This is a genomic window from Pseudarthrobacter sp. PH31-O2, assembly GCF_030063265.1.
In the GTDB taxonomy this organism is placed as follows: domain Bacteria; phylum Actinomycetota; class Actinomycetes; order Actinomycetales; family Micrococcaceae; genus Arthrobacter.
This window is the reverse complement of the sequence record NZ_JASIST010000007.1, coordinates 56,912-114,582: the sequence shown is the minus strand read 5'-3', so window position 1 is coordinate 114,582 and position 57,671 is coordinate 56,912. Positions and strand designations below refer to the sequence as shown.

Genomic DNA, 57,671 nt, shown 5'->3' with positions numbered 1-57,671 from the left:
AGGCAGCAATCATCCGCACTAAAGATCAATAAGGAGAACGGGGACGACATGTCTGAATCCGTTAACTTGCCCGCCCTCGGTGAGAGTGTCACCGAAGGAACCGTCACCCGCTGGCTCAAGCAGGTAGGTGACCGGGTGGAGGTGGACGAGCCGCTGCTCGAGGTTTCCACCGACAAAGTAGACACCGAGATCCCCTCTCCGATCGCCGGCGTGATCGAGGAAATCCTCGTCGCCGAGGACGAGACCGCCGAAGTCGGCGCACCGCTCGTGCGCATCGGCGACGGTTCCGGTTCGTCGGGTTCGGGCGAAGCGCCCGCCGCGGCCCCCGCCGATGAAGCCCCGGCCCCCGCCGCGGCCCCCGAGTCCCCCGCGGCAGCCGAAGCGCCGGCCCCCGAGGCTGAAGCACCCGCCGCGGCCCCCGCTCCCGACGGCGAAGGCCACGAAGTCACCCTTCCCGCCCTGGGCGAGAGCGTCACCGAAGGCACCGTGACCCGCTGGCTCAAGAGCATCGGCGACGCAGTGGAGGTCGACGAACCGCTGCTGGAAGTTTCCACTGACAAGGTCGATACCGAGATCCCGTCACCAGTGGCCGGCGTCCTGCAGGAAATCCGTGTCGCCGAGGACGAAACGGCCGAGGTCGGTTCCGTCCTGGCCGTGATCGGCTCCGCTGCAACAGCCCCGGCAGCGGCCGCTCCGCAGGCCGCCGAAGCGCCGAAGCAGGAAGCTCCCAAGGAAGCCGCACCGGCTGCGGCACCCAAGCAGGAAGCGCCCAAGCAGGAAGCTCCCAAGCAGGAAGCGCCCAAGCAGGAAGCTCCCAAGCAGGAAGCACCGGCTGCCGCACCCAAGCAGGAAGCACCCAAGCAGGAAGCTCCCAAGCAGGAAGCACCGGCTGCCTCATCCGCGGAGTCCGGCTACGTCACCCCGCTCGTCCGCAAGCTGGCCAACCAGCACGGCGTGGACATCTCGGCGTTGACCGGGACCGGCGTCGGCGGCCGCATCCGCAAGCAGGACGTGCTGGCGGCAGCAGAAGCCAAGTCAACGCCGGCCCCGGCCCCGGCCCCCGCCGCCGCTCCGGCGGCACGCCCGTCGGCCGAACTGTCCTCGCTGCGCGGCACCGTGCAGAAGGCACCGCGCATCCGCCAGGTCATTGCCCGCCGCATGCGTGAGTCGCTGGATATCTCCACTCAGCTGACCCAGGTCCACGAAGTGGATATGACCAAGGTCGCCAAGCTGCGCACCAAGGCCAAAAACTCCTTCCAGGCCCAGAACGGCTCCAAGCTGACCTTCCTGCCCTTCATCGCCAAGGCTGTCGCCGAGGCCCTGAAGCAGCACCCGAAGGTCAACGCCTCCTATGACGAGGACAAGCAGGAGATTACCTACCACAACGCCGAGCACCTGGCGATTGCAGTAGACACGGACAAGGGCCTACTGGTTCCGGTGATTGCCGACGCCGGCAACCTGAACCTTGCCGGCCTGGCCGGCAAAATCGCCGACGTCGCGGATCGCACCCGCAACGGCAAGATCGGCCCGGACGAACTCTCCGGCGGGACCTTCAGCATCACCAACATCGGTTCCGTGGGCGCCCTGTTTGACACTCCGATCATCAACCAACCGCAGGTAGCCATCCTGGGCACCGGCGCGATCGTCAAGCGGGCCGTTGTGGTCTCCGATGCGAACGGCGATGATTCGCTGGCCATCCGCTCGATGATGTACCTCTCGCTGACGTACGACCACCGACTGGTGGACGGCGCTGACGCGGGGCGCTTCCTGCAGACGCTCAAGGCACGTCTTGAAGAAGGCGCCTTCGAAGCGGACCTGGGTCTTTAGCAGCCACCAGGCCTAAGGCCACCAACGGCGACGGCGGTGCGGGCAGCGATGGGAAACCACCGCTCCCCTGCGCCGCCGTCGCCGTCTTCGATTCCACCGCCGGCCGCGCGGCGCTCCGGCGGATGGGCCTTACTACACTCGGTAGAATCCTCTGGCTACACTGGTCCCATGAATATCGTTTATAACATCATGGTCTTCCTGCACATCATTGGCGCGGCCATGATCGTTGGTATCTGGATCGGCCAGATGAAAAAACCCACGGTACATCCCCGCCAGTTCGACGGCGCACTCCTGCAGCTGGTCACGGGCATCGTGATGCTGGGCCTGATCCCGGCCCTGGACATGGACGCAAACTACTTCAAGCTCGGCATCAAGTTCGCCATTGCCCTCGCCGTGGGCGTCCTGGCCTTTATGGGCAGGCGCCAGTACAAAAAGGGCGAACAGGTCAGCAAGGGACTCGCCCACGGCGTCGGCGGTCTTGCGCTGCTTAACGTGGCCATTGCCACCCTCTGGCAGTAGGCAGTAGGCAGTAGGCAACTTACGCCACGACGGCGACGGACCCGCAAGGGTGCGTCGCCGTCCTCGTTAACCCACTCCTCAGCGGGGCACCCCTCGTGGGACGCTGGACGCGCCGGGCCCATTACCCCCAAATGCGGTCACAATCCTCTGAGAGCGGACACCGGTGCGTCGTCAGCGCCGACTCCCTAGGATGGGAGACGGCACAATCCGGCTCTTCGCCGGTTCTGTGGGAAAAGAACAATCTGGAGGAGTGGACATGGCAGCAACACGCACCGCACACACTGTATGGAACGGCGACTTGATGACCGGCGCCGGCAACACAACGCTGGACAGCTCCGGTCTTGGCAACTTCGACGTCACCTGGAAGGCGCGCGCGGAGGCCTCCGAGGGCAAGACAAGCCCGGAAGAGCTCATCGCCGCAGCCCATTCAGCCTGTTTCTCCATGGCCTTCAGCCTCGCCGTCGCGCAGGCCGGCCACACACCGGAGGAAGTCAACACCAAGGCGGATGTCACGTTTGTCCCCGGGACCGGGATCACAGGCAGCCATCTGACCCTCAGCGCCCGGATCCCCGGCATCTCCGAGGACGAGTTCCAGCGCCTTGCCGAGGACGCCAAGACCGGTTGCCCCGTCTCGGCCGCCCTTACCGGCATCAAGATCACCCTGGACGCCAGCCTGGCCTCCTAGCACGAACAACGGCGAAGGCCCCCGTTCCCCAGCCAGGGAAACGGGGGCCTTCGCCGTCGGGCGCTGGACGACCCGGGCGTGCCGCCTAGTGGCCCGACCCACGGGCCGGCAGCGGGGCCGGCCGGAGAAGGCGGTAGCCCTCGCGCAGCGGCGGGCGGTCGGTCGGCAGCTCCTGGACCATTTCTTTCAGAGCGCCAATGCCGTATTCCAGTTGCGGGTCGTTTCCGGCGGCATACGCGTGCGGCGGGAAGGTCACCTCGATGTCCGGCGGGACGCCGAAGTTCTCGACCCCCCACCCCACACCGCCGGAGAACCAATTGGCGTAGCGTGGCTGGGTTACTCCGGTGCCGTCGGCCAGGGCGAAGCGGTTGTCGATACCAACGACGCCGCCCCAGGTCCGGGTGCCGATGACCGGACCGATCCCCCGCAGTTTGGCAACCTGGGTGATGATGTCCCCGTCGGAGCCGGCAAATTCATCGGCCAGGATGATCACGGGTCCGCGCGGCGCGTGGTGCGGGTAGGTCCGCGGCTTCTCCCCGCGCGGCATGCTCCAGCCGGTTACTTTGCGGCCAATGAGTTCGGCGACAAGCTGGGAGGTGTGTCCGCCACGGTTGCGGCGGACGTCGACGATCAGCCCGTCGAGCGCCGTTTCGGTATCAAGGTCCCGGTGCAGCTGGGCCCAGCCGTTGGCCATCATGTCCGGAATGTGCAGGTAGCCGAAAGTTCCCTGCGAGGCCTGCCGGACGGTCCGGCGGTTGGCGCTCACCCATTCCTGGTAGCGCAGCCTTTCCTCGTCCCGGACCGGGACCACAGCCACCCTCCGCTGCTGCCCGGCCCGGTCGCCGTGCCCGGCGCCGTTGCGCAGGGTGAGTTCAACGGCGCGTCCGGCGGCGCCGACCAATTCCATGGCGGGGGTTCGTTCCCCGGTGAGTTCGACGCCGTCGATCGCGAGCAGCACGTCGCCGGCTTTCGCGTCAGCTCCCGGGCGGGTCAGCGGCGAGGTGGCGAGCGGGTCGGAGGACTCCCCCGCAAGAATTCGCGTGATCTGCCAGCCCGCGCCGGTGAATGCGAGGTCGGCGCCGAGGCGGCCCTGGCCGTTGCTGCCGTTCTCGGTGACGGCCACCGGCCGGACGTAAGCGTGCGAGGTGCCCAACTCGCCGTGGAGCTCCCAGAGCAGATCCACGAGGTCATCGTGTGAGCCGAGCCGGTCCACGATCGGGCGGTAGCGGGCGTGCACCGAGTCCCAGTCCTGGCCGGCCATGTCTTCGGTCCAGAAGAAGTCGCGCTGCAGCCGCCAGGCTTCGTCGAACGCCTGACCCCAGACACTGAGCGGATCAAGCTTCACCCGGATGCGGCTGAGGTCCACCTTGACCAATTGGCCCGACTCCTCGTCAGCCTTGGCGTTGGCAGGCGAAACGCGGATCTGCTTCTCGTGCAGGACCACCACCTTCTCCCCGTCGCCGGAGAGCCGGTAACTGTCCAGGGCTTCCACGATGACGGTGGTTTTGCGGCGCGCGAAGTCGAAGCGGACAAGGCTGGGTGCAGCGTTCTTGTCCTCCAGGCTGGCGCGTCCCTCGCCTGTCACGCCGGAGAGTTTGCTGTCAAGCCAGAGCAGGGCACCCTCCGTGGCGGACAGGTGGGAGTAGTTTCCCTGCGGCACCGGCACGCTGATAACGCGGTGCGCGAGCCCGTCCGGGTCGACCCGGACGGCCGGAACCACGTCTTTGGCGGCACTTTCATCGGCGTCGGCCGGGCCTGCAACGCTGCTCTCCGGCAGGTCAACGCTAGGTCCAAAGGGCGAGGCGGTCTCCGCGGCAAGGGCCACAAGGTACGGCTTGATCGGGCTTGGGAAGGACAAGTCAAAGGAGTGTCCGTCATAAACCGGGTCGAAGCTGCGGTTAGAGAGGAAGGCGAGGTACTTCCCGTCGGGGGTAAACGACGGCGACTCGTCGCAGAAACGCCCGTCGGTGACATCGATGATGGCGTTTGTGCCATCCGCTGCGGCGTTGGTGACTGCCGTGATGCGCAGCCGGCTGCGGGAGCCGAAGGAGGTGACCGGCTCGGACCAGGCCAGCCAGGCCGAGTCCGCGGACCAGCTGAATCCTTCGATACTGCCTTCACCGATACTGCTCACGAGTGCGAGCGTGCCGGTCCGCGTGTCGGCAAGGTAGACATCGCCGAAAGCAGTGCCGACGGCGAGCCAGCTGCCGTCCGGGCTGGCTTCAATGGCGCGGGCGCGGGTCGCTTTGGGGAAGTCGAGCCTGGTCAGCCGGGGGGCGGGTTCCTGCTGCCTTGCGCCGGCTCCGTCGACCACTGCTGGGGTGTCCTCGGAGCTGTTGTCGGCTGGGCCCTCCGCCGCTCCTGCCGGAACGGTTGCCGTTGCCACGGCGTCGGGTCGGGTGAGTGCTGCCGCGGAAACGGGCCGGGGCAGGGCAGGGCCGGCGTCGGGTTCCCCGCCAGTTCCGGCTTTCTCCTGCGGCGCGGCGGCAGGCAAATGTCCCGCAGGCTGCTGCGAGCCGGAAACGGTGCCGCCGTCCGGCGTACCCGCGTTCAAGGGCGCCGCGATGGCCGTCAGGTACAGGGCTTCAACGCCATTGTGGTCGGCCACGTAGGCGATCCGGCCGGCGCCGAAGGGGCGCGGCAGGCGGGCCCGGACGCCGGGGGTAGCTTCCAGGACACGCGACGGGCCGTCCTTGTGACGCAGCCAGTGCAGCGTGCCGTGGGCCTCTACGGCGCTGGAGCTGCCGGTGCGGTCCGGAACCACGTCACCGAGGTGCCGTGATGGCTTCAGCGGCACACCGCGGCGCGCCTGTGAGGCTGAACCGAGGGAGATCTCGAGTTTAACGGCGTCCGCGCCGAGGTCCGGCAGCAGCCAGAGCTCACCGGCCGATTCGAAGACAACCCGCCGGCCGTCGGTTGCAGCGTGGCGGACGTAGAAGTCCTCGTGGTCAGTGTGGCGGCGCAGATCGGAACCGTTTGGCAGCACGGAGTAGAGGTTTCCGTAGCCCTCGTGGTCGGACAGGAAGGCGATCCTGCCGTCGACCCACAGCGGGTCCGTGAGGTTGCCGTCCAGCTCTGCGGCCAGGCGTTCGAATTCGCCGTTTCCGTCGGCGTCGATCCACAACTTGCCGGCCGCGCCGCCCCGGTAGCGCTTCCACCAGGCCGGTTCCCGGGAGAGCACGCTGGCCAGGACCACGGGGCGTTCGTCGCCGACGACCGGGCCGAAGGCGACGGATTCCACCGGGCCCAGCGGGAGTTCAGTGGCCCAGCCGCCGGTGACGGGAAGGCTGTAAGCGTGTGTGTGGCGGCTGTCAGCCTGCCGGAACGCGCTCGTGACCAGGACGTCGCCCTCGGGGGTGAAGCCCTTAACCCGGGTTGTGGCGTGGCCGAAGTAGCTCAATTGGCGGTAGCCGCCGCCGTCGACCTCCGCGGTGACGACTTCCGGTGACGTTCCCTGCACAACCGTCCACACCAGCCGTTTGCCGTCCGGGGTGAAGCGGGGGTTGCGGGCGGGCAGCTGCAACGCGGAAACGCGCCAGGCTCGGCCCCCGCCGAGGGGCGCAACCCAAACGTCGTCTTCGGCCACGAAGGTGACCAGGTCGCCGTGCAGATGCGGGAAACGGAAGTAACTCGAGGAAGTCATCGTTCGATCATAGTCAAGACCTGCCCGCAAGCCGGGCAGGTATCCCCGCTGCGCCGGACGTGGTGAGATGGATCATGCGAATCATTATTGCCGGAGCCTCGGGGCTGATCGGAACAGCGGTTTCCCACACCCTGCGCAGTGCCGGGCACAACGTCGGCACGCTGGTCAGGCGTCCGCCGGACTCGCCGTCCGAGTTCCAATGGAACCCCGGCGAAGGCCGTATTGATGACACCGCGCTGAAAGGCGCCGACGCCGTCATCAATCTCTCCGGTGCCGGCATCGGCGACCGGCCCTGGACCCGGTCGCGCATCAACGAACTCCGCAGCTCGCGGCTGGGGGCCACCAGGACACTGACTGCGGCCATGGGCCGCCTTGACACTCCCCCGGCGGTCTTCCTGAGCCAGTCGGCCTCCGGCTATTACGGCAACGCGGGACCGGCTGTGCTCCGGGAGAACGCCCCCGCCGGCAGCGGAGTGCTCGCCCGCATCTGCGTCGACTGGGAGGCAGCGGCGCACGAGGCTCCGGCTGGCGTCCGGGTGCTCACGCCACGCACCGGCGTCGTTTTGAGCCGTTCGGGTGGAGCCCTGGGCAGGCTTATGCCGCTGCTGCGCCTGGGCGTGGGTGGACCGCTGGGCAACGGCCGGCAGTACTGGCCCTGGGTGACGCTCCCGGATGTTGCCGGCGCCTATGCGTTCCTGCTGGACAGCCCGCTGTCCGGGCCGGTGAACCTGTGCGCCCCGGAGAGCGCGGATGTAAACTCGCTGATCGCGCAACTGGCTGCGGCCCTGCACCGCCCCGCGTTGCTCCGCGTCCCCGCGCCGGTGCTGCGCCTGGTCATGGGCCAACTCGCCGACGAACTGCTGCTCGCCAGTCAGCGGATGGAACCGGCGGCGCTGAGCGAGGCCGGTTTTGCCTGGCAGCATCCCTCGTTGGCCCAGGCCGCAGCCTGGGTAGCAGGATCGGGCCGCACGTCCTGACTAGCGCGGACGCACGCTAGCCGGATCCGTCGAGGACATCCTGCAGACGCCAGTGTCCGGCCACCGGCGCGAGTACCAGCCGAAGCCGTTGCTCCGGCCCTGCGCCGGCCTCGGCCAGGACCGCGCCGTCGGCGCCGCGCTCCTGGTAGGGGGGTGTACTCGCGGTGACGGCCACCACCGCACGGGCGGAGCCGCTGCCTGATTCCGTGGCCACCCGGGTCAGGACGGTGCTGAACCCGGCCAGCACCCGGCCCGATTCCTTAAGCCGGGCACTGATCCGGATATCCGCCACGGCCGCTGTCGATCCCGGCACATTGACCTGCTCCAGCAGCAGGAAGTCGCCCGAGCTGAACGCCAGCGAGCGGAGCCTCGCCAGCCCCAGGACGGCGACTCCGGGATCCGGCGAAGCGAGCTGTGCCGTCACATCCGGGGGAACCGCAGCAGTTCCCCCGTCCGCCGCGGCGGATGCAGGCGCCGGGTCCCGGACCACCCCGGCATCTGAACGGGGAAACCCGGGAATCGGAGCCCAAAGCCCGGCGAAACCCCACGCTCCGGCCAGGGCCGCGGCGACGGCCAGTACCGCGGCGACGGCCAGTACCGCGGCGGCGGTCCGGAAGACTCTTCCCCGAGACGCACGGCCGCCAGAGGCGCGGCCCCCGGGCGCACGTCCCCCGGGTGCGCGGCGTGCCGAGTGCCGCGCAGCCGGATAAGTCGCGGCGAGAGGTGCGCGGCGGAAGCGGCCCGGCAGGGACCGGAGCTGTTCCACGCGGCGCTCCCGTGCCGTGCCGGGCAGGGTGCGGCGGGTCAGCAGCTGGGGAAGGACCGTGGGGTGGACCGAGACCGAGAGGTCCACCGGCGCCGCCCCGGCGCTGCGATGAACGGCGGCCGCCAGTTCGCCGGCGGAGGGCCGAAGCCTGCGGTCCTCGTGAAGTCCGGATTCCAGCGCTGCTGCCAGCGCCGGCGGAACCCCGGGAACAAGCAACGGAAGCGGCGGCCGCTGCGGTCCGGGCTGGGGCGGGTGTCCGGTCAGGCAGTACCAGCCCAGGGCGGCGAGCGAATAGACGTCGCGCCCCGGCTGCAGTCCGGCCCGGACGGCGTCAACCGGCGCCGGGTCGCTGAAGCCCGCGGTCCCGGCCCCGGCCACAGCCCTCGCGTCGGCAACCATACGCGCTACCCCCAGATCAGCCAGCAGCGGTTTACCGTGCGCCGTGAACAGCACGTTGCCCGGTGAAACATCACCGTGGGTGAAACCAAGACCGTGCAGGTAGGCGAGGGCCTGGGCAATCGGCGTCAGCACCGTCACAGTCTCCCCCGGCCCCAACGTTCCCCGTCCGGCCACAAGCTGCCCCAGTGAGCCGCCCGCCGCGTAGTCCATCGTCAGCCCCAGGCTGCCGTCCGCCGCGCCGTCCAGCCGGACAACACCGTGTGCCTTCACCAGGTGCCCGTGATCCAGGACGGAGAGTATCCGGATCTCGCGCCGGACCGCGTTCTCCATCTCACTTGGGCCAAGGCCGTCGCCGGCATCAAAGCACTTCAGAGCGAACTCGCGTCCGGTGGACTGTTCATTGACCAGCCACACCGTGGCATTGCCCCCGCGCCCCAGGCAGCGGCCGACGTCGTATCCGGGAACCGCCGGGGCACACGTGCCAGACCAGGTGTGATCTTCCATAGTCTAGGAATAGCGCAGACCGCAGAATCCTGCAGAAGTTATCCACAGGAGCGAGAGATTCGACACAGAATCGGCGCCCGGGGCGGCCGGGGTCTAAGCTGGATGCCATGGCTCTTGAGTTCTCCCGCCTGGGTTTCGCCCCGGAATTCGTCGAATATGCCCGAGGCTGGGACATCCAGCGCAACCTCCATCAGCGGGTCCTCGCCGGAACCGCACCCAGTACGGTCCTGTTGCTTGAACACGCCGCCGTTTATACCGCGGGTAAACGCACCGAAGACCACGAACGCCCGTTTGACGGCACCCCGGTGGTTCCCGTGGACCGTGGCGGCAAGCTCACCTGGCACGGGCCCGGGCAGCTCATCGGCTACCCCGTTATCAAACTCAGGAACAAAGCCGGCATCCGCGATTATGTGGAACGGCTGGAGGCTGTGATCATCGCCGTCCTGGCCGACTACGGAATCAATGCCGTCCGGATCAAGGGCCGCGCCGGGGTCTGGATCGAGCAGGACCGGAACGGACCGGCGCGCAAAATCGCGGCGATCGGCATCCGTGTCCACGAGGGCGTCACGATGCACGGCTTCGCCATCAACTGCAATAACGATCTCGCCCCCTACGGCCAGATCGTTGCCTGCGGCATCAGCGACGCCGGCGTCACCACGATCTCGCAGGAGACGGGCCGGGACGTCTCCCCCGCCGACCTCGTGTCGCGGATCATCGAAGAACTGCGCAACAATGAAGAAGCGCTAGTTGCAACCCATGAAGGAGCTCTACTGTGACCCTGGCACCAGAAGGCCGGAAAATGCTGCGTATCGAGCAGCGCAATGCGGCCACCCCGGTGGAACGCAAGCCGGAATGGATCAAGGCCAAGGTCCAGATGGGCCCGGAGTTTGTGCAGCTCAAGAAGCTCGTCAAAAAGGAAGGCCTCCACACCGTGTGTGAAGAGGCCGGCTGCCCCAACATCTTCGAGTGCTGGGAAGACAAAGAAGCAACTTTCCTGATCGGTGGCTCCGAGTGCACCAGGCGCTGCGACTTCTGCCAGATCGACACCGGCAAGCCCTCCCCTGTGGATGTTTTCGAACCAACCAAGGTGGCCCGCTCGGTCCTGGCGATGCAGCTCCGCTATGCCACCGTCACGGGGGTCGCCCGCGATGACCTCGCCGATGAGGGCGTCTGGCTCTACGCCGAAACGGTCCGCAAGATCCACGAACTCAACCCGGGCACCGGCGTCGAACTCCTGATCCCGGATTTCTCCGGCAAGCCCGAGCACATTGCTGCGATCTGTGACTCCAAGCCAGAGGTGTTTGCCCACAACGTTGAGACCGTCCCGCGGATTTTCAAGCGCATCCGTCCGGCTTTCCGCTACGAACGCTCGCTGGATGTTATCACGCAGGGCCGCAAGCTCGGCATGGTGACGAAGTCCAACCTGATCCTGGGCATGGGCGAGACCCGCGAGGAGATCTCCGAGGCGCTGCGTGACCTGCACGATGCCGGCTGCGACCTGATCACCATCACCCAGTACCTGCGCCCGTCCGAACGGCACCTCCCGGTGGACCGGTGGGTCAAGCCGCAGGAGTTCGTGGACCTGCAGCAGGAGGCCGACGAGATCGGTTTCCTCGGTGTGATGAGTGGACCGCTGGTGCGTTCCTCGTACCGGGCCGGCCGGCTCTGGGCCACCGCGATGCGCAAAAAGGGCTGGGAAATCCCGGCCGCGCTCGCCCACATCGAGAGCTCCGGCAGCACCCGCCAGGAAGCCAGCTCGCTGCTCGCGGCGCATTCCTGAGCCAGCGCCGACGAAGGCCGTTCACGGCCGGCACCGGGGAAATCCGGCGTCCGGCCCTCCGGCGCAGATCACGTAGAATGTAAGGCACTATGGCGAATTCCCCTGATCCCAGCAACTCCACTCCGGCTTCCGACACCCCGAAGCGTGGCCTTTTTTCGCGTAAGCCCAAAGTGGCCAAGGTCAAGAAGCCGAGCCGCCTGAAGCAAATCGGCGAGGTCTTCCAGATGACCCGCCAGCACGATCCGATGGTCCAGTGGCTGATGCTCCTGGCATTCCTCGGCGTCATCGCTGTCAGCTTTTTTGTCGGGTTCCTGCTGGATAACTGGATTACCGGGCTGATCATCGGCATCCCGCTGGGCGTCCTCGCGGCCACCCTCATCCTCTCGCGCCGCGCCGAACGTGCCGCGTTCGCGCGGATCGAAAACCAGCCAGGTGCCTCGGGCGCGGCAATGGGCACGCTCAAGCGCGGCTGGATCGTCGAAGAGCAGCCTGTTGCGGTTAACCCCCGCACCCAGGACGCCGTCTTCCGCGCCATCGGCCGTCCCGGTGTTGTACTCGTCAGCGAGGGCCCCAGCGCCCGGGTCAAGCCCCTGCTCGACGCCGAACGCAAGCGCCTGGGCCGCATCCTGCCCAACGTCACCATCCACGTTATTGAAAGCGGCCGCGGCGAAGGCCAGGTTCCGATCAGCCAGGTCGCCAAGAAGATGACCAAGATGAAGAGCGAACTGACGAAGCTCGAGGTCAGCACGGTCTCCAAGCGCATCTCGTCGCTGGGCAGCCGCCTGCCGATCCCCAAGGGCATTGATCCCTACAAGGCCCGCCCGGACCGCAAGGCATCCCGCGGACGCTAAGCCACACGCCAAAGACCAGGGACGCCCCGGTAACCGCCGTTAAGGCCGGCCGCCGGGGCTTTTCCGTTTTACCAGACTTCCCTGACCAGACTTTCCCCTGTCCCGCCGGGACCGAACCTGGAGATTCCGCCATGAAACTGCCCTCCACTCCTGCCGTGATCCGCCTCTTCCGGGCGCTGGCCATCGCCGAAGCTTTTAGCTGGGCCGCTCTGCTGATAGGCATGTTCCTCAAGTGGGTCACCCGGACCACTGAGCTCGGTGTGGAGATCGCGGGTCCGATCCACGGTGCCTTCTTCATCGGCTACGGAATCTCAGCGCTGACGCTATGGAAGATGCAGCGGTGGCCGTTCCGGGCGGCCCTGTTCGCCGGGTTGTCCGCGATGTTCCCTTTCGCCACGATCGGCTTTGAGCGCTGGGCCGGACGCCACGGTTACCTGGACGTGCCCGCCGGTAAAGGCACGCCGACGCCGGCACGCCAGACGGCCGGCACGTAGCCTTACTCCCCCGTCCGCTCCGTCGCTCGCGGGTTAGGGGCGTCGCTCGCGGGTTAGGGGCGTCGAGTCCGCACGGAAGCCGCGAGCCGTCAGCCGCAGCGTCCCGCAGATGGCTACATCCGGACCAGGACTGTGTTCATGGCCTTGTCGTGGAGTCCGCGGTGGTCAGGGTCGAAGATGACAGCCGGGATCACCAGGCACAGGAGGACGCTTCGGGCCAGGGCGGCCAAGGGGCCTGCGGGGCCGCCGCCGAGCCGGATCACATGGATCCCCACGATGCGGTGGCCGATGCTGTAACCAAGGGTGCCCACCAGCAGCGCCTGCTCGATCGCGAAGACGGCAAGCGTAGCCCAGGAATCCCCGGCGAACGCGAAGTTGCTGATCAGCAACGCGATTCCCCAGTCAAGGCAGATGGCCAGAATGCGTCGGCCGGCGCGGGCAATCGACCCCGGTCCGGACTCGGGCAGGCCCAGTCGCTCCCCCGGGTACTTCGAAATGCCGGAGGTGTCCGGCCCGCTGAGCCATGAGCCTATGTCTTTACGATCAACCACGCTCCAAGCCTATCGGCATTGGGCGGCCGCGCCGCTCTGTTCAGAGTGTGGACCTTCCGAGGCCACACTCTGGTCACGGATAGGCCACGTTGTGGACAGCGACTACCGTTTACCTGTCAGGGCATTCTGTAACGTGCCGGAAACAAAGCGGACACCATGGGGAAATCCCGTGTCCTTAGGGTGGTAACAGTTGCCGGCGGCACAGGAGCGGGGCACACCATTGTGTTTTCCCCGCTGCCGGACTGCGCTGGACCACGCGGCCTATGGCCGGATCTTTCACATGCATAAGGAGCATAGATGTTCAAGACTGCGGACGAAGTCCTCAAGTTCATCAAAGACGAAGACGTAAAGTTCGTCGATATTCGCTTCACCGACCTCCCCGGCGTTCAGCAGCACTTTAATGTGCCGGCCAAGAGTGTCGACGCGGACTTCTTCGTCAACGGCCAACTCTTCGACGGTTCGTCGATCCGTGGCTTCCAGGGCATCGCCGAGTCGGACATGCAGCTCATCCCGGACGTTACGACGGCGTTCCTGGACACGTTCCGCATGGAGAAGACTCTTGCGTTGAACTTCTCGATCGTCAACCCACGCACGGGTGACCCGTACCACCGCGATCCCCGCGGCGTGGCTGAGAAAGCGGAGGCCTACCTGGCTTCCACCGGCATCGCCGACACCGCCTTCTTTGCGCCGGAGGCTGAGTTCTTCGTCTTCGACAACGTCCAGTACCAGTCTTCTCCGCAGGGCAGCTTCTACAAGATCGACTCCGAGGAAGCTCACTGGAACACCGGCCGCGAGGAAGAGGGCGGAAACCTCGGGTACAAGACCCCGATCAAGGGCGGCTACTTCCCGGTCTCCCCCACCGACAAGCAGGCCGACCTCCGCGATGCCATGTGCATCGCCCTGGACGAAGCCGGCCTTGAGGTTGAGCGCAGCCACCACGAGGTCGGTTCCGCCGGCCAGGCTGAGATCAACTACAAGTTCACCACCCTGACCCACGCAGCTGATGACCTGCAGAAGTTCAAGTACGTCATCAAAAACACTGCCGATGCCTGGGGCAAGTCGGTCACCTTTATGCCGAAGCCGGTTTTTGGTGACAACGGTTCGGGCATGCACTGCCACCAGTCGCTGTGGACCGGTGGCGAGCCGCTGTTCTACGACGAAAAGGGTTATGCGGGACTCTCGGACATGGCGCGCTGGTACATCGGCGGCCTGCTCAAGCACTCCTCTGCCGTGCTCGCGTTCACCAACCCGACGGTGAACTCCTACCGCCGCCTGGTCAAGGGTTTCGAAGCCCCGGTCAACATGGTTTACTCGCAGGGCAACCGCTCAGCCGGTATCCGGATCCCGATCACGGGCTCCAACCCCAAGGCCAAGCGCATCGAGTTCCGCGCACCGGACCCCTCCTCCAACCCGTACCTGGCCTTCGCGGCCCAGCTGATGGCCGGCATCGATGGCATCCGCAACCGCATCGAGCCGCCCGCTCCGATCGACAAGGACCTTTACGAACTCCCCGCCGAGGAAGCCAAGGACATCCCCAAGGCGCCCGGCACACTCGAAGAGGCCTTGGACGCCCTGGCCGAGGACAACGAGTTCCTCCAGGCCGGCGGCGTCTTCACCCAGGACCTGATCGACACCTGGATCGAATACAAGTACGAGAACGAGATCCGTCCGCTCTCGCTGCGACCGAACCCCTACGAGTTCGAGCTGTACTACGGCGTCTAGGGCTTCCCGGCTGTCCGCAGTCCAGACGACGGCCCCCACCTTCCGGTGGGGGCCGTCGTTGTTTAATCAATTGCCGCCCGTTTGTCGGTCAGCGCTTGCCGTACTTCCTGTGCACTGCCTGCTTGCTCACGCCAAGGCAGGTTGCTATGGCTTCCCACGAGAGTCCTGCCCGGCGGGCGCGCAATACCGTTTCCGTCTCGGTGCGTGCCACCTCCTTGCGAAGTTCGGCCACAGCGTACAGCGCCTCCGCCGGACCCTTGCCGTCCATTGAACCGATCAGTGTTTCCATCAGACACCTCCTGGCGTCGAAGTTAGTTGACGAAGGCCCAAAAGTCAATGAAAGTTGACAAGAGGCTGCGACCATCAGAACGATCGGTAGAAGGTCCGCTGCGGTCCCGCGTCGCCGCCCAGATACTGGCCGTGGTCCGTGAAACCCGCGTTGCGGTAGACGGCCCGGCCTGCGGGGTTAGCGTTGTTGACGGACAGCACCACGCCGGCCTGCGCGCCGCCGAGGGTGGCGGTGAGATGAGCTGCCGCCCGGACGGCCGCCGCAGCCGCCGCGGTGCCCAGGCCGCGGCCCTGCCGGTAGCGGTCGATCAGGAAACCGCGCAGCAGCCAAACGGAGTCGTCGTCGGCCCAGCCAGCCAGGGTCGCGGCCCCGCTCTGCAGCGTCAGGACCCCGACGGCGGCTCCGTTCCAGTCAATCGCGTACGGGTGCCGGGAGTCCTCTTCGAGCGCGATCAGCACCATCCGCAGCGGGTCACCAACGAACCTCTGCTGCTCTTCGGTGAAGTTCAGTTCGGCGATTTCGCCCAATTTGATGGCGCGCGCGTCGTCGTCGAGGTTCTTCAGTGGCAGCAGCCACACAAGTTCAGGCATACCAAAAGCGTACCCACCCTGGCCGGATAGCAGCCGGGAGCCCGGATCGCCTCAGAGCGCCGCATCCTTGGGCGGCCCGGCCGGGTCCATCCAGAAGACCTCCCAGAGGTGGCCATCCGGGTCCTGGAAGCTGTGGGTGTACATAAAGCCGTAGTCCTGGGCTTCTTCGGACGGGGTTCCGCCGGCAGTCAGGGCGGTCCTGACCAGCTCGTCCACGGCCTCGCGGCTGGCCAGGGAAAAGGACATAATGGCCTCGGTGGCGCTGCGGGCATCAGCGACGGGCTTGGCGGTAAAGGTCTTGAAGTATGCCTCGACGAGCAGCATCACAAAGGCATCGTCGTTGACAATCATGCACGTGGCGTTTTCGTCGGTGAAGTCAGGGTTGAAGGAAAAACCCAGTGCGCTGAAGAATGCGACCGACTTTTCCAGGTCCCTGACGGGGAGGTTGAGGAACATTTGCTTGGCCATGGCCCAAAATTAGCACCGTCACCCGGCGCCTGCCAGCCCCAACGCTCCCCCTCAGGAGCGTGGGTCAGAGCACCTTGGAGAGGAAATCCCGGGTCCGCTGCTGCTGGGGGTTACCGAAGAGCTCCTCCGGGGCCCCCTCTTCACAAATGACACCGTCCGCCATAAAGAGGACCCGGTCCGCTACTTCGCGGGCGAAGCCCATCTCGTGGGTGACAAGCACCATTGTCATGCCCTCGGCCGCCAGGTCCTTGATGACCTGGAGCACTTCGCCGACCATCTCAGGGTCCAAGGCCGAGGTCGCCTCATCGAAGAGCATAATGTCCGGATTCATCGCCAAGGCACGGGCGATTGCCACCCGCTGCTTCTGGCCACCGGAAAGTGACACCGGCCGGGCATCCGCTTTCTCGGCCAGCCCCACACGCTTGAGCAGCTTGACTGCGTTGGCCAGGGCCTCGCCCTTGCCCTGCTTTTTGGATTCCACCGGCGCGAGCATGATGTTCTCAAGCACGGACATGTGCGGGAACAAGTTGAAATGCTGGAAGACCATACCAACGTGCCTGCGGACTTCGTTGATGTCCACCTTGGGGTCCGTGACGTCGAAGCCGTCCACCGTGACCTGGCCGGCGGTGACGTCTTCAAGCTTGTTGAGGCAGCGCAGGAAGGTTGACTTGCCCGAACCCGAGGGTCCGATGACGCAAACGACCTCGCCTTCGCCAACTTCGGCGGTGATGCCTTTGAGGACCTCGTTTGATCCGAAGGACTTCTTCAGCCCGCGGACGGAGATTTTACTGGGTGCAGTGACTGCCGTGCTCATTTGTTGAACCTCTTATCCGCGACGTTGGCCAGCTTGGTCAGCAGCATAATTACCACGAAGTACAGGACCGCCACGATCAGCAGCGTTTCGGTGATCCGGAAATTTCCTGCGTAGATCTGCTGGCCCTGATAGAGAAGTTCGGCGAAGCCGATGGCCAGCAGCAGGGAACTGTCCTTGAGCATGATGATCAGCTGGTTGATCAGTGACGGTGTCATAATCTTGAAGGCCTGCGGGACCACCACCTTTTGCATCGACTTGGCGTAGCCCAGGCCGAGGCTGCGGCTGGCTTCGAGCTGGCCAGGGTCCACGGACTGGATGGATCCCCTGACGATCTCGGTAATGTATGCGCCGGAGTTCAGGCTGAGGGTCAGCACACCGGCGACCCAGATGTCGATCGGCGCACCGGTAAGCTGCGGGATGCCGAAGTAGAAGAAGAAGGCCCAGACCAGCAGCGGCGTGCCGCGAAAAATGCTGACGTAGGTGGTGGCAATACCACGCAACACGAGGCTGGTCGAGATCTTCAGGAAGGCCATCAGCAGGCCGACGACCATGGCGACGGCGAACGAAATTCCGGTGACCAGGACTGTGTTTCCCAACCCCTTCAGCAGTGCCGGGAAGCTGTTGATCAGGAGGTCCCAGAAGCTGGACTCGACGGCCTGGGCCGGGTCCTTGAGGTACTTGTCGAGGATTTCCTGGTACTTGCCGCTCGATTTCAGGTCCGCGAGGCCGGTGTTGAAGGCCTGCAGCAGTTCAGGGTTCTGGCCCTTATTAACGGCGAATCCGTAGGAGCCGCCCTTTTCCTTCTCGGACACCGCCTTAAGACCGTTGTTCTGGCTGATGCCATAGGCCAGGACCGGGTAGTCATCAAAGACCGCGACGGCGTTGCCGGATTTGACCAGCTCGTACATCGTGGCGGACTGGTCCAGCGACTTGACCGTAAAGCCGTACTGCCCTGCGATGGACTTGGCGAACGTCTCCCCTTCGCTGCCGGTCTTGGCCGTGACGGTCTTGTCCTTAAGGTCTCCGTAGCCCTTAATGTCCGTGTTGGCTTTCGCGACAGCCATCTGGACGCCCGACTCGAAATAGGGTTCGGAAAAGTCGTAGATCTGCTTGCGCTGATCCGTGATGGACATTCCGGCGATGACACCGTCCACCTGGTTGGAGGACAGTGCCTGCAGTGCGGCGTTAAAGCCAAGCGACTTGATCTCGACGGCAAAACCCTGGTTCCTGGCGATCTCCCGGATGATGTCCATGTCGATGCCGGTCAGCTCGCCGCCGGTGTCGCGGAATTCAAACGGGGCGAAGGTGGTGTCCGTGCCGATGACGAATGTCTTTCCGGACAGGCTCGACGGCGTCGCGCCTGCCTGTGCCGCGGCTGGTGCTGCGGAGTCCGGTGCCGCGGCTGCGCCGGCGGCACCGAAGAACATTGCTGCAACTGCGAGCAAGGCTCCGATTACAGCGGTGGTCCGCCCTCTGGCGGCCCCGTTCTGCTGTGTTCTGGGCAAGAGTAACAACCCCTTGTTGATGAGCGGATGGAGTGCACGGCCAGACGCGCAAAGCCCGGCCAGACATCCCTAGAGATTACCCGCATTCACCGGTCCGGACAGCGGCTGATCCAGAACGGCGGCGTTACTGGCCGTAGAAGACCCGTTCGAAGACCCCACGCGCCCGGCGGCTCAGCCGCAGGTAGTCCTCCTCGAGGGCTGCGGCGTTCCCCTGCCCGTAGCCGCACCAGCGGGCCACGGCTTCCAAATCCCGGCGCGAGGACGGCAGCACGTCCGAGGCCCTGCCGGTCCAGACCACATTGGCCGACCGGATCCTGCTGGCCAGCCGCCAGGCCCGGAGCAGGATCACCACATCGCCCGCTTCGAGCAGTCCGACGGCGGCAGCTTCCTCGAGTGCCTCGACGGTGGAGGTCGTCCGCAAACCGGGATGTTTCCCGGCGTGCTGCAACTGCAGCAGCTGGGCCAGCCACTCGACGTCGCTGAGGCCGCCGCGGCCCAGTTTCAGGTGCCTGGCGGGGTCCGCGCCGCGGGGCAGCCGCTCAGCTTCCACCCGGGCCTTGACCCGGCGGACCTCACGTGCATCCTGCTCGGAAAGCAGCTCGGGGTAGCGGACCGGGTCGATGAGCGCTACGAAGTCAGCGGCAAGCACGTCGTTGCCGGCCATCGGGCGGGCGCGGAGCAGCGCCTGCGCCTCCCACACCAGTGACCACCGGCGGTAATACTCCGCGTAGGACTCGAGCGACCGCACCATGGGACCGCTTTTACCTTCGGGCCGCAAATCGGCGTCCACCAGCAGCACGCGTTCGGCGAGGATGGCAGGCTTCAGCGGCTGGGTCAGCAGGCTGGAGAGCCTGCTGACGATCTGCAGCGCCTGGTCCTGGGCCTCTGCCTCGGGGACACCCGGCAGCCCCCGGTGCACATACATCACATCCGCGTCCGAGCCGTAGCCGATCTCCCGGCCGCCCTGCCGGCCCATGGCGACCACCAGCACGTCCGTCTTGAGCGGCGCCCCGGCAGCCACCACGGACTCCGCGACGCGCAGGGCACCCAGGACCGCGGCCCGGTCGGTGTCCGCCAGCGCCGCGCCGACCTGGTCCTGGTCCAGCAGCCCGGCGCTGTCCGCGATCGCAATCCGCAGGATCTCCCGCCGCCGGATCAGCCGGATCAGCCGCATGGCGCTTTCCGGCTCCGCGTGCCGGGACATCTTCGACGCGATCTCAAGCCACTGTGCCGCGAAAGTCAGCGGGACCAGTTCCTTGTCCGAGCCAAGCCACGCCACAGATTCCGGCGACACTTCCAGCAGGTCGGCAATCAGCCGGGAGTTGGAGAGCACGTGGCAGAGCCGCTCGGCGGCCGCCGTTGAATCCCGCAGCATACCGAGGTACCAGTGGGTGGTTCCGAGCGCCTCGCTGACCCTGCGGAAGGCCAGCAGGCCGGCGTCGGGGTCCACGCCCTCCGCGAGCCAGCCGAGCAGGATCGGCAGCAGCTGCCGCTGGAGCGCAGCCCGGCGGCTCACACCGCCGGTGAGTGCCTCGATGTGCCGCATGGCGCCCCTCGGATCGAGGTACCCCAAGGCGGCGAGGCGCCCCTGCGCGGCTTCCGGGCTGAGCCTGGCTTCCTCGCTGCTCAGCGCTGCGGCCGTGTTGAGCAGCGGACGGTAGAAGATGCGTTCGTGCAACTCCCGCACGGAGCGTTTGGTCTTGCGCCAGACCGCGACCAGGGCGTCTGGTTTGGGCCGTTCGCTGGAGAAAGGCCCCAGCATAGCTTTGGCGAGGGCCCGCAGCGAGGCTTCCTTGACAGGCATCAGGTGGGTACGGCGCAGCTGGAAGAGCTGGATCCGGTGTTCAAGCAGCCGGAGGTAGCGGTAGGCGCGATCAAACTCGGCGGCATCGGAGCGCCCGATGTAGCCGCCGGCTGACAAAGCGGCGATAGCCGAAGTGGTGTCCCGGCACCGGAGGGTCTCATCGGATTTGCCGTGCACCAGCTGCAGCAGCTGGACAGTGAATTCCACGTCCCGCAGCCCTCCCCGGCCCAGCTTGATCTGCCGCTGCTCCTCCTCGGCGGGAATGTTTTCGGTGACCCGTCGGCGCATGGAGCGGACGGACTCTACGAAACCTTCACGGCCGGCGGATGACCAGACCAGCGGGGCAATGGCTGCCTCGTACCGTGCGCCGAGCCCGGTGTCCCCGGCAATGGTCCGGGCTTTGAGCAGGGCCTGGAATTCCCAGCTCTCGGCCCAGCGTGCGTAGTAGCTCTCGTGCGAGGCAAGGGTTCTGACCAGCGGTCCGGATTTGCCCTCCGGACGCAGGTTCGCGTCCACCTCCCACAGCCCGGGTTCCCGGCCCGTGGACATAATGGCCCGGGATATACCGGCCGCCAGGGCCGTGCCGATCGTGTTGGCCCGCGAATCGTCAAGCGAGCCGGACTCGATGACGTAGATGACGTCGACGTCGGAAATGTAGTTCAGTTCCCGGGCGCCGCACTTGCCCATACCGATCACGGCCAACCCGACGTCGGCCACTTCGGCCGCGCTGAACTGCTCGCCAGCTTCGGCCCGGGAGACCGCCAACGCTGCCTCGATTGCCGCGCCGGCGAGATCGGCGAGTTCGGCGCCGGCGGCCGGCATAAAGTCCAACGGGTCCGCGGCACAGATGTCTTTGACGGCGAGCTCCACCAGGCCGCGCCGGTACTCCGTGCGCAATGCCTCGTAGCCCTCCTGCCCGGTCACCGACGCGACTGGGCGGCTGGATTTCGGATCGGCCCGCACGGAACGCAGCAGCCGATCGCGCAGCACCGCCGTCTCTGCCTCCCGCGGTTCGGGGCCGGCCTTCACGTCGAAGGCATTCAGGTGCTCCGGATGGCGGATGAGGAACTCGCCGAGCGCCTCGGACGCACCCAAAACCCGGTACATGGGCTCGCTGCGGTCCAGGTCCGCGACTGCCAGCCGGCGCAGATCGTGGTGTTTTTCGATCAGCCTGACCAGTGACTGCAGGGCCGTGTCAGGGTTCGCGGCAAGCTGCAGGCCGGCGAAAAGGATGTCCTGGTCCAGGCCGTCCAGCTCCGGGGCGGCCAGGAACCTTTCGCTCTTCTCCAGATCGCTGAAACCCGCGGCTATCAGGCGTCGTGCCAGACTCACCCGGGGCGCCTAGAGGATGCCGAGGTTGCGCTGCAGTTCGTAGGGCGTGACCTGAAGACGGTAGTCCTGCCACTCGGCCCGCTTGTTGCGCAGGAAGTGCTCGAATACCTGCTCGCCGAGGATCTGGGGCATCAGTTCGGAGTCCTCCATCGACCGGATGGCGTCGTGCAGGCTGGCCGGGAGCGGGTCGTGGCCCATCGCCCGGCGCTCCGCCGAACTCAGCGACCAGATGTCGTCCTCGGCCGCGGGCGGGAGCTGGTAGCCCTCCTCAATGCCCTTCAGCCCGGCACCGAGCAGCACGGCGTAGGCCAGGTAGGGGTTGGCCGCCGAGTCGATGCCGCGGTACTCAATCCGGGCGGACTGGCCCTTGCCTGGTTTGTACAGCGGAACCCGGACCAGCGCGGAGCGGTTGTTGTGTCCCCAGCTGAGGTAGCTGGGGGCTTCTCCGCCGCCCCAGAGCCGCTTGTAGGAGTTCACAAACTGGTTGGTGACAGCGGTGAACTCCGGGGCGTGCTTGAGGATGCCGGCGATGAACTGCCGGGCCGTTTCGGAGAGCTGGAATTCCGCCCCCGCCTCGTAGAACGCGTTGGTGTCGCCTTCGAAGAGCGAAAAGTGCGTGTGCATGCCCGAACCCGGGTGGGCAGTGAAGGGTTTGGGCATAAAGGTGGCGTAGGTGCCCTGCTGCAGCGCTACCTCTTTGATCACCGTGCGGAAGGTCATGATGTTGTCCGCGGTCTGCAGCGCATCCGCATAGCGCAGGTCGATTTCGTTCTGGCCCGGGCCGGCCTCGTGGTGGCTGAACTCAACCGAGATGCCGACGGATTCGAGCATGGTCACGGCGGTGCGGCGGAAGTCCTGCGCCACCCCGCCCGGAACGTGGTCGAAGTAGCCGCCCTCGTCCACGGGGACGGGGGAACCGTCCGGGCCCGGCTGCTGGGACTTGAGCAGGTAGAACTCGATCTCGGGGTGGGTGTAGCAGGTGAAGCCCATGTCCGCGGCCTTGGCCAGGTTGCGCTTGAGGACATTGCGGGGATCAGCAGCCGACGGTTCGCCGTCGGGCGTCAGGATGTCGCAGAACATCCGGGACGTTGCCTCGGTCTCGCCGCGCCACGGCAGGATCTGGAACGTGGCAGGGTCCGGCTGGGCCAGCATGTCGGATTCGAAAACCCGGGCGAGGCCCTCGATCGAGGAGCCGTCAAAGCCAAGGCCTTCCTCAAACGCGCCCTCGACTTCAGCCGGGGCCAGCGCCACCGATTTCAGCGAACCGACGACGTCGGTGAACCACAACCGCACGAACCGCACGTCACGCTCTTCGATCGTCCGCAGGACAAACTCTTGCTGGCGGTCCATAGTGGCCTCTTTCCGGTTCTTTCGTCCGTGCCCCAGGCCCGTCATGCATGGATCCCGCAGCTGCTCAGGCTTCACTTTACTAATCATTGCCACCGAATGCTGGCACGGCTGCTGCGCGTAACACAGCGTTAACACCCGGACCCCGAAATTCGCCGCCACAAGCCGCTGCGGCGAACGCGGTGTGACGTGATTCACCCGGGCGCGGGCCGGAAGCCGGTAGCTAGGACACGCGCTATCGCACTACGCTCGTGCCATGGCCACAAGCAACAACACCGATTCCAGCATGCCCGCAGAACTAGCCGCACCCTACGGCAGCGGCCCGGCGGCGCCTGCCGCGGGCCAGGAACCGGTCACCCGGAAGCCGGTGGCCCGGGTCCGCACCCACCACCTGCGCCAGGCGAAACTCAACGGTGAACGCTTTGCCATGCTGACCGCCTACGACCAGTACACGGCGGAAATCTTTGACCAGGCCGGCATCGAAGTCCTGCTGGTGGGCGACTCGGCGTCCAACAATGTCTTTGGCAATGAGACGTCCCTGCCCGTCACGGTCGATGAGCTGCTCCCGTTGTGCCGGGCAGTGGCCCGTTCGGCCAAGCGCGCCCTGGTGGTGGCGGATCTTCCCTTTGGCAGCTACGAGGTCTCTGCCCAGCAGGGGGTGGCCACCGGAGTCAGGTTCCTCAAGGAAGGCCTCGCACACGCGGTCAAGATCGAGGGCGGACAGTTCTATGCCGAAACCGTCCGGGCCATGGTCCAGGCCGGCATTCCGGTGATGGCGCACATCGGTTTTACCCCGCAAAGCGAGCATGCCCTCGGTGGCTACCGGGTGCAGGGCCGCGGCGATGACGCCCAGCGCCTGATCGACGATGCCGTCGCCCTGGCCGACGCCGGGGCGTTCTGCGTGTTGATGGAAATGGTGCCCGCCGCGACAGCGGCAGCCGTGGACGCCGCCGTCGAGGTCCCCACCATCGGCATCGGCGCCGGCAACGCCACCACCGGCCAGGTACTCGTGTGGCAGGATATGGCGGGACTGCGCGGCGGCAAAATGGCCAGGTTCGTCAAGCAGTACGCTGACCTGCGGACTTCACTCAGCGACGCCGCGAAGGCCTACGGCGAGGACGTACGCACCGGCCAGTTCCCCGGCCCCGAGCACTCGTTCTAGCGGACACCCGTTCCGGCGCGCCTTTTCCGGCGCGGCCGTTCCGACGGGCGCCCGTTCCAGCGGGCGCCCGGCCAGGGAGCAGGTGTCCCCGGCGGCGTGCCGGACCCCGGATGCCGGCGCGCAGGACCAGCCTGCTCAGTGTGGGCCGCCTAGTCGTCGTCGCCCTTTTCCCACGATTCGTTGCGGGCTTTGACTTTCTCGAGCGCGTGTTCTGCTTCGTCGCGCGTTGCGTACGGGCCGATCAGCTGGCTCCAGTCGGACATGGCGTCCTCTTCAACCTTATGGGTGGTGACGTTGTACCAGTACTCGGGCATGGATTCTCCTCAGCTGGTGTGGCTTTGTTCGGATTTGTTTCTGCGCCTCCGGCCGCGCCTTATATGATCAATGTATGCCTTCCCTAGCCTCGACTGCACCCATCGGCACGCTGGTCCCGGGAGCTGTCAGTCCTCAGCTTCCCGTTCCGGCCTCGATCCCGCGCCCCGAATACGTGGGCAAACCCGCGCCGGCCAAGTTCACCGGCTCTGAGGTCAAGCAGGCGGAGACGATCGAGAAGATCCGCACCGCCTCCCGGATTGCCGCGCAGGCCATCGTGGAGGTCGGCAGGCACATCGTGCCCGGCGTCACGACCGACCAGCTGGACCGGGTGGGCCACGAATTCCTGCTGGACCACAACGCGTATCCATCGACTTTGGGCTACCGCGGCTTTCCCAAGTCGCTGTGCTCGTCCTTGAACGAAGTCATCTGCCATGGCATCCCGGACAGCACTGTGGTCAGGGACGGTGACATCGTCAACATCGACATCACCGCCTTTATCGGCGGCGTGCACGGCGACACCAACTACACCTTCCTGGCCGGCGACGTGGATGAGGAATCCCGCCTGCTGGTTGAGCGCACGCAGGAATCCCTGAACCGCGCGATTCGTGCGGTGGCCCCGGGCCGCGAAATCAATGTCATCGGCCGCACTATTGGGTCCTACGCCAAGCGCTTCGGCTACGGCGTTGTCCGCGACTTCACCGGCCACGGTGTGGGCGAGGCCTTCCACACCGGCCTGATCATCCCGCACTACGACGCTGCCCCGGCCTACAACACGGTGATTGAGGCCGGCATGGTCTTCACGATTGAACCGATGTTGACGCTGGGCACCGTGGACTGGGACATGTGGGCCGACGACTGGACCGTCGTCACCCGTGACCGCAAACGCACTGCGCAGTTCGAGCACACCCTGCTTGTGACGGAGACCGGTGCCGAAGTGCTGACCCTCCCCTGATTGCCCCACAGAAGATCCCGGTCTTCGCATCTCGGCCCTGCGCCGATCCCTGCTAGCTCCGCCCCTGCCACGAACGGAACCACATTGGCCAAGAAGGACGAGAAGTCGACCAAAAACACCACGCTGATCGGCATCGACATCGGTGGTACCGGGATCAAGGGCGGAATCGTCGACCTGAAAAAGGGCAAGCTGCTCGGGGAGCGCCTGCGTATCCCCACCCCGCAGCCCTCCACCCCCGAATCCGTTGCCGATGTCGTGGCCCAGGTCGTTGCCGATTTGACGGCCCGGCCGGACGCGCCGGCACCGGACTCGCCGGTCGGTGTGACCTTCCCCGGCATCATCCAGCACGGCGTGGTCCACTCCGCCGCCAACGTGGATAAGTCCTGGCTGGAAATGGACATCGATGCCCTGCTGACCGCCCGCCTCGGGCGGCCGGTTGAGGTCATTAACGACGCCGATGCCGCCGGGCTGGCGGAGGCACGCTTCGGCGCCGGCGAGTCCGTCAAAGGAACCGTGCTGGTCATCACGCTCGGCACCGGGATCGGTTCAGCCTTTATCTTCGATGGCAAGCTTGTGCCGAATGCCGAACTCGGCCACCTCGAAATTGACGGATTTGATGCCGAAAGCAAGGCCTCAGCCGTTGCCCGGGAACGGGACGGACTGAGCTGGGAGGAGTACAGCGTTCTGCTGCAGCGCTACTTCTCCCACGTGGAATTCCTCTTCTCCCCCGAATTGTTCATCGTCGGAGGCGGCATCTCGAAGCGCGCCGACGAATACCTGCCGCGGCTGCAGCTGCGCACACCGATTGTGTCGGCCAAGCTGAAGAATGACGCCGGAATCGTCGGGGCGGCGCTCGAAATCGCGCTGCAGCACCAACTGGCCAAGTAGCCGGATGGGCTCTCACTCCGGGTTGTCCTGCGCGCTGGCGACGACCCGGAGTGGTGGGTCTTTTCTTGATTGGTGCCGGTGGTGGCCGCGGCTTCCCCTCCGCTGCCACCACCGGAGTCTGTGAGCCGGCGCTCCTGATACGCCCCTAGAGCGGGCTCTTCTGTTGGCTCTGGCCTTCGCGGGCCTTGCTTTCGGCTTCGTGGCGGAGCAGCGAAATGGCAGCCTCGAAGTCCTCGAGGGACTCGAAGGCCTGGTAGACACTTGCGAAGCGCAGGTAGGCCACCTCATCGAGCCGCTGGAGCGGGTTGAGGATTGCGAGACCCACTTCATGGGCATCGATTTCGGCGGCGCCGGCTGCCCGGATCGTCTCCTCGACTTCCTGGGCCAGCATGGCGAGGTCGTCCTCGGTGACGGGACGGCCCTGGCAGGCCTTGCGGACACCGTTGATGATTTTGCTGCGGCTAAACGGCTCGCCGACTCCGGAGCGCTTGATCACGCTCAGGCTGGTGGTCTCCACGGTGGTAAAACGCCGGCCGCACTCGGGGCACTGCCGGCGGCGGCGAATGGCCGAGCCATCGTCGGCTATCCGGCTGTCGACCACCCGCGAATCAGGGTTCCGGCAAAACGGGCAATACATCTCGTTCCGTCCCCTGTCGCAGACCGATGACCAAACGCGGGCGAACACCCGCGGTTCGGCGGAGCATTTTTGTCTCCACCATCAGTTTACGACTAGATGTAGGCGAATAACAATCCTGTAATTACTACATGTAGTGGTCAGGCGCCGCCGGCAAAGCGGGCGGTGACGGCTTCGCCGTGCGCCGGCAGATCCTCGGCTCCAGCCAGGCTCACGATGTGTCCGCTGACCTCTTCCAAGGCCGCGCGGGTGTAGTTAACCACCTGGATGGCGCGCAGGAAGGTGGTCACGTTCAACCCCGAGGAGAAGGCCGCGGTGCCGCTGGTCGGCAGCACATGGTTTGACCCGGCACAGTAGTCGCCCAGGCTGACCGGGCTGTAGTCGCCCACAAAGATCGCCCCGGCGCTGCGGATCCGGCCCGCGACACTGGCAGCGTCCGCCGTCATAATTTCCAGGTGTTCGGCCGCGTAGGCGTTGCACGCCGCAATGCCCTGGTCGAGGTTGTCCACCAGGACAACGCCGGACTGCGGACCGGAGAGCGCCTCGCGGACCCGGTCCCGGTGTTTGGTCAGGGCCGCCTGACGGTCCAGTTCCACCCGAACCGCGGCGGCGAGCAGCTCGGAATCCGTGACCAGAACTGACGCAGCTTTGGGGTCGTGCTCGGCCTGGCTGATCAGGTCCGCCGCGACGAGGTCCGGCCGGGCCGAATCGTCGGCCAGGATCGCAATTTCCGTTGTGCCGGCCTCGGAATCGATGCCCACAACACCTTTGACGAGGCGTTTGGCAGTGGCGACGAAGACGTTGCCGGGACCGGTGACAACGTCGACCGGGTCCAGTCCGGCGTTCCCCTCCGAGGCGGGGATGCCATAGGCGAACGCGGCGATCGCCTGGGCGCCGCCGATCGCGTAGACCTCGTTAATGCCCAGCAGGCATGCCGCGGCGAGGATCGTGGGGTGCGGGAGTCCGTTGAAGTCCTTTTGCGGCGGCGAAGCCAGGGCGATGGATTCGACGCCGGCCGCGAGGGCAGGAACAACGTTCATAATGACGGAGGACGGGTAGACCGCCAGCCCGCCGGGCACATAGAGTCCCACACGCGCTACCGGGACCCATTTTTGGCTGACCACCGCCCCGTCGCCGAGTTCGACATCGGTGTCGGCCGGCCGCTGGGCATCGGCAAAGCGCCGGGCACGTGAGATGGATTCTTCCAGTGCTGCCCGGACGTCGGGGTCGAGCCCGGCCAAGGCGTCCGTCAGTGCCCCGCCGGGAACCCGGGGGTGTGCTTGCTCGACGTCGTCGAACGTTCGGGCCAGTTCACTCAGCGCCTCGAAGCCCCCGGCGCGGACGGTGGCGATAATGCCCAGGACGGTCTGCTCCGCATCCGCCATGGCGCCGGCTTTTGCGCGGGGTACCGCGGCGCGGAGGCCGGCAAGTGTCAACCGCTGGCCGCGCAGGTCAACGGTACGGAAGGTGAGCCCGGCGGGGGCCGGGGGCGCAGTAGCGGCGGGCACGGAACTGTCAGCTGAAAGGGTCACCCGTTTATTTTACGGGTCCCGCGGGCACGTGCCGCGCCGCTCGTCGCCGGGTGGTTCCGGCTGGCTACTCCAGGGCTTCGGGGTCCGCACCGTGAGCCCCAGGCCCGCTTTCCGGAGCCGGTTTACTCCCGAGGGTGCTCAAAAAGATCGCAAGGGCAGTAGCGGCCGGCCACATTGTCAGGACCGCCACGGACCGCAGCGAAAAGGCGATACTGGCGTTCGCCGACGTGTCCTCGGGCGTTCCCCACCACAGGCCGCACAGCACGCCGGTCCCCCACGCGGCGAGTGCGCCGAGTGCGCCGGCACCCACTGCCACCAGGACCTCCCGGCTGGACGGCCCGTTATGCTTGCTGCCGGAAGCGACGGCACCGGAAATGCAGCCGGCCAGCAGCATCAGGGCCGCCAGGACCAGGTCCCGGGGCAGCCACCCTTCGGTGTTTGCCCCGCTGCGCAACTGCGGATCACCCGAGAGCAGGTTAAGGCCGGACGGGGCCAGGAGCCACCACAGCAGCCCCGCCGGCACACCGGCAGCAGCGATAACGGCAGCTTTACGCCACGTCACAACGCGCACGAGCGGCGGCGGTCCCGGCGCTGCGGCGGGAATACCCTGCCGGGATTCGGGACCCGGCATCCCGGCCGGTCCCTGCAGCGGGTCCTGCCGGGCGTGCTGCGGGAGCTGGCCATTGAGTGCGGGCTGTGTCATGGAACAAACTTTAACAAGCTTTTGGCCGGGCGGGCACACCACGCCGCACTGGGCCCGATGACCGTCCACATGACGCGTCGCGGGCAACAAGTACCGCGGCCGGGCGCTGAGAGAATACGCTGGCGGGGTAGGAATGACACAAATGTGCACCAGGGAGTGGGATTGCAGTGGCCGCAGAGGACCAAGCCTTCGAAAGTACTTTCAAGGAGATGTTCCGCCGGCACGCCGCCGGCGTGGCCATCATCACCGCCAACCTCAACGGCGTCCCCTTCGGCTTTACTGCAACATCTGTGGCCTCGCTCTCCGCGAAACCTCCCCGGTTCACCTTTAATATGGCCCGCACTTCCAGTTCCTGGCCGGCCGTCGCCAATGCGAAGTACATCGGCGTGCACATGCTGGGACTGGAGAACCAGGCGTTGGCCGACCGTTTTGCCAGGACCCGCGACCGCTTCGAGGGGGACCACTGGGTGCCAGGGCCCCATGAGGTGCCGGTCCTCAAGGACGTTGCCGGCTGGTTGATCGGCAAGGTCCAGATGCGGCTCTCCTTCGAGAACAACGCCGTTGTGGTGGTCGAGGTTGTGGGCGGCGAAGTCGGTGCCGACGGCGCCCCGCTGCTCTACCACTCCGGCTCCTACGGCCAGCCCGTGCCGCTCGACTACGAAATCTAGCCCGCCGGAGGCCCGCGCGGGCTGGCCTTAGCCGTCCAGGCAGGTCGGGCCCAGCAGCACCTTCAGATCTCCAAACAGCGACGGGCTGGGGTTGACCCGCAAGTGCACGGGCAGGCCCATAACTTCCACCCTGGCGTCACCTTGCAGGTGCAGCCTGACTTCGGATTTGCCGCGGTGGGTCCGCAGCACGTCGCCGAGCTCGGTCACAACTGCTTCGGTTGCCTTATGCGTCGGCATGGTGATCACCAGCGGGCCGTTGAGGCCCTCGCTGAGGTCCGGGACGGAGAGTTCCATGCAGTTCAATGCCACGGCGCCGTCATCGCGGCGCTGCAGCCGGCCCTTCACAACAACGATCAGGTCCTCTGCCAGCACGGAGGCGATCGGGCCATAGACCTGCCCGAAGAACATAACCTCGACGGAACCGCCGAGATCCTCGATCTCGGCCCGGGCGTAGGCATTACCGCTGGCCTTCGCGATCCGCCGGCTCAGCGAGGTGATCATGCCGGCACTGGTGACGATGGCGCCGTCGTGCGGGCCGTCTTCGGCGATGAGCGAGGTGATGGACTGGTCGGCATGCTGGCTCAGGACCCCTTCAAGGCCCTGCAGCGGGTGGTCCGAGACGTAGAGGCCGAGCATGTCCCGTTCGAAGGAGAGTTTGTCCTTCTTCTCCCATTCGGGGAGGTCCGGAATTTCGATGCTCAACGAGGCCTCGGACTCGGCCTCGTCGATTCCGGCGAACAGGTCGAACTGGCCGATTGCCTCGTTCCGCTTCAGGGTGATGACCGAATCGATGGCTTCTTCATGGATCATGGCCAGGGCGCGCCGGTGGTGGTTCAGCGAATCGAAGGCGCCGGCCTTGATCAGGGACTCGATGGTGCGCTTGTTGCACACCACAGCCGGTACCTTCATCAAGTAGTCCTTGAAGGAGGTGTAGGCCCCTTCTTTTTCGCGGGCCGCCACCATGGCTTCGACGGCGTTGACTCCGACGTTGCGGATGGCTCCCATGCCGAAGCGGATGTCCGTGCCCACCGGGGTGAAGTTCAGCGCCGACTCGTTGACGTCCGGCGGCAGCACCGTGATCCCCATACGGCGGCATTCGTTGAGGTAGATGGCCGACTTGTCCTTGTCATCGCCCACCGAGGTGAGCAGGGCTGCCATGTACTCCGGCGCATAGTGGGCCTTGAGGTAGGCGGTCCAGTAGGAGATCACGCCGTATGCAGCCGAGTGGGCCTTGTTGAAGGCGTAGTCGGAGAATGGCAGGAGGATGTCCCAGAGGGTCTTGACCGCGGCCATCGAGTAGCCGTTGTCCTGCATGCCCTGGGAGAAGCCGGCGAACTGCTTGTCGAGCTCGGATTTCTTCTTTTTGCCCATGGCGCGGCGCAGGATGTCGGCCTGGCCCAGGGTGTACCCGGCAAGCTTTTGCGCCACGGCCATCACCTGCTCCTGGTAGACGATCAGGCCGTAGGTGCCGCCGAGGATCTCGGCGAGCGGTTCCTCGAGCTCGGGGTGGATCGGGATGACGTCCTGGATCTTGTTCTTGCGCAGCGCGTAGTCTGTGTGCGCGTTGGCGCCCATGGGTCCGGGCCGGTAGAGGGCCAGGACGGCGGAGATGTCCTCGAAGTTGTCGGGCTTCATCAGCTTGAGCAGGGAGCGCATGGGCCCGCCGTCGAGCTGGAACACACCAAGGGTGTCGCCGCGGGCGAGCAGCTCGTAGGACGCCACGTCGTCCAGGGCCAGGGACTCCAGATCCAGCTCAATTCCGCGATTCATCGTGATGTTTTCCAGGGCGTCGGAGATGATCGTGAGGTTCCGCAGGCCCAGGAAGTCCATCTTGATCAGGCCCAGGCCCTCGGAGGTCGGGTAGTCGAACTGGGTGATGACCTGGCCGTCCTGGAAGCGGCGCATCACCGGGATCACGTCGATGATCGGGTCCGAGGACATAATGACGCCGGCCGCGTGGACACCCCACTGACGTTTCAGGCCCTCGATGCCGAGCGCCGTTTCGAACACCTTCGCGGCTTCGGGGTCGGTGGCGATCAGCTGCCGGAAGTCGCCGGCCTCGCTATAGCGTTTGGAGTCCTTGTTCTGGATATCTGCAAGCGGAATGTCCTTGGCCATCACCGCCGGCGGCAGCGCCTTGGTCAGCTGTTCACCCATGCTGAAGGGGTAACCCAGCACCCGGGAAGAGTCCTTGAGGGCCTGCTTGGTCTTAATGGTGCCGTAGGTGACGATCATCGCGACACGTTCGTCGCCGTATTTTCGCGTGACGTAGTCGATCACTTCGGAGCGCCGCCGGTCATCGAAGTCGACGTCGAAGTCAGGCATGGAGACCCGGTCCGGGTTGAGGAAGCGCTCGAAAATCAGGCCGTGGTGCAGCGGATCAAGGTCGGTGATGCGCATGGCATAGGCCACCATGGACCCGGCGCCCGAGCCGCGTCCGGGACCCACCCGGATGCCGTTGTTCTTGGCCCAGTTGATGAAGTCCGCCACCACCAGGAAGTAGCCCGGGAAGCCCATCGAGGTGATAACACCCAGCTCGTAGTCGGCCTGGGTGCGCACCTTGTCCGGAATGCCCTGCGGATAGCGGTACTGGAGTCCCTTGTCGACTTCCTTGACCAGCCAGGACGTTTCGTCCTCCCCGTCCGGGCACGGGAACCGGGGCATGTAGTTGGCGCCGGTGTTGAAGGACACTTCACAGCGCTCGGCGATCAGGAGCGTGTTATCGCATGCCTCGGGATGGTCGCGGAACAGCTCCCGCATTTCCTGCGGCGACTTCAGGTAGTAGCCGCTGCCGGAGAAAGCGAAGCGCGAGCCGCCGTTGTCGTACGTCGGCTCCAGAAGGGTGGAACCCGACTGGATGGCCAACAGTGCCTCGTGTGCCTTCGCGTCGTGCTCGTGTGTGTAGTGCAGGTCGTTGGTGGCCACCAGGGGAAGGTTCAGTTCCTTGGCCAGGCGCAGCAGGTCGCCGGTGACGCGGCGCTCGATGTCCAGGCCGTGGTCCATGAGTTCGCAGAAGTAGTTCTCGGCGCCGAAAATGTCGCGGAACTCGGCCGCGGCCTCGACGGCTTCCCGGTACTGGCCAAGCCGGAGCCGCGTCTGGACCTCGCCGGAGGGGCAGCCGGTGGTAGCGATCAGCCCTTCCGAGTAGGTGTTGAGCAGCTCACGGTCCAGCCGCGGCCATTTGCCGAAGACCGAGTCCAGTGAGGCGATCGAGGAGGCCCGGAAAAGGTTGCGCATGCCCACGTTGTTGTAGCTGAGCAGCGTCATGTGGGTATAGGCACCACCGCCGGAGATGTCATCCTTGCGCTGGTTCTCTTCGCCCCAGCGGACGCGGGTCTTGTCGGTGCGCGCGGTCCCGGGCGTCACGTACGCCTCGACGCCGATGATCGGCTTGATGCCCTGGTCCGTGGCCCGCTTCCAGAAGTCGAATGCCCCGAAGAGATAGCCGTGGTCGGTGGTGGCCAGGGCCGGCATGCCCAGCCGCTCGGTTTCGTCGAACAGCTCCCCCAACCGGGCCGCACCGTCCAACATGGAGTATTCGGTGTGGTTGTGGAGGTGCACGAACGAGTTGTTGCTGGAAGTCACCGGTTCATTCTAGTGCCGCGCACCGAGCTTTCGGCACGGAGCTCAGGCCGCACCGGCGGGCAGGCCAGGTGCTGGGCGGCTCAGGCCTGTCCCGACTCCAGGACTTCCAGCGCGTAGCGCAGGTCCTGCGGGTACTCACTGGTAACCGTAACCCGCTCCCCGGTCCGGGGATGATCGAAAGACAGCTGCCGGGCGTGCAGCCACTGCCGGGTCAGCCCCAGGGTGGCAGCCAGGCGCGGGTCCGCGCCGTACGTCAGGTCGCCGGCGCAGGGGTGGCGCAGGGCGGAGAAATGGACGCGGATCTGGTGCGTCCGGCCGGTCTCGAGGTGGACCTCCACAAGCGAGGCCTTTCCAAAGGCTTCAAGAACTTCGTAATGCGTGATGGAGTCCCGGCCGTCCTCGATGACCGCAAAACGCCAGTCGTGGCCTGGGTGACGGCCGATCGGCGCATCGATGGTGCCCGCCAGCGGCTCCGGAAGTCCCTGGACCACCGCGTGGTACACCTTGTCCACGGTGCGCTCCTTAAAGGCCCGCTTGAGCGCCGTGTACGCACGCTCCGTCTTGGCGACCACCATCACGCCCGAGGTCCCGACGTCGAGCCGGTGCACAATGCCCTTGCGTTCCGGCGAGCCTGAGGTGGAAATCCGGTAGCCGAGACCGGCGAGGCCGCCGACCACAGTGGGTCCCACCCAGCCGGGAGAGGGATGGGCGGCTACGCCGACCGGTTTGTCGATGACGACAAATTCGTCATCGTCCAGCAGGATGTCCAGGCCGTCCACTACTTCCTCCACAATTTCCAGGGGGTCCCGGCGTTCCGGGACAACAACGTCGAGCACGGCACCGGCGGCAAGCCTGAGCGACTTCCCCACCGCTTTGCCGTTGCTGCGGACGTGGCCTTCGGCGATTAACGTGGCTGCCTGCGAGCGGGAAATAGCCATCAGGCCCGCAAGTCCGGCATCTATTCGGGCGCCGGCGACGTCCGCCGGGACCACAAAGCGAAGCGCGGACGAGGCGGCCGGCGCGTCCTGCCCGCCGGGTGCGTCGGACCGGTCGGCGTCGTCGAGGTCTTCCGGGAGGATCACTCCCGGGACATGGCCGGCCGGGGCCGTCCACTCCGGAGTCACGGTATCTGGCGTGCCGTCGCCGGGCACGGTGTGATTAGGAGTCATGTTTTACCGTGTCCTTGGTCGGGTGTGAGCCGTCCAGGGCAATCCCGCGCAGCGTCAGCAGGCAGATAATTACCACGGCCGACACAACAGCGGAGTCCGCGATGTTGAAGATCGCAAAGTTGGGGAGCTGGATAAAGTCCACGACGTGGCCCATAGCGAAGGAGGGTTCGCGGAACAGCCGGTCCGTGAGGTTGCCCAGGGCGCCGCCCAGGAGCAGCCCAAGCGCCAGCGCCCACCAGAGCGAGCCCAGCTTGCGCAACTGCAGCAGGATGGCGATCGAGACGGCCGTCATAATGAGGGTAAACACCCAGGTGACGTTCTCACCGATCGAAAAGGCAGCACCGGAGTTCCGGATGTAGTACCAGTGCAGCAGCGGCGGGAGGACGGGGATCCTGTCGCCTTCGATCATGGTGGCCGTAACCCAAAGTTTGGTCAGCTGATCGAAGACATAGGCGAACGCCGCAAGACCGAAGAATACGGATAGCAGCAGGGCGCGCCGCGGCCGGTGGCCGGTGCGGCCTGCGTGGGCGGACGCAGCGTGCTGCGTTGCGTCAGGTGGGGGTGCGTCAGTCATAAGGCTTTCGTTCGCGAGCCAGTGCGGGCACTGGAATCCGGGTGCTTGGTCACGGCCGCGGCCGGAGCCGGCGGTTAATGCCAAAAGCCGGCGGCCGAGGAATCCTCAGCCACCGGCTTTCAGAATACTTGCTAACTGTCCTAGCTGTTGGCTTCCACCTCAGGGGCAGCCACGGAGCCGCGGGCATCGAGGTCACGCAACTGGCCCTCAATGTAGGCCTTCAGGCGTGAACGGTAATCGCGTTCGAAGCCCCGAAGCTGCTCGACCTTGCGCTCCAGGACCGAACGCTGCTGCTCAAGGGCGCCGAGGATCTTGCGGGACTTTTCCTGCGCGTCGTTGACGAGGCTGCTGGCCTCAATCTGCGCTTCAGCGATGATTTTGTCGCGCTGCTGCTCGCCGTCGGCGACGTGCTTGTCGTGCATCTGCTGCGCCATGGCCAGCAGGCCGGCGGCGGACTCCGCAGCGGGGGTTGAGACGGTGCGGGCCGGGGCAGCTGCCTGCTCGGTTTCCTTCTTCTTGGCAACTTCGGCAGCTTCGGCAGCCTTGGCGGCTTCGGCGGCCTTGGCCTCGGCTTCCGCCTTAGCGCCGTCTTCTTTCTCGACCTTGACCGGTGCCGGAACCTTTTCCACGACAGGCGCCGCGGCGGAAGAACTGGCAGGCGTGCCGGCGCCCAGTTCGGCGAGCTTCTTGCGCAGCTCGTCGTTCTCCTGGTTCAGGCGTCGCAGTTCGACGACGATTTCGTCCAGGAAGTCATCAACTTCATCCTGGTCGTAGCCTTCGCGGAACTTGGTCGGCTGAAAGCGCTTGTTGACAACGTCTTCTGGCGTCAAAGCCATCTGGTCACCTCGTTGGTCTAGTTAGTCAGTAGGCCTTTCGGCCGTAAAAACTACGGTACCTAAATATGGTCTGGTTCCTCTAATTCAACACCGCAGTGTCAAACCGGAGTTTCTATCTGTTTCGGGCCACGAACGGGCTAGGCTGCGATCGGCTGGGAGAACACCAGGTACTTGGCAAACGCCATGGCAATGCTGACAGCCACGAAGATCAGCAGGAAACCGAGGTCCAGCGAGATTCCGCCCAGCCGCAACGGCGGGATGAGACGCCGCAGCAGTTTCAACGGACGGTCTGTGACCGAATACACAGCGTGAGCTGCCACAAGCGCCGCGCCGCGGGGCCGCCAGCCCCGTGCGAACATCTGCACCCAGTCGAACACCAGGCGGATGATGAGCGCCACCAGGAACAACAGCAAGGCGATATAGACAAGTCCGAAAACAATTCCCATGAGTTAGCTCATATCTCCATGTTCATTCCGGATACCGCAGTGTCCGCCTGATAGTTCCGCCTCTATTTCAACACGGATCGTGCAGCAAGGATGCCAGACGAGGTGTCCCCGCCTGGCATCCTTCAAAAGAATCCGGAACTAGCTCTGGTTGAAGAAGCTTGCCTGGGTCTCGCTGACCTTTTTGTCGTCGCCAATCACTTCGACGTACGACGGCGAGAGCAGGAAGACTTTGTTCGTCACGCGCTCGATGCTGCCGCGCAGGCCGAACACCAGTCCGGCGGAGAAGTCGACCAGGCGCTTGGCGTCCGCTTCGCCCATGTCGGTGACGTTCATGATGACGGGGATGCCATCACGGAAGCTTTCACCGATGAGTTTGGCGTCGTTGTAGGACCGCGGATGGATCGTAGTGATCTGGCGGAGTCCGGTGTGCTCTTCGCGGCTCGACGCCGCTCGCTTGATGGGTGTCACAGGTGCGCGGTATTCCTCTTCAGCGGCGTAGGGCTCGTCCCTGGGTGCCTCGCGGACGGGCGCCGGTGCACGGCGTTCCTCGCGGTCGTGCTCCATGGAATCGTCCTCATCCTTGTGCGATGTTTGGTGCTCGGACTCATAGTGTTCGTCGCCATCAGCGAGCCCAAGATAGATCATTGTCTTGCGCAGAGCGCCGGCCATGGTCGACTCCTAATCGTGTCCGTCAGCGGGCCGATCAATGACTTAGCAGCCTTGGAATTCCCGCCGTTACCTTCCAATACGTTGAACTTACCGCAACGCCGGACGCGGACCGAGAATATCGGAGCCAACGCGAAGGTGTGTCGCCCCGAACCGGATGGCCGCCTCAAGGTCCTGGCTCATGCCTGCGGAAATACCCGTGGCCCCGGGGTGGACGGCGGTCAGCCGGGCGGAGAGCTCCGCGAGCTTTTCAAATGCCGGGACCGGATCCTCGCCGAAGGGGGCCACTGCCATTACGCCGGCCAGGTGGAGTCCCGCTGCCCCCGCCAGCTGCGCGGCCAACGCCGGGATCTCGGCCGGCAGGGCGCCACCCCGGCGTCCGCCGGCGTCGCCGTCGAGACTGACCTGGATGAAGCACTCCAGCGGCGGGCGCCCCGTCAGTTCCTGCTGTGCGGACATGGCCTTGGCCAGGGCTCCGGCCAGCTGCGGGCGGTCCACTGAGTGCACCGCGTGGGCGTACTTCACGACCGATTTGGCCTTGTTACTCTGCAGCTGGCCGATAAAGTGCCAGCGCAAGTCCAGCCCGGGCAGCGCACCGGACTTCTCCGCTGCTTCCTGGTCCCGGTTCTCCCCGACGTCGGTGATGCCGAGTGTGGCGAGCCGCCGGACATCCTCGGCGGGATGGAACTTGGTGACCACGATCAGCTGGGGCGGGCGCTCCTGCCGTCCGGCGGCCGCAACGGCAGTGTCGATGCGCTGCCGGACGGCGGTGAGCCGCTCCCTGAGCTGTTCCAGCCGGGCATCGGGCAGGCCGCCGTCGGGGTCCTGTTCCGCCAGCGGTTCATCGGCGCCGCCGCGCAGCTGATTATTCATCCGGGACCGCCGCGGCGTGGGTCCACACGAGCCCGGCGAAACGTCCGGTGTCCTGGTCACGGCGGTAGGAGAAAAGCTTTGTGTCCTCCAGGGTGCAGGCGCCGGAGTATTCAACTGTGACTCCGGCATCGCGCAACTGGCTGTGCACGGCAGCCGGCAGGTCCAGTCCAGGGGTGCCGCGGGAAGTGGTGCAACGGGCCGCGGGCACCAGGGAGGCAACGTCGTCGCGCATCCGCGCGGGCACCTCGTAGCACCGCCCGCAGACGGACGGACCGATCCAGGCCCGGAGTGCCGACGCACCCAACTCCCGCATACGTGCGACGGCCACGGGGACAATTCCGGAGGCGACGCCCGGACGGCCCGCGTGGACGACTGCCAGAACGGGGTCCGGGCCACCGGCCCGTTCCCCGACCAGGACGACCGGCACACAATCGGCCACCAGCACGGCGAGCGGGTCCCCGAGGGACACCAGGGCATCGGCCGTCGGGCCACCGGCAGCCGGAGCTCCGCCCGGGCCGCCCGCGGCCGCGCCAACGACGGCGACGTCATTGCCGTGGACCTGGTTCATGTACTGGAAACGCCGGCCGCCGAGTTCCAGCGCCGACTCGAGGGCCCGCCGACGACGGGCCACTTCGGTCGCATCATCACCGACATGGAGCGCCAGGTTGCCGGCAGCGGCGTCGGTGAAGGCCACCCAAACGCCGGGCCGGACTTCCGCCCGCCAGGAGAACACCCAGACCACCGCCCAAACTTGTTTGCAGAACTACGATCCTAAGAGAAAGCACCGTGGCACTGCCATCAGGCAGTGCCACGGTGCTTCAGGACTTACTTGAGGAAGTCAGGGACATCCAGATCATCGGAGTGACGGCCGGACATGTCCGGCTCCACAACTGAAGGAAGGTCGGCGTCGAAGCCGGAGTCGGCCGGGACCGCAGACGGACGCTGCTGCCCCCAGCCGCCGTAACCGGAAGCGCCAACCGTGGCGTGCAGCGGCTGCACGTGGGCCGAGGACGGTGCCTGGACCGGGGCCGCTGCCGGGGCCGCCGGCCGCTGCGGGGCCGACTGCGGAAGCGACTGGTCCATGGACGGTGAGGTGGCCTTGACATCGTCGAAACCGGCGGCGATGACGGTGACACGGGCCTCGTCGCCGAGCGCATCGTCGATGACCGCGCCGAAGATGATGTTCGCTTCCGGGTGGGCAACTTCCTGGACCAGGCGGGCAGCTTCGTTGATTTCGAAGAGGCCAAGATCCGAGCCGCCCTGAATGGACAGCAGGACCCCGTGCGCGCCGTCGATCGATGCTTCAAGCAGCGGCGAGGCGATGGCGAGCTCTGCAGCCTTGACCGCACGGTCTTCGCCGCGCGCCGAACCGATGCCCATCAGCGCGGATCCTGCGCCCTGCATAACGGACTTAACGTCGGCGAAGTCGAGGTTGATCAGGCCCGGGGTGGTGATCAGGTCGGTGATGCCCTGGACACCGGAAAGCAGCACCTGGTCAGCGGAGCGGAACGCGTCAAGGACGGAGACGTTGCGGTCGCTGATGGAGAGCAGGCGGTCGTTCGGGATGACGATCAGCGTGTCCACTTCGTCGCGGAGGGCGTCGATCCCGGCTTCGGCGGAGCCGGCACGGCGGCGGCCTTCGAAGGTGAAGGGCCGGGTGACAACGCCGATGGTCAGCGCGCCGAGCGAGCGGGCGATCCGGGCGACCACGGGCGCACCGCCGGTCCCGGTGCCGCCACCTTCGCCGGCGGTGACGAAGACCATGTCCGCGCCGCGGATGACCTCTTCGATCTCCTCGGCGTGGTCCTCGGCGGCCTGTCGGCCGACATCCGGGTTAGCACCGGCACCCAGGCCTCGGGTCAACTCACGCCCGATGTCGAGCTTGACGTCGGCATCGCTCATCAACAATGCCTGCGCATCGGTGTTGACCGCGATGAATTCGACGCCGCGAAGACCGACTTCGATCATGCGGTTGACTGCGTTCACGCCACCGCCGCCGATGCCGACGACCTTGATGACGGCCAAGTAGTTCTGCGGAGCTGCCACGTTACGTGTCCCTTGTTCGTGTTCTATTGCGAAAACTGGTGGAGTCGGACTTGAAGCTTATAACCTTAACCTTCGAGTTGAAGGTTATAGTTATGTCAAGTAACTCATGCTGTGACGCTATTTCCTATGTAGATGACATTCAATAACCGGCCCCGCGTGTCGCGGTATTAGCGGCGAAATAGCCTCTTTTCCCAGCTACCGGGTGACCGGGTGCCGGGGCGCACTGACGTCGTAGACCCGGACCGGGTTCTTCGGGTCGGCGGGGGCCTTCAGCAGGGCTTCGAGGACCCGCGCCTTTAGCTCCTTCTCCCCCGCATTGCCCCAGACAATCGTCTGTCCGTCCACAAGCTTAAGTTCGACGGCGTCCACGGACTTCGCCGAGGCACTGGAGAGCCGTCCGAGCACGTCGGCCGGCAGCGCCCCGAGGACACCGGTGATGGCCTGGAACAGGTCCTTGGGCAGCGTGCCGTTGCCGCCGTCGATGACAGGAAGCGGGATTGCGGCCGGGTCGGCGGTGTCGCTGAGCTTCACGCCGTCCTCGTCCACGAGCTGGTGGACCTCACCCTGCTTAACGAGGGCAACCGGTACGCGTTCGGTTACCCTGACCTGAAGCGTCGACGGCGGGCGGGCCTGGGTGCTGACGCTCTTAACCTGCACGAGGGGCTGCAGCAGGGCTGTGACGTCGCCGTCGCTGATCTGCGGCAGCGGCTTGCCTTCCAGCGGAGCGAGCGCCGTTCGGATCTGGTCCGCCGTCAGCAGTTTGGTGCCCTCGACGGTGACCGTCCGAACCGCCAGCACCGGAGAGTAGACAGCAATGGCAAGGATCCCGGCGGTCAGAACGGCCAGGATCCCAATGGTAGCCAGCAGGATGCGCAGCCGGCGTTTGGCCTTGGGTTCGGGAAAGGACAGCACGTTATCCGGAGCCGGCCGGGGGGTCGCGGCACGGATTGCTGTCCCGTCCTTAGTAGCCGAGATAGCGTCCTCCGGCGCTGAATCCCCGCGGGTCCCCGGGGCCCGTGGTCCAGCCGCCCGGTAGCCGGGCCTGCGGCTGCTAGGCACCTTGGCCACCGCCGCCCGGCAGTCCCTCGTGCGGGGTGCCCTTGTTCAGGGTGGGGTCGTGCGGGGTGGGGTCGTTCAGGGCTGCGACAATCATCGGCCCGTAGGCGGTAACGTCGCCTGCGCCGACCGTAAGCACAATGTCCCCCGGCGCCGCGGCGGCCAGCACTGACCGCACGGCCTCATCGCCCGGTCCGATGAGCCGGCCGCCGGCACCAAGGTGCGCGGCGATCAGCTGGCTGCTGACGCCCGGGATCGGATCTTCCCGGGCGGGGTAGATATCAAGTACCAGTGCGGTGTCGGCGGCGTTGAGCGCTGCCGCGAACTCTCCGGCGAATTCCCGGGTCCGGGAAAACAGGTGCGGCTGGAAGAGGACGTGGAGTTTGTGGCCGCCCGCCACGGAGCGCGCTGCGGACAGGGCTGCCCGCACTTCGGTGGGGTGGTGGGCATAGTCGTCGTAGACCCTTACACCGCGGCCCGCGCCCTTGAATTCGAAACGCCGGGACGCCCCGGTGAAGTGGGTCAGGGCGGCGGCGGCGCGACCTGGCTCCACGCCGAGTTCCAGCGCAACGGCGAACGCGGCCGCCGCGTTGAGGGCGTTGTGCCGCCCGGGAACGTGCAGATCGAGCGGAAAGCGTCCGGCGTCGGTGGTGATCGACACATCGCCCGGACCGCCGTCGTGGAGCATGATCCCGGCGTCGACGCTGGTGCCGTAAAGCACAACGCGGGTGTTGCCGCGCTCGAGGGTTCGCCGGGCCAGCGCCCGGGCGCCGGCGTCGTCAGCGCAGGCGATCAGCACCCCGTCTGCCGGGAGCAGTGCGGTGAAGCGGTCGAAGGAGGCGTAGACGGCCTCGGCGGTGCCGTAGTAGTCCAGATGGTCCGGTTCAACGTTGGTCACGACTGCGATCTGCGGACGGTAATTCAGGAAGGAACCGTCGGATTCGTCGGCTTCGGCGACGAAGATCGGTGTGCTGCCGCTGGCGGCGTTAACTCCCAGCGCCGGAACGTTCGCACCGATGGCGAAGGACGGGTCCAGGCCTGCGCCCTGCAGGAGAACGGCGATCATCGACGTCGTGGTGGACTTTCCGTGTGTCCCGGCGACGGTCACGGCGGTGTCCTGCGCCATGGCCGCGGCCAGTGCCTCGGAGCGGTGCAGCACAGGCAATCCGGCAGCCCGGGCGGCGGTCAGCTCCGGGTTATCCGGGCGGATCGCCGAGCCGGCGACGACGCTTTGAGCGTCGCCGAGGTTAGCGGCGTGATAGCCGACGCAGATCCTGGCCCCGGCCGCGGCCAGGTCCGCCATCACCGGCAGGTCTTTCGCGTCGGAGCCGCTGACCGGCAGTCCGCGGGCCACCATAATTCGGGCCACAGCCGACATTCCGACGCCGCCGATGCCGATGAAGTGGATGCGGCCAAGGGACTCCCCTGTGCTGGCGGGCCCGGGTACGTGCTGACGTTCTGGCTGGGTCATTCCTCTATCGCTTCCTGCTTTGCTGCTTCGGGATGGCATGGCGCTCCGTGGCATGTCGTTCACGCTGCGGCCGATCCCAGGACGAGATCGGCCATCCGCCGGTCAGCATCCCGAATGCCGAGCTTTTCAGCGCTGGCTGCCATCCGGGCCAGCCGGTCCCGGTCCTGGAGCAGCGGGACGATGTGATCGCGGACCCAGTCAGGGGAGAATGTGCTGTCCGCCACGAGCAGGGCGCCACCGGCGTCCACGAGCCCGGCGGCGTTAAGCGCCTGTTCCCCGTTGCCGATCGGCAGCGGAACAAAAACGGCGGGAAGCCCGACGGCGGCAGCCTCGCTCACCGTCGCGGCACCGGAGCGCGCCAGGAGCAGGTCTGCTGCCGCGTAAACCGTTTCCATGCCGTCCACGTATTCGCGCTGGTGGTACCCGGGGGCAACGAGCGGCCGGCCGTCGGCGTCGTGGACGGCCTTGCCGCGACCGGTGATGTGCAGGGTCTGAATGCCGGCCCCGGCCAGGAGCCCGAGCGAGGCGGCAATGGTGCGGTTGATACTTTGGGCCCCCGAGGAGCCGCCGGTGACAACCAGTGCCGGAAGGTCCGGCTCAAGGCCGAGGGCTACCCGGGCAGCGGTCCTGGCTGCTGACCGGTCCAGCCCGGAAATTTCCTCGCGCATCGGCATGCCAACGTGCTGCGAGGCACCCAGTTTGGTGCCGGCAAACGCCACGGCAACGTGTCCGCCCAGCCGGGCACCCACCCGGTTTGCCAGACCGGGCCGGGTGTTCGCCTCGTGGATCACGATGGGGATCTTCCGGCGCCAGGCGGCGATGTACATCGGGGTGCAGACGTAGCCCCCAACACCGACCAGGACATCGGCACCGGCCGCATCGAGGATGGCGCCGGCCTGCTTCACGGCACCCGCCAGCCGGGCGGGCAGCCGCAACAGCTCCAGTGAGGGCCTGCGCGGGAAAGGAACCCTGCTGATGGTGGCAAGGTCCAGTCCCGCGGCCGGGACCAGCGTGGCTTCCATTCCGCCGGGGGTTCCGACCGCCAGGAGCCGGACTCCGGGGCGGGCCTGCCGCAGTGCGTTGGCGATGGCCAGCAGCGGACTGATGTGCCCTGCTGTTCCGCCGCCGGCGAGGACAACGGACAATAACGACTCGGTGCTCATGGCGGCTTATTTACGCTTTCGTGCGGGATTGCTGGGTGAGGGGATCCTGGTACCGGCTTTTCCGGCGGCAGGAGTCTTTCCGGCGGCAGGTATTGCGGCAGGAGTCTTTCCGGCGGCAGGTCTTGCGGCGGGAGGCTTTCCGGTCCGGGAACGATCCGGGACCGGAGTCCGGGCGGCGGGCCGGAGGGTGCGTGCGGCGCCGCCTCGCGCGGCGACCCGCTTCCGCAGGGAGGCCGCCAGCGTGGCGGGGCCGAACCGGAACAGCCGCTCCGGCTGCAGCCCGGGCGCCATCTGCGCGCGGGCCAGGGACAACACAACGCCGATCGCGCACAGTGACATCAGAAGCGCCGAACCGCCGTAGGAAATAAAGGGAAGCGGGATGCCAACGACCGGCGCCAGGCCGGTGACCACAGCCATGTTGACGGTGGCCTGGCCCAGCAGCCAAACCATGATGGTACCGGCCAGGACGCGGTGGAACATGGCCGTCTGGGCGGCAACGACGCGGTAGATGGCGGTGCCGAGAATGGCGAAGAGCACCAGCACCACCAGGGTTCCGACCAGCCCAAGCTCCTCGCCGATGATGGCGAAGATGAAGTCGTTGTGGGCCTCCGGAATCCAGCTGTACTTCTGCCGGCTTTGGCCCAGGCCCACCCCGAACCAGCCTCCGGAGGCAAGCCCGTACAGGCCGTTGGTGGACTGGTAGTTCACATTGGATCCGTCCGCGCACGTCTGCCCGGTCCAGGACAGGATGCGGCAGACACGGTTGGGGCTGGTGATCGCCAGGACAGCGGTGCCGGCGGCGAGGACAACACCGGCGATGCCGAACAGGTAGAGCCGCACTCCGGCGAAGAACAAGGCGGCAGCCGTGATCATCATCACGATCATGGCGGTGCCCAGGTCGTTACCCATCAAAATGAGCCCGATCACTCCGGCGGCGCCGGGAAGCACCACGGGGACGAGGGCGTGCCTGGCCCGGGACAGCAGCTTGGCTTTGCGGTCCAGCACCGTTGCCATCCACAGCGCCAGCGCCAGTTTGGCCGCCTCGGAGGGCTGAAAGGTGAAGGGCCCGACGTCGATCCAGTTCTGGTTACCGAGGGCGCTGCGTCCCACGAGAAGCACCAGCACCAGCAGCACGAGGGCAACAATGATGGCCATCCAGGCTCCGCGTTTGAGCCACACCACGTTTACCCGCGACAGCAGGAACATGGCGAACAGCCCAATTCCGGCGAACAGCCCCTGTTTGAGGGCCGCAGTGTAGGGCGATTCCCCGGCAGCGATCGCCTCGACGCTGGAGGCGGAGAGCACCATCAGGATGCCGATTGCCGTGAGCGCCAGGGTGGAACCGAGGATCAGGTAATACGTGGAGCCGTTGCGCGACTTCCCGGTTCCTTCCAGCGCGGACCAAAACCCCCGGTACCAGCTTCGGACCCTGCGGAGGCCTGATGGCAAGCCTGATTTCCCAGGCTTGTTCGGTGCCTTGGCGGCGGGTTGTTGTCGAGCGGCCGTTGCGGCCGCCGGGTGACGTGTGGGCGTGCTGACCATTGTTACTCCTCGCTGGTCTGAGCCTGCCCTTCCACGAGCTCGCGGACAGCTTCGAGGAAGGCGTCGCCACGGTGAGCGTAGGAAGAGAACTGATCCATGGATGCAGCTGCCGGAGCCAGGAGCACAGTGTCCCCGGAGGTGGCCAGCTGCGCCGCCGATGCTACGGCCTGTGCCATCACAGTCTCGCCGAAAATCGGTGAAGGTCCTGCTGCGGCGTCGGCCGGTCCGGCAGTCTGCACGTCTTCAGTTTCACCCTTCCCGGCGCTGATCACCGGGACATCGGGTGCGTGTCGCCGGAGCGCGGAGCGCAGATCGCTGGAGTCTGCCCCGATCAGAACCACTGCCTTGAGCCGCTTGGCGTGGGCCTGGATCAGCGGTTCATAGTTCACGCCTTTGGAAAGGCCGCCCGCTATCCAGACCACGTTATCGAACGCTGAGAGCGACGCGGCCGCGGCATGCGGGTTGGTGGCCTTAGAGTCATTGACCCAGAGAACTCCGTGGTCCCGGGCGACGAGTTGGATGCGGTGGTCCCCCGGGAGGAAGTTGCGCAGGCCTTCGCGGACGGCCGCAGGCTCGACGCCATAAGCCCGGACCAGCGCTGCCGCGGCCAGGGCATTGGCCACCATGTGCCGCGGAGCCACGGGTCCGAGGTCCGATACGGACGCCAGTTCGGCCGCGCTGTCCTTGCGCTCTGCGATGAAGGCGCGGTCCACGAGGAGTCCTTCGACCACACCGAGCATACTGACCGCCGGCGTGACGGTGGTGAAGGCCACCGCACGGCACCCTTCGACGACGTCGGCGTCCTCGACCATTCGCTCGGTTTCGATCTGCTCGGCATTGTAGATGCAGGCTTTTTGGGTGTTTTCGTAGACTTTGGCCTTGTCCGCCAGGTAGGACGCATAGGAGCCGTGCCAGTCGACGTGGTCCTCGGCGACGTTGAGGCAGACGCTTGCCAGCGGGGAGACGGAGTGGCTCCAGTGCAGCTGGAAGCTGGAAAGTTCAACGGCGAAAACGTCGTAATCGACAGGATCGCGCAGCGCATCCAGGATCGGTGTGCCGACGTTGCCGACGGCGATGGCCTTCAGCCCCGCCGCCTGGAGCATCGACTCGGTCAGCCCGACGGTGGTGGTCTTGCCGTTGGTCCCGGTGATGGTGAGCCAGTCGGCCGTCTTGCGTCCATTGCGCACGCGCAGCCGCCAGGCCAGTTCGACGTCGCCCCAGACCGGGATGTGGGCCCGCGCCGCGGCGGCGAGCAAGGCCTGGTCCGGCCGCCAGCCCGGGGAGGTGACAATCAGGTCCGGAGTGGCTCCGTCAATGCGGGGGACGGACTCAACGGCGTCCTCGCCCAGCAGGACATCGGCCGCACCAACGATCCGCAGGGTGTCCGCCTGGGCCCGTGCCGTGGGCCCGGTGGCGGCGTCGACCACCACCACACGGGCGCCGAGTTCTATCAGCGTGTCGGCGGCAGCGAAGCCGGAGACCCCGATGCCCGTGACGACTACGCGCAATCCGGCCCAGGCGGAGTCCCAGCTGACCAGGTCCTGGAGCCGGGGCGAGCTCGTGAGCGGCGCGGGGATCGGACCAGTCACAGCAGTACCACCCATTCGGCGTAGAAGATGCCCAGGCCCGCGGCGACGAAAAGCCCGCAGAGGATCCAGAAGCGGACGACGACCGTGACCTCGGCCCAGCCTTTGAGCTCAAAGTGATGCTGGAGCGGTGCCATCTTGAAGAATCTTTTACCCTTGGTGATTTTGAAGTAGCCGACCTGGATGATCACCGAAAGGGTAATCAGGACGAACAAGCCGCCGATGAAGGCGAGCAGCAGCTCGGTCCGGGACAGGATGGCGAGGCCGGCGACGGCACCGCCGATGGCCAGTGACCCCGTGTCCCCCATAAAGATCTTTGCCGGCGAGGTGTTCCACCACAGGAATCCGACCAGCGCCCCGCTGAGGATGGCGGCAAGCAGGGCCAGGTCCAGCGGGTCCCGGACGCTGTAACAGCCGGCACCGGCCTGCCGTGGCGAGCCGCAGGCCTGATTGCTTTGCCAGATCCCCATCAGCGTGTAGGCACCAAAGACCATAATGGATGCCCCTGCGGCGAGGCCGTCGAGGCCGTCCGTCAGGTTCACGCCGTTGGTGGCGGCGGTGATGATCAGGTTCGACCACAACACAAAGAGAATGGCTCCGACGATCGTACCGGCGAAGGCGAGGTTCAGCCATGGGATATCGCGGACCAGCGAGATCTGGTACGACGCCGGTGTCACGCCGTTTTCGTCCGGGAACTGCAGGGCAAGGACGGCGAAAATGATGCCCACGGCGGCCTGCAGGATGAGTTTGGCCTTGGCATTGAGGCCCAGGCTTCGCTGTTTGGAGATTTTGATGAAGTCATCCAGGAAACCGACGAGCCCCATCCCGACCATCAGGAACAGCAGCAGCAGCGACGACGCGGTGGGTCCCGGCGACGCCGGGTTCATCAGCCACATCACGAGGTGGGTGACGGCGTAGCTCGCAAGCACTGCGAGAACGACGACAGTGCCTCCCATCGTCGGGGTGCCGCGCTTGGTGTGGTGCGAGGTGGGCCCGTCATCTCGGATGAATTGTCCGTAGCTCTTCCGGACCAGGAAACGGATAAACAGCGGGGTTCCCAGGAAGGCAAACAGCAGGGCCAGTCCGGTGCCCATCAGCAGTGCAATCACGGCAGCGCACTCCCTTCAGTGGCGGTTCCGGCAGTATCTCCGGCTGCGCTCACGGCAGCCGATCCCCCAGCCGCACCGGAAACGGTACCGGGGGTCTGAAGAGGCAATGCTATCCGATCCCCCAAGTGTCTCAGGCCGATGCTGTTGGACGACTTGAACAGCACCAGGTCACCGGGCTCCAGCTCGGCCTGCAGCAGTTCGTAGGCCTCGTCGGCTGTTTCGGCAAAAACGCACTCGTTGCCCCAGGACCCCTCATTGACGGCAGAGACGTAGAGCGAACGTGCTTCCCGGCCCACAACGAGCAGGCGGGAGATGTTGAGCCGGACCACCTGCGTGCCGACTGCCATGTGCTCGCGGATGGAATCCGGACCCAGCTCAAGCATGGCACCAAGGACAGCCCAGGTGCGGCGGCCCCGTCCGAGGTCAGCGAGGGTCCGCAGCGCGGCACGCATGGATTCCGGGTTGGCGTTGTAGGCATCGTTGATGACGGTGACGCCGTCGGCCCGCTCGGTGCGTTCCATCCGCCAGCGGCTGGCGGCCGTCTGGGAGCTGAGGGAGGCGGCGATCCGCGCGGCGGGGACACCGGCTGCGTGGGCCGCTGCCGCCGCTGCCAACAGGTTGCCGATGTGGTGCGCCCCGATAAGCTTCGCCGCAATATGATGCGGCGGTGTTCCGCCGGGGAAGAGCACCTCAAACTCGGGACTTCCGCCGGAATTCAACTCGATCCCCTCGGCGCGGACGCATTCTGCCCCGGCAGGCCCGGTCCCGGCTTCGCCTGACAGGCCGGCGCTGGCCGGAGCGGCAGAGAAGCCCAGCACCGCGGCCCGGGTGCGGGCGGCCATGGCGGCAACACGGGCGTCGTCCAGGTTCAGGACTGCGGTGCCGCCGGCCGGCAGGGCCTCGACAAGCTCGCCCTTGGCGATGGCGATGTTTTCCACGCCGCCGAATTCGCCCGCGTGGGCGGTGCCAACACCGAGCACCACGCCGATGTCGGGCCGGACCATCCCGGCGAGGTAGCTGATGTGCCCCACGCCCGTGGCGCCCATCTCGATGACGAGGAAGCGGGTGTCGGGACCGGCTTTGAAGACGGTCAGTGGCACCCCGACTTCGCCGTTGTAGGAACCCTGCGGGGCAACAGTGCTGCCTTCCGCGCCGAGGATACCGGCCAGCAGGTCCTTGGTCGTGGTTTTGCCGGCGGAACCGGTGATGCCAATCACGGTCAGCGGCTCGCCGTTGGCGGCACGGCCTGCACGGATCCGTCGGACGGCCTCCGCGGCGAGGGCACCCATCGCCAGGACCGAGTCCTGGACCACAACGGCGGGGTAGGTGCGCCCGGCGTCGTCCGTGACATCATGCTCGACGAGGGCCAGCACGGCGCCGCGTTCGAAAGCCGCGGCGACGAAGTCGTGGCCGTCGGCAGTCTCCCCCGGTTTGGCCACGTAGAGGGAACCCGGGGTGGCTTCGCGGGAGTCGGTTACGACCGAACCGGGAGTAACGCCCGGTTCGGCGGCTAGCCGGCCGTTGGTTATTTCGGCGATTTCCGCCGCGGTAAATGCAATCATCTCGGTTTAGGACTCTATCCGCTGGTCTTCGAGAACGGTGAATCCCCGGGCTGTCAAGGCGGAGCGGAGCTCCACCCGGTCGTCAAGGGCGAGGTTGACGCCCTTGACCTCCTGCCAAATTTCGTGGCCGCGCCCTGCGACGAGGATTGTGTCCGCCGGACCGGCGAGTTCCACGGCTTTCCGGATGGCGGCCGCGCGGGGGAACACCTCGATGATGCTGCAGCTGAGGCCCTCGTGCTTTTTGGCGTCCAGTGCGCCAGCCATAACGTCGGCGCGGATTGCGGCGGCGTCCTCATCGTGCGGGTCATCGTCGCTGACAATTACCGTGTCGGCAAGGCGTGCGGCGATGGCTCCCATGGCGGGCCGCTTGCTTTGGTCCCGTTGTCCGGTTGCGCCGAACACAACGATCACCCGGGAGCCCGGTTGCGGGGAGCGGACGGCTTCGAGTGCCCGGGCCAGGGCGTCCGGGTTGTGGGCAAAGTCGACCACCGCGGCGGGGGCGGTGGAGACGAGCTGCATGCGGCCGGGAACGGCGACGGTGAAGGGTTCCGCCGCGTCGAGGGCAGCCTGGACGGCGTCGGCACCGTGGCCGCCCGCGAGCACCATAACCGTGGCCAGTGCGGCGTTGGCGACGTTGAAGCTGCCGGGCAGCCCGGTGTGCACACGCAACTGAGTGCCGTCGCGGTGCCGCAGGGTGAAATCGGTGCCGAGTCCGCGCGGTGCCTGGTTGTGGACGGTCCAGTCCGCTTCCGCACGGATCGGGGCCGCCGCGCTGTCAGCCTGCGTGGCCAGGGTGGTGACCGGAATGCCAGCGGTGGCTGCGAGCTTGACGCCCCAGGCGTCGTCAACGGTTACCACTGCGCCGCGGGCCCGTCCGGCCGTAAAGAGCCGGGCTTTGGTCTGGAAGTACTCGTCCATGCTCCCGTGCAGGTCAAGGTGGTCCTGCGTCAGGTTGGTGAAACCGGCCACGTCGAACACAACCCCGTCCACCCGGTGGAACGCCACAGCATGCGAGGAGACTTCCATCGAGGCCGCGTCCAGGCCGCGTTCGCGCATCAGCGCCAGCAGGGCATGGACGTCCGTGGACTCGGGCGTGGTGAGCAGGCTGGGAATCGGCGCGCCGCCGGCCAGGATCTCGATGGTGCCGATCAGTCCCGTCTTCTGTCCAAGGCCCTGCAGCAGGGCATTGAGGAAGTATGTGGTGGTGGTCTTTCCGTTGGTGCCGGTGACGCCGTAGAGGGCGGGAGCGATCGCGTCGTCGGGCCTGCTCCGGTAGATCAGGGCGGACAGTCCGCCGACGAGGCTGCGGGGTTCCTGGGCCAGCAGTACCGGCACGGCGATGTCGTGGGAGAAGGCCAGCAGGCGCGCGCCGGCGTCGTCCGTCAGAACGGCGGCCGCACCGGCCTCCACGGCCTGGGCGACAAAGTCGGCACCGTGGCGGCTCGCGCCGGGCAGTGCCACGTAGAGGTCTCCGGGCTGCACGGTGCGGGAATTCAGCGAGATCCCGGTAACCGGTACGGCCCCCGAAGCTCCGGGGACGTCGACGCCGATCGCTTCGCCAATGGCTGCCAGCGGCACTGCAGCAACCGCGGTGGGCCGGAAGCCGCGGGTGGACCCCGGGCCGGACGGCGCAGCGGAAGCGCCGGGGGCAAACTGATCTGACACGTGGATCTCCGTAGGTGGTGCTGGTGGATCTGGACCTGCTGCGCGGAGGAATCCTCCGGCCACTGGCTGCAGTCCTTGGTTCGGGTGCTGGGTGGCGCTTGGTCCTACTTGGCGTACTGCGGCAACCGGGCGGGCTCCCCGGTGGAGGGCGGAACGTTGAACGTCCGCAGCGTCTGGCTCATCACGGACCGGAACACCGGTCCGTTCGTGATTCCGTAGATGCTGCCCTTGGGCCGTTGCAGGACCACTTCAACAATAAACCGCGGATCGTCCATCGGCGCCATCCCCACCATGGAGGCGGTATAGCCGCAGAAGCCCGATTTGCCGTCGTCGCAGGGAGATTCGGATGTCCCGGTCTTCGCTCCGACCCGGTAGCCGTCAATCGCGGCGTCCTTAATCTCACCTTCGGTCACGGCGCTCTCCAGGATATCGCGGACCTGTTTGGCGGTGTCCGCACTGACGATCTGCCGGGGCGCCTGGGCCGGGACCTTCTCCTCGGTGCCGTCCGGGTTGATGAAGCTGTCGATCAGGCGCGGCTGGAGCATAACGCCGTCATTAGCGATGCTTTGGTAGGCGCGGACTGTCTGCAGGGTTGACTGCGAGACACCCTGGCCGAAAAGGACCGTGTACTGCTGGCGCCCGTCCCACTGCTCAGCGGGGGTCAGGATGCCCGTGGACTCGGCGGGCAGCCCGATGTCCGGCGCTTCGCCGATACCGAACTTTTGCAGCCAGTCGTGACGTTTCTCCTTGCTGAGCCGCTGGCCCACCATCACTGTGCCGGTGTTCATCGAATACCCGACAATGCCGGCGAGGGTCCGCTCTTCAGTACCGTGCACGAAGGAATCGGTGAAGGTCTGGCCATCGACGGTGTAGGTCGGCGGAATCGTAAAGTGGTCCAGCGGGTGGGCCGTGCCTTCTTCGATCGCGGCGGCGGCGGTGATCATCTTTTCCACCGAGCCCGGCTCATAGGCGGCCGTGACGGCACGGACGCCGCGGTCCTTGGCCGCCACCTTGCCGGGATCGTTGGGGTCGGGTGCATCAGTGTCCGCCATCGCGATGATGTTTCCGTTTTTGGCATCGGAGACGATTATCACGCCCCATTCGGCGCTGAGCTTGTCCTTCTGGCTCTGGATCGCCTGCTGGGCGAAGTACTGGAGGTCAGAGTTCAGGGTGAGCTTGATGTCCTTGCCGTTCACGGCCGGCGTCAGCTGGTCCACTCCCACCGGGATGCGCAGTCCGTCTGCACCGATCTCAAACAGCCGCTTGCCCGGGGTGCCCTTGAGGATCTCGTCCTGGGTCTGCTCGAGGCCGGCCTGGCCGGTGCTGCCGTCTTTCAGGAAGCCGACGATCCCGCCAGCCACCGAGCCGTTGGGGTAAACCCGCTTGCTGGTGCCCTCGGTGACGATGCCTGGGATCCGAAGCTTTGAGATCCGGTCCTCGACGTCGGGCTTCAGGTCTTTGGCCACAATGTAGTAGCGCTGTTCACCGGTAAGGGCGTCCTTCACCGTGTCCCTGTCCATGCCCAGCACCGCGGCAAGTTCGGAAATGCCCTGGTCCCGGGAGACTTTGACCAGTTGTTCCTTGCCGTCCATTTGCTCCAGCCGGCGGAAGGATTCGGTTTTGGTATTTACGGTCTGGTCGACCACGATGTTGTAGCGGATCACGCTGCTGGCCAGGACATTGCCGTTGGTGTCCAGAATGCTGCCGCGCTCGGCCGGCAGCTCAATGGGGGTGAGCCGGTTCTGGAGCGCGGCCTCGGCCATCCCCCCGACGTCGAGGCCCTGGACCAGGAAGAGTTTCCCGCCGACGACGAGAAGGAGTGTCAGCATCAGGCCAAGACCCAGCCGCAGCCGCCGGGTTGCGCTCGGCGCTTTCGCTTTGCCTGCCTTGCCGGTGTTCTGAGCCACGATGTTTCCTTGCTTTTGCCTGGCGGGTGATCCGAGCTGCGTTACTGTCCCGGGATCTTCTGCGCGGGGGCGGGAACGGACCCGCCGTGGAGTTCAGCCGCCGGCGCGGCGGGGACCGGCACGGCAGCGGGCGCGGGTACAGCTGCCGCGGGCACGGCCGGCACCGGGGCGTCCTGCGAAGGCTTACGGTTCGCGAGCGGCTCATTGACTGTGGCCGGCGGGACGACGCTGAGCTGTCCTGCGACGGCCGGAGCGGCGATAACGGCTCCGGGGGCGTCGCCTTTCACCGCAGGTTTGGCCTTGCCGGTGACGGTCAGGGTGGACAGGTCGATCTGGCCCTTGGTGATGGAGGCCACCATGCCCAGCTCGGTGGCCTTGGCAGCCAGGTTCTGCGGGGCGTCAAAGTTCTGCGCCTGCTGGGTGAGGTCCTGGTTCTGCTTCGTCAGGGTGGACTGTTCACCCCGCAGCTGCACCAGCTGGTACTGGGCCGTGGAGACGGAGATGTTCAGGACCAGCACGGCCAGCAGGGCGACCGCAAGGAGGCCAAAGCACAGCACAACGAAGGGTGCGCGGCGTTTCCGCGGGGCCGAACGGACCAGTGAAAGCGGGGTGCGCTCCTTCCTGGCGGGGCCGGTGCCGGGGGAACCCGCGGGCAGTGCCCGGGCCGTTGCGCCTGCGGCAACGGGAAATCTGTTGACAGCGGCGGTGCTCATACGGCTCTCCTGGTTTTGATGCGTTCCACTGCGCGGAGCCGGGCGGACGCGGCGCGTGGGTTTTCGGCGATTTCTGCGGCGGTGGGCACTTCGGTGCCCTTCGTCAGAGTTTTCAGCTCGGCCTTGTGTTCTTCCAGTTCCACCGGGAAACCAAGAGGCGCGGACGATTTGGACCCGGCCTGGAAGAAGCCCTTGACGATTTTGTCTTCCAGCGAGTGGTAGGACATCACCACAACCCGGCCGCCGAGTGCGATCGAGGTGATCGCTGCGGGAACGGCGCGTTCGAGGACATCGAGTTCTTCATTGACCTCGATCCGGAGCGCCTGGAAGGTGCGTTTCGCAGGGTGTCCGCCCGTTTTGGCGGCGCCGGACGGTACAACGTCGCGGATCTGCTCGACGAGTTCCCCGGTCGTTGTAAACGGCTTCGTAGCCCGGACGGTCACGATGCGGTTGGCAATGCGGCCGGCAAATTTCTCCTCGCCCCATTTTCGGATGATCCGGACAAGGTCTTCTTCGCTGTAGGTGTTAACAACGTCGGCGGCGGTCTGGCCGCGGCTCAGGTCCATCCGCATGTCCAGCGGGGCGTCGAAGGAGTACGCAAAACCGCGGTCGCGTTCGTCCAGCTGGAGCGATGAGACCCCCAAGTCCATCAGGACTCCGTGGACTTCCGCGAAGCCGAGGTCTTCCAGGATTTCAGGGATCTCGTCGTAGACGGCGTGCACAAGGTCGATCCGGTCGGCGAAAGCCTTGAGGCGCTCTTCCGCGAGGGCCAGTGCTTCCTCATCGCGGTCGATGCCGATCAGGTGCAAGTCCGGAAAGCGTTGCAGCATCGCCTCGGAATGACCGCCCATGCCCAGGGTCGCGTCGATGACGACGGGGCTCTCGCCGCGGCTGCGTGCCGCGTCGAATCCGGGTGCCAACAAATTGATGCACCGGTCCTTGAGGACCGGTACATGCCGTTCGGACGTAGGCTTCGACTGGTCAGGGTCCGTCATGCCTGCGTCCTTTCGTGGTTGGGCTGATGCCTGGAGTGCGGTTGCTGGCTGTTGGTGCCGCTTCTTGATCCAGATCCCCATCCGCGCCTATCCTGCGTCCGCCTGGCTCCGGGGAAGTGAGCCAGGAAAACAGCAGGATGGGCGGCTGGAGATCTCGGTCAAGAATCGTGCAGTGCTGCTTGGTTCTTGCGGGGATTCACAGAATCCCCGGTATTGCGTCATCGGTCTCCGAGAAGGCCGTTTCCTTTTCAGCGAGGTATTCGCTCCAGGCTTGGGCGTCCCAGATCTCCGCACGGGTGCCTGCGCCGATAACGGCCAGTTCCCTGCCGAGCCCTGCATACTCCCGGAGCGCCGGCGGAATCGTCACGCGCCCCTGCTTGTCAGGCACCTCGTCAGAGGCTCCGGAGAGGAAAACACGGATGTAGTCGCGAGCTTGTTTGCTGGAGATTGGTGCCTCGCGCATTTGCTCGTGAACACGGCCGAATTCCGCCTCACTGAAGACGTAGATGCAGCGTTCCTGGCCCCTTGTGAGAACCAGTCCGCCGGCAAGTTCCTCGCGGAACTTGGCGGGAAGGATAATTCGTCCCTTTTCGTCCAGACGCGGCGAATGTGTGCCGAGAAACACGGCCCACCGCCTGTCTGTTCGTAGGAAGCCCAACGTCCCCCGTGCTGCCACTACCCTCTTACGGCCTCCACATTACTCCACATCCCTCCACAGTCAACGACACACCGCCGGTTTCGGCCGCAATTTGCGCCCGTCGTTCCTTCCGGTCCCCCGCAACTGCAGGGAACTGGGCCCGGTGGTTGGCAGTGGAGGAAAACGCGGTGCCACGGCGGCGGTCCGGGCAACACGGGCTTGGGTGGGGTCTTGCCGGGGCCCTCCCCCGCAGCCCGGCGCGCCGCTGCAACGCCTCAGTTGGGCCCGCTAGTCAGAAGTTAACGAAAAAAGACCCGCCGAAGCGGATCTTTTTTTGCGGCCGGTCCTTCCCGTGGTGGAAAGTGGAGGCAGCTACCGGAGGCTTAACAACGAGCCGACACCGGGACGGGCCCGGCGGCCCCTTCAGGGTTCGCCGCGGTGCCGCTCGTCCCAGCGTTCCTCGAGGCTGCTCATGAATGAACTCCTGGGCTTCCCCGATTTCCGGTCCGCTCCAGCGGCCCTGGCTTTGCCAACGGCGGCTCCCCGCATGGTCGCGTAGTAAACCCCAGCGCCCATAACAACGAATCCAAGGACTCCGACAACGATGACCTGAATCGTTACACCCAAGAGCAGGAGCACAATGCCGGCAAGTGTGGCCAGTACGCCGATCACAAGATGGCGGGTGGACCATGAACGCCCCGCGTCCGAGCCCATCGAGCTGGCGAACTTGGGATCGTCCTCATGCAGCTGCTTCTCTAGTTGCTCCAGCAACTTCTGTTCGTGCTCCGAGAGCGGCATCACGACCTCCTTAAGTCGGCCAACGTCCGGACTGACGCGACCAGTGTCCCTAAAACCACAACGTGCGGGCATCCCGTGTGGTTCCCATTCACCGTCGGTGGTCGAATGGGATCTTCCACGGCCCCTTCCAGGGTGTCCAGCTGGTCCTGCATTAATCCGAACGCTCGATCCAGTCGTTCCAAACCTTCGTATTAATAAGGATAGTTTGTTGTGCCCCGTTCTGAAAGATGCCGAAAGTCCCCCTGGCGTGATGAACAGGACCACGGAACTGCCGGGTTCAGCCCGGGGTATTCCCGGGATCAAGCAGACGGGCCGGAAGTACCGATTTTGTCCCGAATTTACGGGTCACCTGGTCCAGGACCTGCTCGGCGGCGCGCCAGTTATCGTCCCTGCGGTCAAGGCTCAACTGCAGGGGCGCCTGGGCCGCCTCCTCAAGCTGCTCGGCCCGGATCCCCACGAGCCGCACGGTCATGGGGCGGTCCCCGACTGACCCGAGCAACTGGACGGCGACGGCGTACAGCAATTGCGCGCTGTCGATGGGGGTGCTGACCGTCCGGCTGCGGGTGATCGTGGAGAAGTCTGCGTAGCGCAGCTTAAGCGCCACGGTTCGCGCGTGCATGCCGGCGCTGCGGAGCCGTTCCGCTGTCCGGTGCGAGAGGCGCAGCAGTTCGCGGTGCAGTAATGCCTCGTCGGCGGTGTCCACCGCGAAGGTCTCTTCCGCACCGATGCTTTTCTCCAGCCGCACCGGGGTCACCGGGCGCGGATCAATCCCCCACGACAGCCGGTGGACGTGCTCCCCCGAGGCGCCGAGCACTTTGCGCAGGGACGGCAGCGGGGAGGCCGCGACGTCGGCGACGGTTCGGATGCCCATCCGGGCGAGCACCTCCACGGTCTTGGCACCGACGCCCCAAAGAGCGCTGACCGGAAGGCTGTGCAGGTAAGGGACCGTCTCCTCCGGACCGATCAGCAGCAGTCCGTTCGGCTTGCAGCGGGTGGACGCAATCTTCGCCACGAACTTGCTGGCCGCGATCCCAACAGATGCTGTGATGCCCAGTTCGCTGCGGACCCGGGTGCGGACGAGTTCGCCGATCTCGCGGGGCGGACCAAGCCGCCGGATGGCGCCCCCGACGTCGAGAAAGGCCTCGTCCACGCTGAGCGGCTCAACGAGTTCGGTAATGGAACCAAAAATTTCCATGATCTGGCCGGAAACCTCGTAGTACAGCTTGTGCCGGGGCTCGATCACGACGGCGGATGGACACATCCGCATGGCAACCACCATCGGCATCGCGGATTTGACACCGAATTTCCGGGCTTCGTAGGAAGCGGACAGCACAACTGAACGGTCCGCAGGGTAGCCGACGATAACGGGCTTGCCCACCAGTGCGGGCCGGCTGCGAAGTTCCACGGAGACAAAGAACGCATCCATATCCACGTGCATAATGCTGCTCCGCCGGAGCTCCCGCAATTGTGCCTCACCGGGCCGGGAGGGTACGCCACCGGAAGGCTGCTCCCGCTGCTGGTTATCCCGCTCCTGCCCCACGACTTCAATCC

Annotated in this window: 50 protein-coding genes; 13 read left to right on the top strand and 37 right to left on the bottom strand. The window is 66.0% G+C overall.

What is annotated here, in order from left to right; translation table 11 throughout:
* The first annotated feature begins 48 nt into the window (after positions 1-48).
* The 3 genes from sucB to QMG72_RS12265 all read left to right on the top strand — a co-directional run bounded on the left by sucB (position 49) and on the right by QMG72_RS12265 (position 3,031).
* Positions 49-1,827, top strand: a complete 1,779-nt coding sequence (gene sucB / locus QMG72_RS12275; protein WP_283480658.1) for a 2-oxoglutarate dehydrogenase, E2 component, dihydrolipoamide succinyltransferase — start codon at positions 49-51, stop codon at positions 1,825-1,827.
* A 168-nt stretch (positions 1,828-1,995) separates the two neighbouring features.
* Positions 1,996-2,346, top strand: coding sequence for a hypothetical protein (locus tag QMG72_RS12270; RefSeq protein WP_226773299.1), 351 nt, complete (start codon positions 1,996-1,998; stop codon positions 2,344-2,346).
* 256 nt (positions 2,347-2,602) lie between these two features.
* Positions 2,603-3,031, top strand: a complete 429-nt coding sequence (locus tag QMG72_RS12265; protein WP_226773300.1) for an OsmC family protein — start codon at positions 2,603-2,605, stop codon at positions 3,029-3,031.
* An 85-nt stretch (positions 3,032-3,116) separates the two neighbouring features.
* On the opposite strand, the gene QMG72_RS12260 is transcribed toward QMG72_RS12265, so the two are convergent.
* Complete coding sequence (locus QMG72_RS12260; protein ID WP_283480655.1) at positions 3,117-6,674, bottom strand: S41 family peptidase; 3,558 nt, start codon at positions 6,672-6,674, stop codon at positions 3,117-3,119.
* 74 nt (positions 6,675-6,748) lie between these two features.
* Here QMG72_RS12260 and QMG72_RS12255 point away from each other — a divergent pair, with 74 nt between their 5' ends.
* Positions 6,749-7,651, top strand: coding sequence for a TIGR01777 family oxidoreductase (locus QMG72_RS12255; protein WP_226773302.1), 903 nt, complete (start codon positions 6,749-6,751; stop codon positions 7,649-7,651).
* Between the two features lie 16 nt (positions 7,652-7,667).
* Here QMG72_RS12255 and QMG72_RS12250 read toward each other — a convergent pair whose 3' ends face one another.
* Positions 7,668-9,320 (bottom strand): serine/threonine-protein kinase, encoded by a 1,653-nt coding sequence (locus QMG72_RS12250; RefSeq protein WP_283480653.1) that lies wholly within the window; start codon positions 9,318-9,320, stop codon positions 7,668-7,670.
* A gap of 107 nt (positions 9,321-9,427) precedes the next feature.
* Here QMG72_RS12250 and lipB point away from each other — a divergent pair, with 107 nt between their 5' ends.
* From lipB to QMG72_RS12230, 4 genes are all read left to right on the top strand, one after another.
* Complete coding sequence (gene lipB / locus QMG72_RS12245; protein ID WP_226773304.1) at positions 9,428-10,096, top strand: lipoyl(octanoyl) transferase LipB; 669 nt, start codon at positions 9,428-9,430, stop codon at positions 10,094-10,096.
* Entirely contained in the window at positions 10,093-11,100 is a 1,008-nt protein-coding gene (gene lipA / locus QMG72_RS12240) for a lipoyl synthase (protein ID WP_226773305.1), read from the top strand. The genes lipB and lipA overlap by 4 nt, the downstream gene beginning before the upstream one ends.
* Before the next feature lie 89 nt (positions 11,101-11,189).
* Positions 11,190-11,951, top strand: a complete 762-nt coding sequence (locus QMG72_RS12235) for a DUF4191 domain-containing protein (protein ID WP_226773306.1) — start codon at positions 11,190-11,192, stop codon at positions 11,949-11,951.
* A 131-nt stretch (positions 11,952-12,082) separates the two neighbouring features.
* A complete protein-coding gene (locus tag QMG72_RS12230; RefSeq protein ID WP_283480651.1) occupies positions 12,083-12,445 on the top strand; it encodes a DUF3817 domain-containing protein in 363 nt (120 codons plus the stop codon).
* Positions 12,446-12,558: 113 nt separating this feature from the next.
* On the opposite strand, the gene QMG72_RS12225 is transcribed toward QMG72_RS12230, so the two are convergent.
* A complete protein-coding gene (locus QMG72_RS12225) occupies positions 12,559-12,996 on the bottom strand; it encodes an RDD family protein (RefSeq protein WP_283480650.1) in 438 nt (145 codons plus the stop codon).
* Between the two features lie 297 nt (positions 12,997-13,293).
* Between QMG72_RS12225 and glnA (QMG72_RS12220) the strand changes: the two genes are divergently transcribed.
* The gene (gene glnA, locus QMG72_RS12220) at positions 13,294-14,718 is read left to right on the top strand and encodes a type I glutamate--ammonia ligase (protein WP_253033132.1); all 1,425 of its coding nucleotides are present in this window, start codon (positions 13,294-13,296) and stop codon (positions 14,716-14,718) included.
* Between the two features lie 88 nt (positions 14,719-14,806).
* Here glnA (QMG72_RS12220) and QMG72_RS12215 read toward each other — a convergent pair whose 3' ends face one another.
* The 7 genes from QMG72_RS12215 to glnA (QMG72_RS12185) form a co-directional block, all read right to left on the bottom strand.
* Positions 14,807-15,007: a death domain-containing protein gene (locus QMG72_RS12215; RefSeq protein WP_226773310.1), complete on the bottom strand. Its 201-nt coding sequence runs from the start codon at positions 15,005-15,007 to the stop codon at positions 14,807-14,809.
* A 74-nt stretch (positions 15,008-15,081) separates the two neighbouring features.
* Positions 15,082-15,597, bottom strand: coding sequence for a GNAT family N-acetyltransferase (locus tag QMG72_RS12210; RefSeq protein ID WP_283480648.1), 516 nt, complete (start codon positions 15,595-15,597; stop codon positions 15,082-15,084).
* A gap of 51 nt (positions 15,598-15,648) precedes the next feature.
* The gene (locus QMG72_RS12205) at positions 15,649-16,065 is read right to left on the bottom strand and encodes a VOC family protein (protein ID WP_226773312.1); all 417 of its coding nucleotides are present in this window, start codon (positions 16,063-16,065) and stop codon (positions 15,649-15,651) included.
* Between the two features lie 64 nt (positions 16,066-16,129).
* Positions 16,130-16,879: an amino acid ABC transporter ATP-binding protein gene (locus QMG72_RS12200; RefSeq protein ID WP_226773313.1), complete on the bottom strand. Its 750-nt coding sequence runs from the start codon at positions 16,877-16,879 to the stop codon at positions 16,130-16,132.
* Complete coding sequence (locus QMG72_RS12195; RefSeq protein ID WP_226773331.1) at positions 16,876-18,306, bottom strand: amino acid ABC transporter substrate-binding protein/permease; 1,431 nt, start codon at positions 18,304-18,306, stop codon at positions 16,876-16,878. The genes QMG72_RS12200 and QMG72_RS12195 overlap by 4 nt, the downstream gene beginning before the upstream one ends.
* A 202-nt stretch (positions 18,307-18,508) precedes the next feature.
* Positions 18,509-21,520, bottom strand: coding sequence for a bifunctional [glutamine synthetase] adenylyltransferase/[glutamine synthetase]-adenylyl-L-tyrosine phosphorylase (locus QMG72_RS12190; RefSeq protein ID WP_283480645.1), 3,012 nt, complete (start codon positions 21,518-21,520; stop codon positions 18,509-18,511).
* Positions 21,521-21,529: 9 nt separating this feature from the next.
* Entirely contained in the window at positions 21,530-22,870 is a 1,341-nt protein-coding gene (gene glnA / locus QMG72_RS12185) for a type I glutamate--ammonia ligase (RefSeq protein ID WP_226773315.1), read from the bottom strand.
* A gap of 253 nt (positions 22,871-23,123) precedes the next feature.
* Here glnA (QMG72_RS12185) and panB point away from each other — a divergent pair, with 253 nt between their 5' ends.
* Positions 23,124-24,029, top strand: coding sequence for a 3-methyl-2-oxobutanoate hydroxymethyltransferase (gene panB / locus QMG72_RS12180; RefSeq protein ID WP_226773316.1), 906 nt, complete (start codon positions 23,124-23,126; stop codon positions 24,027-24,029).
* Positions 24,030-24,178: 149 nt separating this feature from the next.
* Here the strand turns inward: panB and QMG72_RS12175 are convergent, their stop codons facing one another.
* Positions 24,179-24,343: an SPOR domain-containing protein gene (locus QMG72_RS12175; RefSeq protein ID WP_253033137.1), complete on the bottom strand. Its 165-nt coding sequence runs from the start codon at positions 24,341-24,343 to the stop codon at positions 24,179-24,181.
* A 74-nt stretch (positions 24,344-24,417) separates the two neighbouring features.
* Here QMG72_RS12175 and map point away from each other — a divergent pair, with 74 nt between their 5' ends.
* Positions 24,418-25,296 carry a type I methionyl aminopeptidase gene (gene map, locus QMG72_RS12170; RefSeq protein WP_283480642.1) on the top strand — a complete coding sequence of 293 codons (879 nt, stop codon included), beginning with the start codon at positions 24,418-24,420 and terminating at the stop codon, positions 25,294-25,296.
* Between the two features lie 84 nt (positions 25,297-25,380).
* Positions 25,381-26,184: a polyphosphate--glucose phosphotransferase gene (ppgK, locus tag QMG72_RS12165; protein WP_283480641.1), complete on the top strand. Its 804-nt coding sequence runs from the start codon at positions 25,381-25,383 to the stop codon at positions 26,182-26,184.
* 145 nt (positions 26,185-26,329) lie between these two features.
* Here ppgK and nrdR read toward each other — a convergent pair whose 3' ends face one another.
* The 3 genes from nrdR to QMG72_RS12150 all read right to left on the bottom strand — a co-directional run bounded on the left by nrdR (position 26,330) and on the right by QMG72_RS12150 (position 29,053).
* Positions 26,330-26,821, bottom strand: coding sequence for a transcriptional regulator NrdR (gene nrdR / locus QMG72_RS12160; protein ID WP_226773320.1), 492 nt, complete (start codon positions 26,819-26,821; stop codon positions 26,330-26,332).
* A 137-nt stretch (positions 26,822-26,958) separates the two neighbouring features.
* Complete coding sequence (hisD, locus tag QMG72_RS12155; RefSeq protein ID WP_283480638.1) at positions 26,959-28,350, bottom strand: histidinol dehydrogenase; 1,392 nt, start codon at positions 28,348-28,350, stop codon at positions 26,959-26,961.
* A gap of 64 nt (positions 28,351-28,414) precedes the next feature.
* Entirely contained in the window at positions 28,415-29,053 is a 639-nt protein-coding gene (locus tag QMG72_RS12150; RefSeq protein WP_283480636.1) for a hypothetical protein, read from the bottom strand.
* A 209-nt stretch (positions 29,054-29,262) separates the two neighbouring features.
* On the opposite strand from QMG72_RS12150, the gene QMG72_RS12145 reads away from it, so the two are divergent.
* On the top strand, positions 29,263-29,721 hold the full coding sequence (locus tag QMG72_RS12145) for a flavin reductase family protein (RefSeq protein WP_283480701.1): 459 nt from the start codon (positions 29,263-29,265) through the stop codon (positions 29,719-29,721).
* Between the two features lie 27 nt (positions 29,722-29,748).
* On the opposite strand, the gene dnaE is transcribed toward QMG72_RS12145, so the two are convergent.
* From dnaE to dinB, 23 genes are all read right to left on the bottom strand, one after another.
* Positions 29,749-33,306: a DNA polymerase III subunit alpha gene (gene dnaE / locus QMG72_RS12140; RefSeq protein ID WP_283480634.1), complete on the bottom strand. Its 3,558-nt coding sequence runs from the start codon at positions 33,304-33,306 to the stop codon at positions 29,749-29,751.
* Between the two features lie 80 nt (positions 33,307-33,386).
* The gene (locus QMG72_RS12135; RefSeq protein WP_283480633.1) at positions 33,387-34,475 is read right to left on the bottom strand and encodes an RluA family pseudouridine synthase; all 1,089 of its coding nucleotides are present in this window, start codon (positions 34,473-34,475) and stop codon (positions 33,387-33,389) included.
* Entirely contained in the window at positions 34,465-35,049 is a 585-nt protein-coding gene (gene lspA, locus QMG72_RS12130; RefSeq protein WP_283480632.1) for a signal peptidase II, read from the bottom strand. The genes QMG72_RS12135 and lspA overlap by 11 nt, the downstream gene beginning before the upstream one ends.
* A gap of 140 nt (positions 35,050-35,189) precedes the next feature.
* Positions 35,190-35,885, bottom strand: a complete 696-nt coding sequence (locus QMG72_RS12125) for a DivIVA domain-containing protein (protein ID WP_283480631.1) — start codon at positions 35,883-35,885, stop codon at positions 35,190-35,192.
* A 137-nt stretch (positions 35,886-36,022) separates the two neighbouring features.
* Positions 36,023-36,331 (bottom strand): YggT family protein, encoded by a 309-nt coding sequence (locus QMG72_RS12120; protein ID WP_226773327.1) that lies wholly within the window; start codon positions 36,329-36,331, stop codon positions 36,023-36,025.
* 138 nt (positions 36,332-36,469) lie between these two features.
* Positions 36,470-37,000 carry a cell division protein SepF gene (locus QMG72_RS12115; RefSeq protein WP_226773328.1) on the bottom strand — a complete coding sequence of 177 codons (531 nt, stop codon included), beginning with the start codon at positions 36,998-37,000 and terminating at the stop codon, positions 36,470-36,472.
* Positions 37,001-37,087: 87 nt separating this feature from the next.
* Positions 37,088-37,870: a YggS family pyridoxal phosphate-dependent enzyme gene (locus QMG72_RS12110; RefSeq protein WP_283480628.1), complete on the bottom strand. Its 783-nt coding sequence runs from the start codon at positions 37,868-37,870 to the stop codon at positions 37,088-37,090.
* Positions 37,863-38,603 (bottom strand): purine nucleoside phosphorylase YfiH/LACC1 family protein, encoded by a 741-nt coding sequence (locus QMG72_RS12105; protein ID WP_226773333.1) that lies wholly within the window; start codon positions 38,601-38,603, stop codon positions 37,863-37,865. Before QMG72_RS12105 ends, QMG72_RS12110 begins: the two co-directional genes overlap by 8 nt.
* Positions 38,604-38,695: 92 nt before the next feature.
* Entirely contained in the window at positions 38,696-39,916 is a 1,221-nt protein-coding gene (gene ftsZ, locus QMG72_RS12100) for a cell division protein FtsZ (RefSeq protein WP_226773330.1), read from the bottom strand.
* A gap of 195 nt (positions 39,917-40,111) precedes the next feature.
* Entirely contained in the window at positions 40,112-40,828 is a 717-nt protein-coding gene (locus QMG72_RS12095) for a cell division protein FtsQ/DivIB (protein ID WP_309485665.1), read from the bottom strand.
* Between the two features lie 139 nt (positions 40,829-40,967).
* Positions 40,968-42,443 carry a UDP-N-acetylmuramate--L-alanine ligase gene (gene murC / locus QMG72_RS12090; protein WP_282468114.1) on the bottom strand — a complete coding sequence of 492 codons (1,476 nt, stop codon included), beginning with the start codon at positions 42,441-42,443 and terminating at the stop codon, positions 40,968-40,970.
* Between the two features lie 59 nt (positions 42,444-42,502).
* A complete protein-coding gene (murG, locus tag QMG72_RS12085) occupies positions 42,503-43,606 on the bottom strand; it encodes an undecaprenyldiphospho-muramoylpentapeptide beta-N-acetylglucosaminyltransferase (RefSeq protein WP_226774310.1) in 1,104 nt (367 codons plus the stop codon).
* A gap of 6 nt (positions 43,607-43,612) precedes the next feature.
* On the bottom strand, positions 43,613-45,148 hold the full coding sequence (ftsW, locus tag QMG72_RS12080) for a putative lipid II flippase FtsW (protein ID WP_283480626.1): 1,536 nt from the start codon (positions 45,146-45,148) through the stop codon (positions 43,613-43,615).
* Positions 45,149-45,150: 2 nt separating this feature from the next.
* Positions 45,151-46,752 carry a UDP-N-acetylmuramoyl-L-alanine--D-glutamate ligase gene (gene murD, locus QMG72_RS12075; RefSeq protein ID WP_283480625.1) on the bottom strand — a complete coding sequence of 534 codons (1,602 nt, stop codon included), beginning with the start codon at positions 46,750-46,752 and terminating at the stop codon, positions 45,151-45,153.
* Positions 46,734-47,843: a phospho-N-acetylmuramoyl-pentapeptide-transferase gene (mraY, locus tag QMG72_RS12070; RefSeq protein WP_253033150.1), complete on the bottom strand. Its 1,110-nt coding sequence runs from the start codon at positions 47,841-47,843 to the stop codon at positions 46,734-46,736. Before mraY ends, murD begins: the two co-directional genes overlap by 19 nt.
* Complete coding sequence (locus tag QMG72_RS12065) at positions 47,840-49,405, bottom strand: UDP-N-acetylmuramoyl-tripeptide--D-alanyl-D-alanine ligase (RefSeq protein ID WP_283480624.1); 1,566 nt, start codon at positions 49,403-49,405, stop codon at positions 47,840-47,842. Before QMG72_RS12065 ends, mraY begins: the two co-directional genes overlap by 4 nt.
* A gap of 6 nt (positions 49,406-49,411) precedes the next feature.
* On the bottom strand, positions 49,412-51,070 hold the full coding sequence (locus QMG72_RS12060) for a UDP-N-acetylmuramoyl-L-alanyl-D-glutamate--2,6-diaminopimelate ligase (protein WP_283480622.1): 1,659 nt from the start codon (positions 51,068-51,070) through the stop codon (positions 49,412-49,414).
* Between the two features lie 104 nt (positions 51,071-51,174).
* A complete protein-coding gene (locus tag QMG72_RS12055) occupies positions 51,175-52,977 on the bottom strand; it encodes a peptidoglycan D,D-transpeptidase FtsI family protein (protein WP_283480621.1) in 1,803 nt (600 codons plus the stop codon).
* Positions 52,978-53,018: 41 nt separating this feature from the next.
* Positions 53,019-53,690, bottom strand: a complete 672-nt coding sequence (ftsL, locus tag QMG72_RS12050; RefSeq protein ID WP_282359873.1) for a cell division protein FtsL — start codon at positions 53,688-53,690, stop codon at positions 53,019-53,021.
* Positions 53,687-54,685: a 16S rRNA (cytosine(1402)-N(4))-methyltransferase RsmH gene (rsmH, locus tag QMG72_RS12045; RefSeq protein WP_253033153.1), complete on the bottom strand. Its 999-nt coding sequence runs from the start codon at positions 54,683-54,685 to the stop codon at positions 53,687-53,689. The genes ftsL and rsmH overlap by 4 nt, the downstream gene beginning before the upstream one ends.
* Before the next feature lie 196 nt (positions 54,686-54,881).
* The gene (mraZ, locus tag QMG72_RS12040) at positions 54,882-55,310 is read right to left on the bottom strand and encodes a division/cell wall cluster transcriptional repressor MraZ (protein ID WP_226774319.1); all 429 of its coding nucleotides are present in this window, start codon (positions 55,308-55,310) and stop codon (positions 54,882-54,884) included.
* Positions 55,311-55,745: 435 nt separating this feature from the next.
* The gene (locus tag QMG72_RS12035) at positions 55,746-56,120 is read right to left on the bottom strand and encodes an SCO2097 family morphological protein (protein WP_226774320.1); all 375 of its coding nucleotides are present in this window, start codon (positions 56,118-56,120) and stop codon (positions 55,746-55,748) included.
* Positions 56,121-56,397: 277 nt separating this feature from the next.
* Positions 56,398-57,558, bottom strand: a complete 1,161-nt coding sequence (gene dinB, locus QMG72_RS12030; protein WP_226774325.1) for a DNA polymerase IV — start codon at positions 57,556-57,558, stop codon at positions 56,398-56,400.
* Positions 57,559-57,671: the final 113 nt, after the last annotated feature.

Coding starts and splice junctions, on each gene's coding strand:
- lipB (WP_226773304.1), top strand. CDS start 9,428: ATGGCTCTTGAGTTCTCCCGCCTGGGTTTCGCCCCGGAATTCGTCGAA.
- ftsL (WP_282359873.1), bottom strand. CDS start 53,690: ATGAGCACCGCCGCTGTCAACAGATTTCCCGTTGCCGCAGGCGCAACG.
- map (WP_283480642.1), top strand. CDS start 24,418: ATGCCTTCCCTAGCCTCGACTGCACCCATCGGCACGCTGGTCCCGGGA.
- QMG72_RS12175 (WP_253033137.1), bottom strand. CDS start 24,343: ATGCCCGAGTACTGGTACAACGTCACCACCCATAAGGTTGAAGAGGAC.
- QMG72_RS12265 (WP_226773300.1), top strand. CDS start 2,603: ATGGCAGCAACACGCACCGCACACACTGTATGGAACGGCGACTTGATG.
- QMG72_RS12115 (WP_226773328.1), bottom strand. CDS start 37,000: ATGGCCGGCGCTCTGCGCAAGACAATGATCTATCTTGGGCTCGCTGAT.
- QMG72_RS12230 (WP_283480651.1), top strand. CDS start 12,083: ATGAAACTGCCCTCCACTCCTGCCGTGATCCGCCTCTTCCGGGCGCTG.
- QMG72_RS12260 (WP_283480655.1), bottom strand. CDS start 6,674: ATGACTTCCTCGAGTTACTTCCGTTTCCCGCATCTGCACGGCGACCTG.
- QMG72_RS12035 (WP_226774320.1), bottom strand. CDS start 56,120: ATGCCGCTCTCGGAGCACGAACAGAAGTTGCTGGAGCAACTAGAGAAG.
- panB (WP_226773316.1), top strand. CDS start 23,124: ATGGCCACAAGCAACAACACCGATTCCAGCATGCCCGCAGAACTAGCC.
- QMG72_RS12150 (WP_283480636.1), bottom strand. CDS start 29,053: ATGACACAGCCCGCACTCAATGGCCAGCTCCCGCAGCACGCCCGGCAG.
- nrdR (WP_226773320.1), bottom strand. CDS start 26,821: ATGTATTGCCCGTTTTGCCGGAACCCTGATTCGCGGGTGGTCGACAGC.
- rsmH (WP_253033153.1), bottom strand. CDS start 54,685: ATGACGGACCCTGACCAGTCGAAGCCTACGTCCGAACGGCATGTACCG.
- QMG72_RS12145 (WP_283480701.1), top strand. CDS start 29,263: ATGTTCCGCCGGCACGCCGCCGGCGTGGCCATCATCACCGCCAACCTC.
- sucB (WP_283480658.1), top strand. CDS start 49: ATGTCTGAATCCGTTAACTTGCCCGCCCTCGGTGAGAGTGTCACCGAA.
- QMG72_RS12210 (WP_283480648.1), bottom strand. CDS start 15,597: ATGCCTGAACTTGTGTGGCTGCTGCCACTGAAGAACCTCGACGACGAC.
- QMG72_RS12205 (WP_226773312.1), bottom strand. CDS start 16,065: ATGGCCAAGCAAATGTTCCTCAACCTCCCCGTCAGGGACCTGGAAAAG.
- lspA (WP_283480632.1), bottom strand. CDS start 35,049: ATGACTGACGCACCCCCACCTGACGCAACGCAGCACGCTGCGTCCGCC.
- QMG72_RS12120 (WP_226773327.1), bottom strand. CDS start 36,331: ATGGGAATTGTTTTCGGACTTGTCTATATCGCCTTGCTGTTGTTCCTG.
- QMG72_RS12065 (WP_283480624.1), bottom strand. CDS start 49,405: ATGATTGCATTTACCGCGGCGGAAATCGCCGAAATAACCAACGGCCGG.
- QMG72_RS12250 (WP_283480653.1), bottom strand. CDS start 9,320: ATGGAAGATCACACCTGGTCTGGCACGTGTGCCCCGGCGGTTCCCGGA.
- glnA (WP_253033132.1), top strand. CDS start 13,294: ATGTTCAAGACTGCGGACGAAGTCCTCAAGTTCATCAAAGACGAAGAC.
- murC (WP_282468114.1), bottom strand. CDS start 42,443: ATGACCCAGCCAGAACGTCAGCACGTACCCGGGCCCGCCAGCACAGGG.
- QMG72_RS12255 (WP_226773302.1), top strand. CDS start 6,749: ATGCGAATCATTATTGCCGGAGCCTCGGGGCTGATCGGAACAGCGGTT.
- QMG72_RS12270 (WP_226773299.1), top strand. CDS start 1,996: ATGAATATCGTTTATAACATCATGGTCTTCCTGCACATCATTGGCGCG.
- QMG72_RS12235 (WP_226773306.1), top strand. CDS start 11,190: ATGGCGAATTCCCCTGATCCCAGCAACTCCACTCCGGCTTCCGACACC.
- glnA (WP_226773315.1), bottom strand. CDS start 22,870: ATGGACCGCCAGCAAGAGTTTGTCCTGCGGACGATCGAAGAGCGTGAC.
- QMG72_RS12215 (WP_226773310.1), bottom strand. CDS start 15,007: ATGGAAACACTGATCGGTTCAATGGACGGCAAGGGTCCGGCGGAGGCG.
- ftsW (WP_283480626.1), bottom strand. CDS start 45,148: ATGGTCAGCACGCCCACACGTCACCCGGCGGCCGCAACGGCCGCTCGA.
- murD (WP_283480625.1), bottom strand. CDS start 46,752: ATGGGTGGTACTGCTGTGACTGGTCCGATCCCCGCGCCGCTCACGAGC.
- murG (WP_226774310.1), bottom strand. CDS start 43,606: ATGAGCACCGAGTCGTTATTGTCCGTTGTCCTCGCCGGCGGCGGAACA.
- dinB (WP_226774325.1), bottom strand. CDS start 57,558: ATGCACGTGGATATGGATGCGTTCTTTGTCTCCGTGGAACTTCGCAGC.
- QMG72_RS12200 (WP_226773313.1), bottom strand. CDS start 16,879: ATGAGCACGGCAGTCACTGCACCCAGTAAAATCTCCGTCCGCGGGCTG.
- QMG72_RS12135 (WP_283480633.1), bottom strand. CDS start 34,475: ATGACTCCTAATCACACCGTGCCCGGCGACGGCACGCCAGATACCGTG.
- QMG72_RS12110 (WP_283480628.1), bottom strand. CDS start 37,870: ATGAATAATCAGCTGCGCGGCGGCGCCGATGAACCGCTGGCGGAACAG.
- QMG72_RS12195 (WP_226773331.1), bottom strand. CDS start 18,306: ATGTTCTTCGGTGCCGCCGGCGCAGCCGCGGCACCGGACTCCGCAGCA.
- QMG72_RS12125 (WP_283480631.1), bottom strand. CDS start 35,885: ATGGCTTTGACGCCAGAAGACGTTGTCAACAAGCGCTTTCAGCCGACC.